Consider the following 57,671-nt stretch of genomic DNA (forward strand, 5'->3'; position numbering starts at 1 on the left):
GCCAAATACATAGATAATGGTGTTTTGGATGTTCTGGATATTCCAAGCAGTACCAAATCCGCCTTTAACACTCCTCTTGGATCCTTTCCGTCATCATATTTGACTGCAAACTCTATGGACTCTACTCTCTTATAGTATGTGTCATTGATTTGTCGAATAACGCCCGGTTCTCTTTTTGGTGTTTGATTTGTCATATCAGAAATCATGGATAATGCACTCCCAAGGATGTCGACCGTCTTTAATTGATGTGTTTTTTGAAATTCTTCAATTACACAAAGCAATTCTGTCTCTACTAAAGTATGAACAATCATAGCATCTGCTTCGCATGCCAAAATCAAAATCTCTCTTAACGCATCTTCTTTCAACACATAAGAAAATCTTCTAATCTCATAGTCATTCATATCAAATTGAGAAATTGCTGCTTTCAACACTTGAGCAGCAGTCTCCCCTAGTGAATCTGATATAATAAAAAATGTTTTTTTCATGTTTTTTCCTCATACTCAAAACTTCTAAACTATATTTAGTTTTCCAATACTTCCATTAACAGTCTGGTAATATTTGTTTTGGAAAATTTTCCAATTACTTTCAGTTTTTTCTCATCTCCGTCTACAATTTCCACTACCGGAATACTATCTACTTCATGAATCAGTATCTTATGCACTGCTAATGCAATGTTTTCACTCGCTTCCGAATACACAATGTTCGGCATTCTTGTCATCGCCATACCAATTGGCAGCTTTTCAATATCCATACCGCCAACCGAACATTTCAACAAGTCTTTTCTTGAAATAACTCCGCTTAACAGTCCGTTATTTACAATGAACAAACTTCCGACATCCTCCAAAAACATGTGTACTATCGCTGAATGGATAGATTCTTCTTCATCAATCGTAACCGGAACACTCATTGCATCTCGAACTGTTTTATCTTTAATTTCTTTTAAGGATAACCCGATTCCTGTGATATCCCCATAAAAATAACCCACCTTCGGTCTTGCATAGAGTACTTTACTCATTGTCAAAATAGAAAGGTCCGGTCTTAAAGTAGCTCTTGTTAAATTCAAATGTTTTGCAATATCTTCACTCGTGATGGGTTCATTGTTTTTTACAATGTCAATAATTTTTAATTGTCTTTCGGTTAGTTCTATTTGAATCACCTCCATTTTTGAATATAACGTATATAATTTATAGTATGTCATATTAAACAAATTGTCAATCTTTTTATGATAAAAAAGGAAAAAACTCTTTAGATTTTTGATTTTGAATTAGAACTTTTCCCATAAAGTGTGATGTAAAATACAATAGATTGCTATTTCTTGAATCTATTGTACTTTATAAAAGGATTTGTTTTATAACAACATATTTCCATCTATTCCATTTACATACTGCAAAATATTGAAATCTTTTATCTTAGAAGATGAACTATCTGTTAAAACTCATATTCAAACATTTCATTTAGACAAGTAGTTTTTGTCATTATTTTTTCATGATACAGATATCCCTGTATTTTTCATATTCCTATCTTCAAATACTATTGACATAAAAAAACCATTTAAAATCTTCATGATCTTAAATGGTTTTTTATGTTATATGAATATTACTATTTATTTGTCAGTTTCTTCTTTAATTTCTTCTACAACATCTTCAAACTCTTCTTTTACTTGCTCTGTTTTATCTTCTACATCATCTACAATATCTTCTACAACTTCTTCTACATCTACTACAACATCATCATCACAGAAAGGTGCATCTTTTTTCTTTCTAGATACAGCACTCTTAAATTTGTTAAGTTGTGATTCTGTCATTTCATTCAAGTTGTATTCTTTGTCTTCTTTTGTTTGAATTACAATATCATACTTGTTCAATGCAGCTAAAGCAGCACCAATCAAAGCAACATATGGTGCAAAAAATACTCCAACTGCACCAATATATATCGGTAAATCTAAAACAATTTTTTCTTCGCTTCTAATGATGACACGTGTAATATTTCCTTTTTTAATTAGTTCTTTCAAAACTCCGATAATTGTTTCTTTTTTATCGTTGATATTAGAACTCATATTGTCAGCAAATCCTTTTCTTGACGTTTCTAAATAAATGATTGCTTCTAATACATCTCCTCCTACTTCTTCTAAAGCAGCACGTGCTTCTTCATAAGTAACTCCTGTACGTTCTACTACTTGATCGATTTTCTCTAATGTAACCATAATAGCCTCCTTATTTTTTAATACAATTTATATCAAGATAACAGTATCTTAATATTATTATGAAACAGTATGTGTTTTTACGGTACAATATGACGTACAAAGTCAACCGACTTCAACTGCAAGTCACCTAAATGCACACTGTAATACTGCTTTACAAACCGATCCAACTCTTTTAGGATTACAGAAGAAATTTCTGCCTGGATCACTTGTTGCAGACTCTCTCTCATTATAAAATCCAATAATTGGTATGTCGTATTATCGTATTGAGCATAAAAAATATTATGCTCTTCCGTTTCCGACTTACAATGGTAACAATATACACCCCCATCTTCTACTTGGAAGTAAAAAGGAATGCTATTATCTCTGATTATACCACATTTTATGCATTTTGAAACCTGTGGTTGATATCCACAAAAACGAAGTGCTTTACACTCAAAATACAATTTTACCAACTCATACTTATCCGTATCTTTCAATGCATACAAAGACTCTAACAATGCTTGTAGCAATCGATGATTGGTTTGATTCTCTACAAGAAATTTTTCCGACAATTCAGCAAAATAATATGCAAGAAAAGTTTTATCAATATCCTGTGTCAGAAAATAAAAGTTTTCTTTGCACTCAAAGGAACTTAATTGCAACATTTTTCCCTGTGTTCTCAATACAAAGTTTCCGTAAGCAAAGGATTGTGACACCGACATAGAACTATGATTCATCTTTCTAACATTTTTTGCATATACGGTAACTTTGCCCATCTTTTTGGAAAACAATGTGAGAATTGCATCTGAATCTTTGTATTTTACTGATTTTAGTACAATTCCTTCTGTATTGATATACATTACTATTCTTCCTTATATTCTAAATTTCCTTTTCATCAAAACCGAAGTTTCTAATGTAATTTTCATTATCTCTCCAATTTTCTTTCACTTTCAGCCACAAGGAAAGGTTGACTTGTTTTCTCAACATATCTTCCAATTCTTTTCTTGCTGCCATACCAATTCCTTTGATTTTTCTTCCATCTTTTCCAATGAGTATCTTTTTATGACTACTTCTTTCACAAAAAATCAAAGCATCAATATCTATTATCTCTTTATTATCTCTTTCCTTGAAACTCTCAATCTGAACCATTGTTCCATGAGGAATTTCTTCATCCGTATAGAGGAGTATTTTTTCTCTGATAATTTCCGATACCATCACTTTTAAAGTTTGATCTGTTGCCACATCATCCGGATAGAACTTCGGTCCATAAGTTAAATACTTTTGTAGTGTCGGAATAATAGAATCCATATTATCTCCTTTTAATGCGGAAACCGGAATAATTTCATCAAAAATATCCAAGGCATTATACATGGAAATAATTTTTAGCGCCTCTTCTTTTGGTATCTGATCCATCTTATTGATTATTAAAATTTTAGTATCGTTAGTATGTTTCAGCTGCTCCATAATGTTTTTATCCATTCTTCCGATGTACGAAGAAGTATCTACCACACACATAATCAAATCGGTATCTTTCATTGTAGAAGTGGAAGCCTTCAGCATATATTTTCCCAATTTATTGCGTGGATTTTGCATTCCCGGTGTATCCAAAAATACAATTTGACAATCCTCATCGTTGTAGATTCCACTGATTCTATTTCTTGTCGTCTGTGGCTTGTTGCTGACAATGGAAACTTTTTCTCCTATTATCCAATTCAATATGGTTGATTTCCCGACATTCGGTCTGCCAATAATACTTACAAAACCTGATTTATGTTGATTATTCATCTCTATCCTTTCTTATCCATTCAAAACAACACAATTGCTACTCAACGGTAAAATAAAAACATCTGCATTACTTGTCTATTTTCTACATCCTCTCATGATTCAACTTACGATTCTTCTTCCTATTCTTCTCTTAGAATATGAAAATGTGACAATACCTGCTCTTCTTTTGTTCTCATCAGTTGTTTCTCTTCTTCTTCCATATGATCATATCCCAAAAGATGAAAAATAGAGTGTGTCACAAGATAACAAACTTCTCTTTTTAAACTATGTCCATATTCTTGTGCTTGCTCTACCGCTCTATCGTAACACAGTACAATATCACCGATATTCACCTCATAGTCTTCATACTCTTTCTTTTCTTCTATCTCATCAAGTTCTTCTCTCTCATACATCGGAAAAGAAAGAACATCCGTAACACTGTCAATCTGACGAAAATTTGCATTCAACTCTCTGATTTGCTCTGCACTTACTACACTCAACGATACTTCATAATATCCGGTTAAATGTTCTGTTTCCATTGCATACACAATAATATCTGACAATGTCTTTTGAAAAATGGAATCAATATCTGACTCATAGTCTTCTATTTCCCATAAAATTTGAATCATTTTTTGCTCGCTTTCTTCTGCTCTTTCTTATACAACTCTTTTTTCTCATGCTTTTCGTAAGCCTTAATAATTCTTTGTACCAATTCATGACGCACAACATCTTTTTCATCCAAAAAGTTCATTCCGATTCCTTTTACATTTTCCAAAATCTTCAAAGAATGCATCAAACCACTCTGTTTTCCCTGTGGTAAATCAACCTGTGTCACGTCTCCTGTTACCACCGCTTTGGAACCGAAACCCAATCTTGTCAAAAACATCTTCATCTGCTCTTTTGTGGTATTTTGTGCCTCATCCAAGATAATAAACGAATTATCCAACGTTCTACCTCTCATAAATGCTAGAGGTGCAACTTCAATAATCCCTCTTTCCAACAATTTCAGAAACTTTTCAGAACCCATAATATCAAACAACGCATCATATAGTGGTCTCAAATAAGGATCTACCTTATCTTTCAAATCGCCAGGCAAAAAACCCAAACTCTCTCCTGCTTCTACTGCCGGACGAGTCAAAATAATTCTTGAAACTTCCTCCCTCTTAAATGCTCTTACAGCCATCGCAACTGCCAAATAAGTTTTTCCGGTTCCGGCAGGTCCCACACACATTGTAATGTCTTGTTTGTCAATATTGTCTACATACTTCTTCTGTCCAACTGTTTTAGGTTTAATAATATTTCCCTTTGCCGATAATATAATTTGTTCCGTACATACATCGGATAGGCGCTCTGATGTATTTTCTTCAATGGTACCAATTGCATAATTTATTTTTTGGGTATCGATGTCTTCTCCACTATCTACCAACTTACTCAACTCTTCCAATAAGTTATATGCCTTCTGAACCTTACTTTCTTCTCCTATCAGAACAATATTGTCAGAGCGTAACAGAATATCAATCCCATAAAACTCTTCTATTCGTTTTATATTTCGATCAAAATTTCCAAATAATTCTTCTTGAAATCTTATATTATCCGTCTCAAATTTTAATTCTATATTCAAACTCAACATATCCCCCATTCCAATTCTACTATTCTAAGTGATTATCTAAAATATTTGTCATAAAAATGATTCATATTTTTCAATGCTCGTGCACGATGACTCACTCTATTTTTTTCGTCCTGTGTCATTTCTGCATAAGTTTTATCTGTTCCTTCTACCAGGAAGAGAGGATCATATCCGAATCCATGTTCTCCACGATACTCAAATCCTATTTTTCCCATCGTAATTCCTTTGAATGTCTTTTCCAAACCGTTTGGAAATACAACAGCAATCACACATACAAACCTCGCCAATCTCAAGGACTCTTCGTAGTCTTTCATCATATCTAACAACTTTTCATTGTTTGCATGATCATCTGTCGGTTCTCCTGCAAATCGAGCTGAATAAATTCCGGGCTGTCCCTTCAAAATATCTACAGATAATCCGGAATCATCAGCAATAGCAATCTTTCCGGTGCGTTTTGCAATTTCTCTTGCCTTAATCAGTGCATTTTCTTCAAAAGAATCACCATCTTCTACAATTTCGATTCCTTTGAGTCCGACATCATCTAAGGATAAAATTTCTACGGACTTCAAGCGAATCAATTTTTGCAACTCCTCAACTTTGTGAGGATTAGAAGTTGCAAGAACAAAATCATACTTTTGAGAGTCATTCTTTTCATAAGTCTCCAAAAATTCTTTGATTTCTTGTTCTTCTATGTTTTTTTCTATCAGTTCTTCTTCAAAAGGAGTGCCCTCAATAAGAGAAACAATTTGTTTTCCAAGTGCATTTTTTTGAAGTTCCATAATTTCTTTACATCCAATTTCCGCCAAGGTTAGCAAAGAATCCAACTGTTGTCTTTGAAATGCAACTCCTTCTGCAGTTCCTTGTAATTCAACATACTCCAACTGATCGTTCATTACAACATTCAAATCAACATCGGCCTTGGAGTCAAACTCATAGTTCAAATCTAATATATTTTTTCCGTTTACAATCCCAACACTCACTGCGCTGATATAATGAGAAATAGGAAATTTCTCTATCAATTTTTGGTCATATAACTTCTTGCACGCTATTGCCATGGCGACAAAAGAACCTGATATAGAAGCTGTTCTCGTTCCTCCATCTGCCTGAATAACATCGCAATCAATCCAAATCGTACGTTCTCCAAGCAAATCAAAATCGATTGCATTTCGAAGACTTCTTCCAATCAATCTTTGAATTTCCTGTCCACGACCATCCACTTTGCCACGAGAGGAATCTCTCTTTTTTCTTTGCTCGGTAGATCGAGGTAACATTGCATACTCCGCACTTACCCATCCTTTTCCGGTTCCTTTCAAAAACGGTGGTACTTTTTCTTCTACACTTGCTGTACAAATTACTTTCGTATCTCCAAAGCTGACCAATACGCTTCCTTCCGCATACTTGTTGATTCCTGTTTCTATCGTTATATCCCTAAGCTGAATGCTGCTCTTCACTCTTTTCCTCCAATATTCTACTCTAATGAACAACTAAATATCTTATCAAAACTATCTCTGGCACATTTCACTTTACTATTTCAACCATTATACCACAAATACCGATTGCATTTTACCAACTTTTATTCATAACCACATTATAACATCATTTCATTCATAACTATATTATTTTTGCATGATTCTTTTCCATCATTCGATCTTCACATTCTATCTGATTTGATTCTGTTCTGATTTGATTCTGTTCTGACACTACTTGTTTTCTTTGCTCTATTTTTTCAAGCTACTGTTTCTATATTTCTAGCATCACATCATATATTTACAAAAAAAATCACAGCTAACTGATTATAGTATTCCAAACTCTAACAAAATGATGGAAGCCACTGCAATACTGTAAATTTAGTGATTTATATAACTTGTTGTTGTGTCTGTTATTTCAATCGTTTCATCATGTTTTTCTACAATTTCTGAACTGTTGGAAAAAATATTTTACTCAGATTCAAGTCATCACGATTTAATTGGATGTTATGATTACAAAAAATCGTAACGACAAAAGGAAAATTCTCTTTATCGTTACGATTTTTTTAATAGGAACACACTAATTTTTATCTTCCAAAATATTCATTGATTGCCTCTACAATCGCATCACTCATCAATTTTTGGTAAGATGGGTCACTAAGTTTTCCAACTTCATCTAAGTTTGTCATAAAACCAAGTTCTAACAAAACTCCGGGCATATTTGTCTTTCGAACCACAAGCAATCGTGTATTCTTAATTCCTCTATCTTTTGCACCTGTTGCTTGAATCAATTTACGTTGAACAATTTCTGCAAATCGTTTACTGTCATTAGAATTATAGTAATGGGTTTCCATCCCTTTTGCAGATGTATTTGTTTCTCCGGAATTATGGTGAATACTGATAAACAAATCACTATCTGTTTGATTTGCCAAGCTTGCACGCTCATCCAAACTAGGGTATACATCTGTATCTCTACTTGTAATAACCTCATACCCTGCTGAACGAAGTGACGGCACTAAGAATGATGCCACCTGTAAGTTCAAATCTTTTTCTCGATAACCATTTTTGACAGCTCCACTATCTTTTCCACCGTGACCGGGATCGATGCTGATAATTGGAGTGGTATGACTATTCTTGATTAACTTCAAAGTAAAAGTTCCTCTATTTCCTGAATTTGTTACCTCATAAGACACCCTGTCTTTCAAATCTATTTGGAATTGATAAGTATTTCCCTTATCCATTACCTTGATGCTGTTCAACAATCTGTCATCTGATTTTCCTGTCGTATCCGCAGGTACTCCGTTCAAAGAAGACTTGTCTACAGAAAATATAATTTGACTTCCCGATTTGCTTACTGAAATGTTTTTAGATTTTTTCAAAGGAAGGTTAAACACAGCACTGCTTTTATCTTTTTCATAAGAATATATTGAAGAAGTCACATCTTTTTCCTTATATTGAACCAAAATCTCTCGATTCTTTTTGTTCACAGTAACTTGATTCATGTCAACAGATGGATTTATTACAACTTCTACTCGATTTACCTTTCCGGTAGAATCATACTCTACATTGACATTATCGATTAAATTAGTCTTTCTATGTTGCATATTCACAGGTTTCAATGAATCAAAAGAAACTGAAATCCGATTTCCTGTTACCGATACATCATAGTTTACAGTATCACCCATTTGGATGGATAACGATTCTGTATTGTTATCTTGATTTTGAACCAAGGTCACTGTTTGTTGTTTATCTTGAATCGGTGTGACAGGTTTTGATGGATTTGTCGGTGTCGGTTGTGGACTTGGGGTTGGTTGTGGAGTCGGTATTGGTTGTGGAGTCGGTATTGGTTGTGGTTCACTTGGAATCACAACACTTCCTCTCCCATCCTCCACATCTCCTTCAAACAAGTTGGAATTTGTATCGTCTGAAGCAGATGTCAAATATAATATTTTATTTTTACTGTCATACTTATAATCTAACTCAAATTCTTTAATTGCAAAGCTAAGTGGAATCAAAGAACGATTATTTACAATTTGAACTTTTGTTCCTTTATCAAAGGATACCTTCTTATTATTTTTATAATAAAAAGTATTTCCTTTTTTCATTCGAATCGTTACATTGTTCCTTGAAATCCGTATCTCTTCCGCTTTTTTATCCCACTTTACATTGGCATTGACTAACCCTTTTAAATCTTGTACTGCAACATACACACGATTGTTGATATTCAGTGGAGAAATCTCTTCACTAAAAAATTCACTGCCATCCAAAAACACCCTGTTTTTCGGTAAGTTAGCACTTTTTCCATTCAATGTATATTTATCTGCAAATACAGTAGTATTACATGTACTTATACATAGAAACGATACTGTCAGCATCAAAATACAAGTTTTTTTAAGTTTCATCGCTATACTTTTCTCCTTATTTAAATTTTCAATCAAATCATTTTATGACGATCTTATTGTTTTCTAATCTACTTTTTCTTTTCATCCATAGAATATCAGCCTGTTTCATATTATTCAACCAATCTCATCATATTGTAATTTTTTTGTAATTGAGATTACAAAATAACTACATTCTTCCTACAATAAGCAGTATTTACAATATTTCTATGACAATATTGATTTATACCGTATTCATTCCAATTCGATAACACCATCAGTACTGAAACAAAATAACTGTCGACATTCTGATAGAAATTTTTCTGTAATATAACTTTCTATTTTTATTACTCTTTTTTAAATTTTTCTATACCCAACATAGAATAAATTATTCCTTATCATCATAACAAAATAACAGGATAATACATAACAATCAACTTCTGTTGTTATCGGTTTAGTTGGCATCAACACAATAAAAAATGAGCATAATTTCTCGTTATGCTCATGTTATCTATATAGTTACTTCCTATCAACTTGTATTGAGATTTAAATTTGTTCAAATGCCTCATAAAAATCAAGAATAATATCTTTGCTATCTTCCAAACCTACTGCAATGCGTACCATATTGTCCGATAAACCGAATTCTTCCAAACTTTCTTTATCATAATCACGGTGTGTCATGCTGGCAGGATGTTCCACCAAAGTCTCAGCATCTCCAAGACTCACTGCCAATTTGCACATTTTAAATTTTGTCAAAAGTTCTTTTGCTTTTTCTGCTCCACCTTTTACTGTAAAGCTAATAATGGCTCCATATCCCATCATTTGTTCATTTGCTGTTTCATATCCTTCATGATCACTCAATCCCGGATACCAAACATGCTCCACTTTTTCATGGTCTTGTAAATAAGTTGCCAATAACATCGCATTTTCAGCATGTTTTTCCATCCTAATTCCCAATGTTTTCATACCTCTTAACAATAACCAGCTATTGAAAGGAGATAGTGGGCTTCCAAGCTCACACATAAAACCATAACGCAACTTGTTAATATATTCCTGATCCTTGGACACGGCAACACCTGCAACCACATCTCCATGTCCGCTTAAAAACTTTGTTGCTGAATGAACAACAACCTTTGCTCCTAACAACAACGGTTTTTGCCAGTATGGTGTTGCAAATGTATTGTCAACTACAACAGGAATTTCCTTTTTGTTTGCAAGATTACAAACTTCTCGAATATTCGTGATATATAGACTGGGATTGGATGGCGTCTCCAAGTAAATCAACTTTGTCTTATCTGTAATTGCATCCTCTACCTGTTTCAAATCTCTTGTATCAACAAAAGAAACTGTTATCCCATAACGAGATAAAAAATGTTTCATAAATCCATAGCAAGAACCGTACAGAAATTTTCCTGCAACCACATGATCGCCTTGCTTTACAAAAGAAAGCACAGTGGCGGAAATTGCTCCCATTCCGGAAGAAAAGGCAACTGCATCCACTCCACCTTCTAATACTGCAACTTTTTTCTCAAATAATTCTGTAGATGGATTTCTTCCCCTAGTATATACAAATCCTTCTCTTTCTCCTCTAAAGATTTCATCCGCTTCCTCTACGGATTGAAATGAAAAAGAGGATGTCATGAAGATAGGCGGATTTAGGGAATTATATGGATTCTCATCTACATATCCCTCATGGATAGACTTTGTTTGAAATCCTTTTATCTTTTTAAAATCTTGAAAGTTACTCACATTTACTCCTCCTAAGATTTTCTTATCTTATCTCTAAAATTTACTCCTCCACGCTGCAAATGAAACAACTTTTTGTTTCCGGACTTCGGTGATTTTCTCTGTTCCGGTTTTGAAGTAGGAATCAAAATATCTACACAAGCACCATGTGGTGAAATATTATATCCGGAAACAGTTCCTTTTAACTGTTTTACAGTCGATTTTACAATCGCAAGTCCCAAACCGGTATTTCCTTTTTCACCTTTATAGAAACGGTCAAAAATCAAATCTATCTCTTTGGTATCAAAACCCTGACCGTCATCTATCACTTTGATACGCATAAAATCTTCCTCTTGTTGTCCTTGCACCTCAACCTTACTCTTGGCATAACGAAGTGCATTCGATACCAAATTGTTGATAATACGGAACATATATTCCTCATCCAATCTGTGAATGAGATTTTCCTCTACCGAATTCAATAACTCAATATGCTTTTCCTCTGCAACAAATTTGAATTTATACAATACTTCGTTCACAAAATCATGAACTTCTATATTTTGTACTCTGTTCTTGTCTGTGTTTTCTCCCGGATTATCCAATTTTGTCATGTAGACAATACTATTTACCGTATTAGTTAACTTATTTGTTTCGTCAATAATAATATTCAGCGAATCATCTACATCTTCCTCCGAAATGACATGATCTCGAATTGCCTCTGCATATCCTTGAATCGACATCAACGGTGTCTTTAATTCATGAGAAGTATTTTGAAAAAATTCCTTCTGTTTTTTATCATATTTTATCATTCTGTTTGCCATCTTTTGGAAAGAAATATTTAAATCACTGATTTCATCCTTTGTATTGATTTCTTCCCATTCATTTTCTCCATCAATAGAAAATGACTGTATATTCTTTTTCAAAAGGTTGATTGGTCGTATCAAAGCTCTTTCAAAGAAAAATGCCAACAGAATTGCACTAAAGAGAGAAATCGCAAGCCCAGCCATAGATGCGCGATTTATCAACGAATTGATAATTCCCAATTCTTCTTTTTCACCGATGACAAGAAGATAACCAATCACAGTCTTGTTATCTTCTGCTAAAATCGTTCTCTCCAACATAAAATACTTTTTCTTCGGATCATTCGCATTGAAGAAAGCCTCTCCTTCTTCCAAATTCCAAGATTCAAACACAACTTCCTTTTGTTTGTTTTGCACAATAAAATTTGCATTTGGATACTGTCTGGAATAAAACACCTTATTGGGAAAAATATCTGACAAATTTGCTGTCTTTCCATGTTGTTCACGATAAAGCGATAAACTGTCCTGAATCTGACTTAATATATGATCTCCTGCAATATTCAAATCTGATACAATCTTAGCATTCAAATTATTGGAAAAATTCATTTTGGTAATTCCCATAGAAATTCCTACGGTAAACAACACAATAACGAGATAACTAAATACAATCTTTTTTCCAATTTTACTCATCTTCCTGCACCTTGTATCCATAGCCCCAAACAGTTTGTATTTTTACCTTAGAATCTATGTCTTTTAATTTTTTTCTCAATCTTTTAATGGTATCATCTACATTTCTGTCATATCCGTCATATTCATAACCCCAAATATTTTGGATGATTTTATCTCTCGACAAAGGATATCCTTTATTTTCCACCAAATACTTCAGTACCTCATACTCTTTCGTAGTAAGTGCCACTTCTACTTCTCCAACTTTAACAATACGTTGTTCGATATAAATTTTCAAATCTTCTACAGAAAGGATGTTGTCCTCTTTCTTCTGAACTATGGTATTGGTTCTTCTCAAAATATTTTTGATACGAACAACAAGCTCTCTCACGCTGAATGGTTTTGCCAAATAATCATCGGCACCCAATTCCAACCCCAAAATTCTATCCAATTCTTCACTTCTTGCAGAAACAAAGATAATCGGTACTTCACTTGTCGCCCTTACTTTTTTACACAAATCCAAGCCGTTCATACCACGCATCATAATATCCAAAACAAGTAAGTCCACTTCATTATTTTGCAAAAATTCATACGCTTTATCCGCATTGTCAAAATCAGTTACTTCATATCCTTCTTTTTTTAAATACATTACAATTAAATCTCGAATTCGTTTTTCATCATCTACAATCAAAATATGTTTCATTGACTCTTCACCTATCCTTTTTCATTGTTTTCTATCATTTCTACTAATCATTGTTTCCTATAATCGTTTTCTATATAGTACCCTCAAAAAATACACATATCTTATTTTTTATTTGTAATTTCTGTGGAAATTTTTTCCACACATTTCAAATGTCTCTAACTTTTCAAAAAGCTTTTTCGATGAATCGGAGTCACGCCATAAGTCCTCAAAGCATCGTAGTGATGACTTGTCCCATATCCCTTATTGTTTAAAAAATCAAATTCCGGATAGATTCTATCATATTCTCTCATAATTCGATCACGATACACCTTTGCCAAAATACTGGCACAAGCTATACTGTAACAAATACTGTCCCCATGGATTACTGTTTCTTGGCGAATGAAACAATTTGAAATTTCTTGATTTCCATCTACCAAAACAAGCTCCGGCACTTGTTTCATTTCCTTCATCGCTCTTTTCATCGCCAAAAAAGTAGCTTGCAAAATATTATATTGATCAATTTCTTCACTGCTCGCAATTCCGATTCCAAAAGAAATACTATCCTGAATAACCTTATCGTACAGTTCTTCTCTCACCGTTTCTTTTATTTTTTTGGAATCATTCATTCCAAGAATCAATGAGTCCGGTTTCATAATGACACAAGCCGCAACCACCGGTCCGGCCAAAGGCCCCCTACCAGCCTCATCAACTCCACCTACCAAAAGAATTCCTTTGCTGTTCCAATCCTGTTCCTTGACCTTCATTTGGAGAATCCTATGCCTTTCTTCTTCTGCTTTCAGTCGATTCTTTTGTAATGAAATCCCAATCTTTTGAACTCCAATCCTATCATCCATCAGCAAAGTTTGCTCTAACTCCAAATTTTTTTCTTCTTTCCTCATTTGTGAAATCTTTTGTTTTATTTCTGATATACTTTGACCTTCAAACACAAACATCCCTCCAAATGAAACGACTATTCTTGCTCCTGTGGTGTTTCCAATGTAATACGTCCTAACTTTCCTTCCCGAAAATCATTCAAAATTGCCTGTGCTGTCCTCAAATAGTCAATTTCCTGTCCACGAAGTACGAATCCTCTTTTTTTTGCAATTTGATCCATAATTTCAAGTGTTTCCATCGCACCATCTATTGTTATACCATATCTTTCTTCCAAGAATTTCCCATATCTTCCTCGAAGTTCATTGAGTAAAGCAAATGCAATCTCTTCTAAATCAAGCACCTCATCACGAATTGCTCCGGTAAAGGCAAGCATCAGTGCTACTCTCTGATCTTCAAACTTCGGCCAAAGGATTCCCGGTGTATCCAACATTTCAAGATTTCCTTTCAATTTTACCCATTGTTTTCCTTTTGTGACACCTGCTCTATCACCTGTCTGTGTTGATTTTCGTTTGGATAATCGATTGATTAATGTTGACTTTCCTGAATTTGGAACTCCTGCTATCATAATTCGAATCGCTCTGTCCTTCAATCCACGATTTTGTAATCTCTCCAACTTTGGCGCAAAAGATTCTTTAATTTCCTGTAACAGTTCCTTTGTACCGTCTCCTGTCGTTCCATTATAAGAAATGACAGAGTGATGCTGTTTTTGATAGTAATCAATCCACTTTTTTGTCTCTCTATCATCAGATAAATCTTCTTTATTCAACAAAATTACAATCGGTTTGCTTCCGGCAATTTTTTCGATATCCGGATTTTTACTACTTTTGGGAATACGGCTGTCCACAACCTCGACAACCACATCAACAATTGACATATTTTTTTCAATCAATTCCCTTGTCTTTTTCATGTGACCGGGATACCAATTGATATGCATTTCTTCCATCGTATTTTCCTCTCTTATCCTACTTTTTTATTCCATTATAACATAGATTCTTATGCTCTATCTTTTTATTTTACAACAAAAAAATCGGATGCTAAGCAATTCATCCTTACTTAACATCCGTCTTTTCAATCGGTTTGAAAACCCTATTTTTGTTTTAACAAATCTCTGATTTCAGCCAATAATAATTCTTCTTTTGTTGGTTCAGCCGGTGCAGGTTCAACCGCTTCTTCCACTTCTTTTTTCTTCGTAGCATTGATTCCCTTAATTAACATGAAGATACAAAATGCGATAATCACGAAATTGAAAATTTGTTGGATGAAGTTTCCGTAAGCAACATCGACTCCCCTAATATTAAACACTAAGGATGTAAAATCGACTCCACCAATAAAAGCTCCGATTATAGGCATAATCATATCATCTACTAAGGAAGTTACAATTTTTCCAAAAGCTCCCCCTATGATAACCCCAACTGCCATATCAACCACATTGCCTCTTACAGCAAATTCTTTAAATTCTTTCATTAATCCCATCTAAAAAACATCCTTTCTCTTTCAATATTTATATTTTCTTACATTTATACCACATAACCTATCAAATAAATCATTATTTTTATAGAAAAATAATGATTTTCTTATCGTATAAATCTTTCATTAATTTCAATCATCTCATAAAAAAGCAGCAAATATCAACATATCATATGTCTTCCAACTTCAACATTGGTATTTGCTGCTTTTTACCATTTTTTTATAAGAATTTGTCTAATTGCTCAATCGCTTATGATTGATTGCATTTCATGTTTTCAAACAGTTAGAATGAACTGTTCTTTCTTAAAAACCTCTTTTCCTATTGTGGTAACGATGCAGGAAAATCAAACGATTTTAAATTCAGTCTTTCCCACTTTTCTGCTTTACCATCTTCTAATCTCACATAATCATGCCCATTCATGGCCTCTACAATCGCTCCATATCCCCAATGTGTTTCCGCAATGTCTGTCATAGTTGCCAATTTTTCTTTATTTGTTTTTGCAAATTCTATATCGGCATATCTGTTTAAGATTCTGTTGGTTGAAGATACCACTTCCACCCTTGTAATATTTTGGTTCGGTTTGAAAGTTCCGTCCGGATATCCACTTACCCAACCTTTTTTTCCGGCTTGTGCAATTACCTTGCTTGCCCAATGATTCTCGCTTACATCTGTAAATGTACTGTTTCCTTCATCAGAAAGCTTGTCAAATCTTGCAGAAATTGCAGCAAATTCTGCTCTTGTGATTGGTTCATTCGGTCTGAATGTTCCATCAGGATAACCCTTTATGATATTTTGTTCACTCATGTAGTCTACTGCATAAGAAAACCAGTTAGTTTCTTGCACATCACGATATCTATTTTCCATAAATGGTGTTCCATTAGGTCTGTCTTTTAATAATCTCGCAAACATCATTGTTACTTCTGCTCGTGTCATTTGGGAATCTGCTCTGAATGTTCCGTCCGGATAACCTACCATATATGAATAGTGGTCTACTTTATTTAGTTTTCCGGTTGTATTATCTTGTTTTGACTCATTCGATGTCAGTGGCACTTGTGGTGGTTGTTGTGGTGACACTTCCGGAGTTTCTTCCTCTTCTGAACTTCCCGATGAAGAAGGAGCTTTTTTCCAAACATCATATACTACGGTATCACCGGTTAAAATTGTTTCCAATGGTTTAAACTCTTTTTCATTCCCATTTTCATCTTTATAAAACCATCCAATGAAAGTATCTCCGGCTCTACTGCTCGTTGGAACTCCCTCAGGTACAATGTCTTGATTATATACTTTGTTTGCCATGTTTAACGGATAACCGCTGATAGTGAATGTCACTTTATCATCTTTTGTTCCATCAGCAAAGGATGCCGCACGATACTTTAACTGATAGGTTACCTTATGAAATGGTACCCATGCGTATTTTTCTACTGTCGTTGTTCCCGGAATAGTTCGTTCTAAAACAGTATAGCTATAACTATGTCCATTTGATGCGATCGCAGGAAGAACTGTTATAGTGGAATCAGTAAGTCTAAACATCTTCAACGGATCATTTGCATTTGGAGAATCTGAAACAATACTGTTAAAACTGTCATCTGTATCTACTAATCTTACATAAGTATCCAAATCCGCAATCTGAACATCTCCACTAATTACTTGTATCTTACTGTCATCTGTAGAAGTGATAAGTTCTGCACGTACAACAGGAGAACCTTTGATTAAAACATTACTGTTGTTCCGTGCATCTAAATATCCTTGAATCGTTACATTTGAATTTCCCGAAATAAGCAATGATCCTCTGTCTTCAAGAACTATTTTATCATCCCATTGTACTCCGCCGACATTTACTGTCGCACTATCCGTAATTTCTACTTTCGAATCAATATACACCACAATACTTCTTGTTTTGAGTTTTGCAGAATCTTTCACTTTCAATGATGCATGATCCCACATCGTAATATGATCTCCCATTACCAACTGTGCAGTATCTGAAATTGTAATTTCAGAATTCTCTTTAGGAATAATCCAACCTCTCGGTATTGTCAATGTAGCTCCATCTCTTACTTGTAATTTGGAGCCTCTTAACAGTTCAAATAGAATGGAGTTTCCATAACTCATCTGAATTGTTGTATCATGCGCTACATCTAACGTAACATCTTTATTGATTTCATTAAATCCTGGACTTGTCACGTTCCCACTCAAATGAATTACATCACCATCAGACGCTGCATCAATTGCATCTTTCACATCACCGTACGTAACTGAGGTGTCATTATTAATCCAAGCGCTATTGGTAGGCAATGGATCTGCATGTGCTATATCTAATTGTGGTACAAACTGAATCAACATTACAAGCGCCAACAACAGACTTCCTGTTTTGATTCCTCTTTTCTTTGTAAATTCACTTCCAATATTTGCTTTTTTCATATACTCACTACCCTTCTTAAAATATTTTTCTTACTGATCGATATATTTCTTCCTGTATATCTCACATTTTTCATTGCTACGCAGATGAAAGATACATCTACTATCAAAACTTTTTTACTCGTTTTTTTCAAAAAACGGTAAAGTTCATGTTCCATAAGACAGACTCCATTTTTTGTATGTTTGCAGAAACTATATTAGAATTTTGCTTAAATGTCACTCCTTTCACATACAGACGTGATGTTATATACCATAAAAACATTCTCTATAAACACATTATTTTAAAAATGTAATTGAATTGAAATGTGATTATATCAATACTTTTAATCATTTTATTTCTTGAATGATTCTTTCTGTCGGATTTTTTTCGCTTTCCAAATGACTGTTAACTATCTCTTTTTATTCCAATTTCAAAAAAATATTTTTATCCACCTCTGACTTTTTAAACATAGAACTTAGATTATTTCTGTTGAACTCACATAAAAGTATTCTTTATTTTAAATTTGTAATTGAATTGAAATCTGATTATATCAATACTTTTAATCATTTTATTTCATGATTGATTCTTTCTGTTGGATTTTTTTCGCTTTCCAAATGACTGTTAACCATCTCTTTTTATTCCAATTTCAAAAAAATATTTTTATCCACCTCTGACTTATTAAACATAAAACTTAGATTTTTTCTGTTAAACTCTAAAAAAACTACTCTATCAAAATACTTTTTTCGAAAGTTATGTAGAAACAAAAACTAATATGTGACTGATAAAACAGATAATTTATCCGTATTTTTTAAATATTCAACCGATATCGTAACGAAAATTTCATTTCAAACAGACAATCCAACTTTTTTTATAGTAAAAAGAGAACTGTAGGAACAAAAAAATCTACCGATTATAAAATCGGTAGATTTTTTATACTCATTCAATATAAGATATTCTTCTGTCAATCTAAACTGCTGCACGTTTTTTCGCCAATGATTTTTGGAATAGAATTAAAGAAAAAATCAATACACTTCCGATGATGTCTGTTTTGATGGAAGGATTGATTAACATCAAACCACCCGTAACAAACAGAATACGAATAATCGGATTTGTCTTTGTTTGTACCCATCCGGACACTCCTCCGGCGATTCCATACATTCCTATCAAGGAAGTTGCAATAATACGCACTACTTCTATTGCAGTGGTATCTACCAAAATCAGTGCCGGATTCATCACAAAGATATACGGAATCAGGAATGCTGCAATAGCCAGTTTGGTAGCCTGCACTCCTGTGTCAAACGGATTTCCTTTTGCAATCGCAGAACCCGCATAAGCTGCCAAAGCAACCGGTGGGGTAATATCTGCCAAGATTCCAAAGTAAAATGCAAATAAATGAGCAGATAAAATAGGTACTCCCAATTGCATAACAACAGGTGCTGCAATCGTAGATGTAATCAAATAATTCGCTGTTGTGGGTACCCCCATACCCAAAATTAAGGAAGTAACCATTGTGAAGAACAATGTCAAATACATATTTCCACCAGCGGCAGTAAGAAGTCCTCCACCAAGTTTTAATCCCAAACCGGTCAGAGTAACAATTCCTACAATGATACTGGCAACGGCACAAGCACAAGCAACACCGATAATATTTCTTGCACCATTCACGAATGCCTCTCCCAATGCTGAAATTGGAACACGAGTACTTTTTCTTAAATACGGTACAATCATACAAGCAACAATTCCTCTACTTGCAGCATAGATTGGAGAATAGTCCATTCCCAACAATACTATAATAACAATCAAAGGAATGATTAAGTGTCCACGTTCTTTTAATATCGGCTTTATTTTCGGCAACTCTTCTTTTGGAATTCCGACTAAACCGATTTTTTTCGCTTCAAAATCAATCATCATCCAAATTCCCGTGAAATAAAGAATCGCAGGAATAATTGCCGCTTTTGCAATTACAATATAAGGTTCTCCAACTGCATCTGCAATCAAGAAGGCTGCTGCTCCCATAATCGGCGGCATGATTTGTCCTCCTGTAGATGCAGCCGCTTCTACAGCTGCAGCAAATTCCGCTCTGTATCCCAATGATTTCATCAGTGGAATGGTAAATGACCCCGTCGATACGGTATTTGAAACCGAAGAACCGGAAATAGTTCCTTGTAGTGCCGATGTCAATACTGCTACTTTTGCCGGTCCGCCAGCTGCATGTCCAGCAATCGCATTTGCCAAATCAATAAAGAATGCTCCGATTCCAGTCTTCTCCAAGAATGCTCCAAACAAAATAAATAAGAAAATATAAGTTGCACAAGTTCCAAGCGGCAAACCGATAATTCCTTCTGTCGTATAGAACAAGTGACTTGCAATACGTGGTAATGCATATCCCCTATGGTGCAAAAATCCCGGCATGGACTTGCCGAAAAATGCATAGATAATAAATACCGTTGCGATAACAACAATTGGAAGTCCTACTACTCTACGACAAGCTTCCATTACCAAAACAATTCCAATTGCCCCCACAATAATGTCTGTTGTATTGTATGCTCCGGAACGGTTGATCAAAGCATTGTAATTAACTAAATAGTACATTACAATACCAAAGAAAGCTCCTGCGAAAATATAGTCCAAAATAAATATCTTATCTCTTTTTCCTTTTTTAGTAGCGGGATACAATAAATAGGATAAACAAATAACAAACCCCAAATGTATCATACGCTGTAATTGCGCAGGGAATGTTCCTGTCACTGCAGTATAAATTTGAAAACTCGTAAAACAAATTAAAATTCCCACAATAAACTTGTCCCAAAAACCTGTTAACCTACGGTATGCAGATTCTTTATCCAATAGCATCATCAGTTCCTCTTGACTGATTTCGTCGGAAATTTTCTGTTCAGTCAGATTTTTAGTTTCATCTTGCTTATTTTCCAACAAACCTCACTTCCTTTCTAACTTTATATTTTTATATTTCATGATATTCAAAAAATTCTTCTCAAATCATTCCCTAATAGAAAGAAGTACATAATCTTTGAAACAAACTGGTTCTTTGCAAAGATATAATACTTGTCTTATAAGGATTTTTTTTAAATAAAAAAATTTCATTCTCACTGATACTCAATTTATGGTTTGCAATTCCGGCTGCCGCATAAGACACTTGATGTAGTTCTTTTTTAGGAAAATCAAGTCTCAAAAAATCTCCTTCTTCCGTCATTTGCACTCCTTCTACAACCGAATCCATCATGCCTGCACCATAACTTTGAAACCATCCCGTTTTCAGGTAAAATGTTTTCTGTTCCAAATCCATTTCGTACCGTTCCATAATCATTCCCTTATTGACAGAATGACGAAAACTTACTTCAAAATAAGAAGCATTTTCCACAGGAAGAATGGAAACATCCCTTCCACTTTTATCCTGAACAACCAAGCTTAACTTGCTTGGAACAAACAAAATAAGGGCTATAGTGAACAGAAGGAGAAGAATTCCTCTTCTCCTTACTGAACAACCTTTCATACTTATTTTACTCCCTTTTCATCAAAATATTTTTGTGCTCCCGGATGTAATGGAACAGTTACTCCCAATACCGCATCTTCCAATTTAAATTCTTTTGCTTTTGCATAAGATTCTCCAAGAGGAACTAAGTTTTCATAGATAGCTTGTGTAAATTTATAAACTTCTTCTTCTGTTAAATCATCTCTACATACAATCAAAGCTCTTACGCCCAATGTGTTAATATCATTTTCTGTTTTATAAACGTCTTTTGGAATCACAACATCTGTGTAGAAAGGATATTTTTCTTTCAATTTAGCTGCTTCATCGCCTGTCACGTCTATCAATTTCAATGCTCTTGTTACTGCAAGTTCTGTTACTGCTGTGTTTGGAATACCTGCTGTTACAAAGAATGCATCAATTTGTCCATCTTTAAAAGCGCTACCGCTTTCTTTGAAAGATAAACGATTTACAGAAATATCATCTACTGTTAGTCCGTATGCATCCAATACTTGAAGTGCATTTTGTTCAACCCCTGAACCTGCATCACCGATAGAAACACGTTTTCCTTTTAAGTCCGTAATCGTATTGATTCCACTATCTGCAGCTACAACTACTTGAATCACTTCAGGATAAATAGATGCTACTGTTGCAAGTCCTTCAACTTTTCCGGTTTCTTGGAATAAACCTGTTCCGTTGTATGCATAATCCAAAACGTCATTTTGAATAATCGCAAAATCTGCCTCATCTTGAGAAATTAACATTACATTTTCTTTAGATGCTCCTGTAGATTGTACTGTTGCGTTTACAGCAACCTTTTCATTTACTAAAGTTGCAATCGCTCCAGCTAGAGGATAATAAGTTCCGGATGTTCCACCTGATGCAAATACATAGTTACCATCATTTGTGTAACCTTCTGCTGCCGGTTTTGTTCCACCATCAGATGTTGTACTTCCACCACACGCTGTCATTGTGAACAACATTGCTCCCACTGTTAAAAAACATAGACCTTTTCTTACAAAATGTTTCATGTCTTTTTCCTCCTTTTTTATGTATCTCATAATAATAAATATATATGGATATATATTTATTGTCATCATAACATAACCCCTTGACGTTTTCAATAGATTCGAATGTTTTTCGCAACAAAAAAAATCCTGAACATATTAAATAAGACGTTTTCCTGAAGAAGTCGTGTATCCATCATACATTCAATAAAAAAACTATATTATTATATGATAATTGATATTATTCAATAATAATATAGTTATATAAAACAAAAAATTGTCTCAAATATCAATTCCGATACTCAAAACAATTTTTATGTCATGAACAACTTAACGTACTACACCTTTTCATTTTTGTGACAAAAACCTAAAATCAGATTACAAATCAGCAGTGCAAGGATACATGAAAGACCTATATTAAATATCTGCATACCTAAAAGAACAGGAAAAATAACGGAAACAATATCTATGACTGTCAATATCATAAAACAATCAGACTTTCTTTTTGTTGGAGGTATAAAAAACTTTGATATGGAAAGAAACAATAATCCCATTGTTACTATAAAAACAATTAACGGAAAATATACTCCATATCCCAATGTTGTAGTTGATAGAAAATTGTATTCTTGAATAACCACTTCTCCTGTTCCTGTGCGGAAAGGTAACCAAACATAATTTTTAAAGATACTTAACAGCAATATCAATACTAATAAAATGGTTGAAAGAAAAGATTTACTTAATAATTTTTTCAACACCATCACACATCCCCTTTCAATTCACTAATTACGATGAAAAAGGTTACATATCCCAACTAATTCACTATCAAAGTTTAGTCTGTTACCATATTTCTAATCACAACAAATATGATGGTACATGACTGAAAATAGTAAAATTTATCGTTTTTACATAAATACAATCAAGGTACATCATATGAATACGAAACACATTTGTTCCAATACCTAAAATAAAAAATACTCTCTGCACATATTTCCGTATGTTCTTCACTCTTTAAGAACAAGTTTTGTTCCTACACCTCTTTACTTGTTCGGATTTGGGCGATACCCTTCCATCAACTTATCATTTTCCATAATAAACGGAATGGAAGTCGGTTGTCCTACTTCTACATCATATTTTTCCATCAAGTAATCACTTAACTCTGTCCTGTTTTGAAACACATTCATACGATAAGGTTCTTGAAATGCAACTTTTTCAATAAAGTAAAGTCCTCCATCTTCCTTTGGAACCAAAACTCCGACATGGCCGACAAACAGTCTGCTGTCATCTTCCGTTAATTGAGTATGAAACACAACGGAAATCATACTGATTTTATTCGGATCGGATATAAATTTTACGCCTCTATCCTTCCATGCTTGTTGTATCTCATTCACATGAGTTGGCACATCTTTTGTTTTTTCCGCATTGACAACTCCTGCAAATACAGCTTGAAATGTATTATAATCTTTTTCTTCCAAAACACGACCGTCTTTTTGTAATACATTCAAATCAAATATAATCTCATCTGTATCTAAGTCTTTTACGGGATTTGCTTCAATAAAATCGCCCATCAAAGAGCATGCTGTAATTCTACAATTGTATCCTTGAAAGTCTTTATTTTTTCTATCCCACTGTTCCTGCATTTCGTAAGGATCATATTTTGTTTCTGTCGGTTTTCCTGTTTCAAACCCATTGGTCAAAAATTTTCTGTCTACACTCTGTTGAAAAAAATTCACTTCATTCAAAAATCTTTGTCGTCTACTCTCGGATACTCCGGCTTGAGCAAGTACTTTTTGAGCGATAATTTGTGTTTCCGGTTCTGCCAAATTGGTATAGGTTACCTCCTCCAACGGAGGTACCTCGCTTTGTTTCATGCAATGTTGATATGAGATTGCTATACCACATACAATCAATACACCTGCTATCAATAATCCTGTTTTCTTTTTCATAACTGCTTGAAGAAAGAACTCTTATCTTCTTCCTTCAACCTCCTTTCAAATTCTGTGACTTATTCTATAGTTTGTTTTATCTACCTTAAAGGGAATCTTCATTCGTTCTGAGGTATAAAGGCAAAAAACCTCCTACATCTACTAATTTGCCTTCAGTCATCGACAACAGACTGACTCCTCTTTGTTCTGCAAAATTTTTCATCTTCCGATAATCCGGATGTTTGCTGATGTCCCCGGTAAAATAAATTTCTTTTCCTCGTGTAAGGGATGTTCCTCCCAGCAAACCATATTCCATTCCCCACAAAAAGATATCTTTCCATACCGATACCAAACATACATTTAATTTGTCTTTACATGCACGATAAATACCGATGTCCGATGTAATAATACTTTTTTCATCTACTACAACGATACTGCATTTGGCATATCCTTGTTTCACTACAATTGATTCTATTTTAAATTTTGTAAATTGTTCTCTTATGACTGAGTCAATATATTTGCTATGAATCGCTGTTTGTCCAAATAACGCAACATTATACCAAACATCATAAGGGTATTCTCTTTCCAAGCAACTCTCTCCTAAAACAACGTCGAATTCTCTTAACTCAAAATAATGTCGCTTATAGGCTTCTCGTTCGATAACTGTGGTAAAAAAAACAGGACATCCGATAATATCAGAATGTCCTGAAATTCCCTCATATAATCTTGAGTCTAGTGATATCGGATGCAAACGAATCCCCTTAACTGATAGAAATGCAACAGCTTTTGAATCTGAAAAAAATCGTTCATCTACAAAATAATCTCTATGCATTGCTCTTGTTAGGTAACTCAACTTGTTCTTCCTTTTGATCTATTGTAATTTGCTTCAAAATTCCATTAATGAATTTGTAAGAATCTTCTCCGGAATATTTTTTTGAAAGAGAAACTGCTTCGTTAATCGCAACAGCTACAGGAATATCATTATAATACAACATCTCTGTAACTGCTAATTTCAGAACAGTCAAATCAAGCTTTATCATTCTGGAGACATCCCATCTTTTTGAAGATTTCTGAATGTTTTCCATGATATCTTCTCTATGGGAAAAGTATAATGTCAAAACATCCTTCACATACCCCTCAAGCACACCTTCTCTCATCAAATAAGGTTGCAAGAACTCTATCTCTTCTTCTTTTTTGATGCTCATCTCATATAATAATTTGAACGCTTTTTCTCTTTCTGTTTTTCTGCTCATTGCAAATACCTTTCTGTTTCTTTTATTTTTTTTCTTCTTCCGGTTCTGTTACACCTTGAACATGAACATTCACCGTCATCACTTTGAACTCTGTCATGGATTCAATGGCTTTCTTAACATTTTCTTGTACTTTTTCTGCAACTTCTTGAATAATGCTACCATACACAACACTCAAGTAAACATCAATTTCTACAGTATCTTCTTCTAATTGAACTTTTACCCCTTTTGAAAAATTCTTCTTTCCTAAGATTTCTGTCAAATTTGCCGCCATAGAGCCTGACATTTTAGAAACGCCTTCTATTTCGCTCGCTGCAAGTGATGCAATTGTTGCAATCACATCATCTGAAATTTTCACTCCACCCATTGATACTACTTCTTCTACGCTCATTATTTTTTCCTCCTGTCCTCTTATTTTATGGAACATTAGATAACACAATATATTATAACAAAAATTTGTTTAAATGCCTATATCGAATTGAGATATCCTCCATTCTCCTCTTACGATATGGTCTCTTTAATGTGAGCAATCAATCCGGATTGATGATACTCGGCTGCTCTTAGGATAGCATTGGAAAATGCTTTTGCATTGGAAGAACCATGTGCTTTCACAACTATACCATCCACTCCAAGCAAAACAGCTCCTCCTACTTCTTCATAATTCAACCTGTCCTTCATTCCTTTCAAGCTGTCTTTCATCAACAGTGCACCCATTTTCGCCTTAGTGCTGGAATAAACAACTTCTTTCATCATAGCAAATATCGTCTCAGCTAATCCTTCTGTCAGTTTCAAAATAATATTTCCGGTAAATCCGTCACATACTACAACATCTACAATACCCTTTGGAATATCTCTTGCTTCTACATTCCCATAGAAAGAAATTTCCGGTGTTTCTTTGAGAAGAGGATGTGCTTTTTTTAACAATTCGCTTCCCTTTGTTTCCTCTGTTCCGATATTGATTAACCCAACTTTGACATCTTCTTTTTTGAATGCGATTTTTGCAAAAATACTTCCCATCTTTGCAAACTCAACCAAATGTTCCGGTGAAATATCTACATTTGCACCAATGTCCAAAATGACCGTAGGATTAAGAGAGGGATAAATTGCAGTAATCGCAGGACGGGATACACCTTCAATTCTACCTACAATAAAAATTCCTCCGGCAAGTACTGCTCCCGTATTTCCCGCGGTAACAACACCATCCAATTTTCCTTCTTTCAAAAGATTCATCATAACTACCAAAGAGGAATCTTTCTTTCTGCGAATGGCTTTCACAGGTTGGTCCTCTCCCTCAATTACTTCGGTAGTATGCACTACATCAATGTGGCTTCTGTCCGCCTTTTCTTCCTCCAAGATTCGATTTATTTCTCCCTCATCGCCAACCAATGTAAGACAAAGTTCTTTGTTTAATTGGGAAGCAAGGACTGCTCCTTTTACAATTTCTTTTGGGGCATTGTCTCCGCCCATCGCATCAATTCCAATTCGTATCATGTTTTAACCCTCTTTCTTTCTGATTATCCACATCCAATAGAGAACGACATATCTATTATTTCATCTACTTTTACACTACAAAATCCTGCTCTTTTGTTTTCTGATAACACTATCTAAACTGTTTCCAGTAAAGAAAATATCCGACGATTAACTGTATCAATAAAATGAAAGGCACCCCTAAGGTAAATTTCAAATGTCTTGTCTTATGAGAAAACACCTTCATTCCAAGTATGAAACCAATACTTCCACCCATGATGCAGGAAAGTAACAAATTGTTCTCAGAAATGCGCCACTTGTGCATTTTCGCACTCCATTTATCAATCCCACACAATACAAACGAGATTAGATTCATGCCTAAGAGATACTCAAACATGAGATTCATATTTTCCAATTTTATGCTCCTGTTCTAGCTATATTTTACTTAATGTTTTTTCCAAAAATCTACATTGATGATTTTAGAAGGATCTGATTTTTTGTCAGTATCTTCTTTCATTGCATTTCCTTTCAACATCCATTTTTCGGTCATTTCACTTATTTTAGAAAGAGATGTTATCAGTTTATCATATTCTGTTCCTTCCGGCATCTGATACATAGATTCCAAGTACACCGACACTGTATTCGGCTGAAATTCCAACTTTGAAAATACATAAATCATATGCTTTACCGAATCTATTTCTACTTCCTCTATTTTGTTACAACTACTAAGCGCCTCAAATGCACGATTCAAATGGATACTTTCTTCATAATATTGCAATTCTCCCTTTTTTTCAAGTTCTGAAAAATCCAATTCTTTGTATTCAACCTGTTGTTCTTGTTGAATTCGGTAGAATTGTTCTGCAAATCCGACAGTTCCATGATAAATAAATTGAGTAGATACATTGATTCCGTTGTAATAGCTCTTCATCAAAAACATATTCCCAAAATAACGTTTCACCAATTCTTCAAAATACTTCAAAAACTGTTCTTTTGATTCAAAGAAAGACTCACTCTTGAACTGTTCAAACAAAGAATCCTTTGCCATTTGAACAGGATATACTCCATATACATTTGCAATACCCATCACACAACGAATCAGTTTTGTGTTATATCCCGACAACTTTTCGATTTTTGTAAAATCGATAGAAGAGATTGCATCCTGCACTTCTTTTGGCATAACCAAGGTCTTAATTCCATTGGCATTGATTCTAAAAAACAACCCTTGTCTTTCAAAGTAATCCACCTGAATTTCTTCTATTTCTGTTAAGGGTTTTGACAAATGATATACCCCATTAGCATACATCAACTTTGAAAGCCAATTCATTTTGGAAGCGTCATAATACATCAATTCCTGTTGTAAAAAAATCGGAAAGACAGGAGTCATCTCTTGTAATAAATCAGACTTGCTCTTAGGCCTGTCACAAGAAATCATCATTTTCCTTGCCATTTCCGACAGTTCTTCATAGGACATAAATTTGTCAAGAGTATAAGGTTTATAGATGTTTTTCCATTGAAATAACTCACGATAGCTATCATACTGACTTTTCATCTTATCGGAATTTGATATACCTCCTTTCTTGAAAGACGGCATACCATCTTCTCCGATTTCCATATCACTAATCATTTTCTGTAATTCATCAGAATCAAGCACTTTTTCAATTTGAGACTTTTCTTCATCCCCTAACCTCATTCCATAAGAGCCTATCATTCCTTTGAGCTCATTTTTCATCGTATCGTCCATATTGGCAAATAGCAAGTCAATCATCTTATCCATAACTTCACTGCTATTATCCATCTCTTGTTCAATCACTTCTTCTTCCAGTCTCTGCTTTCTTTTTTGATCTAGTGAAACGATATTATCTTTATTAAAATCATTATTTTTCATCTTCATCACCCTTTTGTATCTGTAACTCCGTAATCTTATCCAACTCTCTCAACAATTTGCGACTTCTTATTCCAACCAGTTGATCCAACTCACTTCCTGCATCGTTTAACTTATGTTGCGCTTTCTCTAAAACAGCTCCGAATTTATAAAATTCCGTTTTAATAACAGAAAGGAGTTCCCAAATCTCTGATGATCTTCTCTCAATCGCAAGAGTCCGAAATCCCATTTGTAAACTGTTCAATAGCGCGGCAGTGTTAGATGGTCCTGCTACCACAACCTTGTACTCTTTTTGTAAGTCTTCCAAAAGATGAGGTCTTTTGGTAAGCTCTGCATACAATCCTTCAAGTGGTACAAACATCAAAGCAAAATCTGTAGTAAATGGAGGATAGATATATTTCGTGCAGATATCCTTTGCATTTTTGCGAAACACTCTTTCCAACTCTTTGCCTTGTTTTTCTATCAATTCCTTTTGAGAATTATCATAAGCATCCAACAAACGAAAATAGGTTTCTATGGGAAACTTTGCATCTATCGGTAAGTAGATTTCTTCTGACGGTGTTTTACCCGGCATACAGATTGCAAACTCTACGACATCTTTCGTATTCGGATTTAATTTAATATTTTTTCGATACTGTGTCGGAGACAAAATTTGTTCCAAAATTTGTTCCAGTTGCATTTCTCCCATCACTCCACGCAACTTGACATTCGTAAGCACTTTTTTTAAATCTCCTACTCCCTCTGCCAATAAATTGACTTCTCCCAATCCACGATGTACTTGTTCCAATCGTTCACTTACTAACTGAAAAGATTTGCCAAGTTTTTGTTCCAAGGTTTCATGTAATTTTTCATCAACTGTCATTCGAATTTTTTCCAAGTTTGCTTCATTCTTGACTTCAACATCATGTAACTTCTGATCTAAAGTAGTTCTGACCAACTCCAACTTCATATCCACACGATCCATCATTTGATAGACCGTTTCCTGATTGCTTTGCGAAATTTGAGATAGATATTTTTGTTGCAACTGAGATGTTTCTGTCATGGATTGATACATTTTCTTTTCTATGTTGCTTGCCACGATATTCTGATTTCTCTCTAACTGATACAGCCCTTCCTTTAACAAATCTTCCATGTCAGATTGACTCTGTTTCACTTTGTTCTTGCCGACAAATTGAACGATTGCATAGAACAAAAAAAGAACAATTACAACAACATCAAGTCCTATTCGAATATTCTCCACAATATTCTCCTCTCTATATCCTTAAAGTACCCTACTTTCGATAGACACAAAAAATATTCGCATTTCTTCATTATCCTTATCTTATGATATCTCAAAGCGTTTCGCAAACATTTTATTTGATTTTTTACAATTTTTATAAGAAGTATCCGTATAAAATCAAAGTATTATGTTTTGTCTTAAATTTCCTTATTTTTTCCCTCTATTTCCATTCATCAATGAGTTGTTTCGCACATTTCGTGTGCTCAACTGAATGGAGTCATAAAAAAAGAAGCAGCTTCCTTCCCTGCTTCTTCTGCAATGATTTGTATCTTTCATTTTCTACTGCCTTTTAGAATATTTCTTTGCATTATTTCTCAACCCTTAAAAGTGATTGCTCATGACAAAACTTCATTTCCATACCGGAAACCATCCTTATAAATATTTCTCTTTTGTATCAAATTGTTTGACACAAACGGAATAGAATGTTTCATAAAATCTTGAATCATAGCTTGAAATGATAACAAACAACAAATTATATCGTTAACGATATCAACCTATCATTTTTACAAAAAGGAATGACTCTTGTTATACTATCTTCTCTTTATTAAAATAACTGAATCGGATTCACCAAGTTTTTCAACAATCCTGCCACACTCCAAGCTGCGGTAACACTGGATTTCGGATTTTTGAAATCAGGTTTTGATGTAACCTCTACGACTGCCCTTGCGCTGTCATTTTCTATCGTGATGCGATGGGTGTTCCCTTGAGCTGTCGGATCACTCACCACACGTACGCTTACAGTATCCACACCCCCACCGGCGATACCTGTTGCTACAGCAACATTGGTATTCTTTGGAAATCCTGCAATTGCATCTCCCGCACTTCCTTCAAAGGCAATGACCCGCCTATCTGAGGGCAACTCTTTTCCTTCCAAATAAGGTGCTCCATTCAGACTCTTCGGCGCCTTTGTACTTTCAATGGTTGTAACGGCATTTCCCATCAAAGAAACTGTCGATAAAATATCAAATCCACCGACTGCGCCGGAAGTCACATGTACCTTGCAACCTGTCCTTTTGGCTGTGTCTGTTATTTCGGCAAGCAATTCTGCATCCGCCAACGCACCTACTGAAGTGATTACCACATGTTTTCCTGATTGTAACAGCGGTATCACAAGTTCCCTAACTGCTCCCACACCGGCAATTTCAACAACAATATCCACCTTGGTATTCAAAAGTTCTTCAAAGCTTTCAAATACTCTGACACTCTTGTTGTTCACCTCAATATTCGGTTGTTTCAACAGAATGTCATAAATCCCCACCAAAGTATAGTCTTCTGTTAAACGGCTGATAACAACTGAAGTCAAAATTTTCCCCAATGCACCGTAACCGATGATAGCAACTGATTTCATAGTTAATCTCCTTTATCCGCAAACGAGAAAGTATTCTCATTTCAACAAATTTTCTTTTGTATCAAATCGTTTTATCATATTATTTTTTCATCGTGTGATGATATCAAAACAATAATAATTCATAATATATCTTAACAACAAACTGACACAGATTTAGATATTCTTCAAAAACTCTGTATCCTCTCCTGAAAAGATACTTATCCTGAATGAATCATAGCATCCTGAAAAATGACTTCCTAAATCTTTCTCAATCCTTTTAATGAAAAATCTAACACCGGTGCGGAATGTGTCAATGCTCCGCTTGAAATCACATCTGCACCCAAACCGCGATATTCATGAATATTGTTCATGCTGATATTACCGGAAAGCTCAACCATTGCTCGTCCGTTGATATAAACAATCGCCTCTCTTATCTTCTCTATTGTCATATTGTCCAGCATAATAATATCTGCCCTTGCATCTACCGCCTCTTGAACCATCTCCATCGTTTCGACCTCTACCTCTATCTTTCGAACAAAAGGTGCATACCTACGAGCTTGCATCACTGCTGCTGTCACAGAACCTGCCATGCCGATATGGTTGTCTTTCAGCAACACTCCGTCCGATAAATTATAACGATGGTTTTCACCTCCACCAATGCGCACCGCATATTTTTCAAAGGGACGCATCAACGGTGTTGTCTTTCTTGTATCTACAATCTTCGTCCTATCATCTCCCAAGGCATCCACCATTTTTCTCGTATAGGTAGCAATTCCGCTCATTCTTTGCAAATAATTCAACGCCACACGCTCACCTGTCAAAAGAGTTTCAACCGAACCAATGACACTGCCTAATATTTGTCCTTTTTTTACAGAAGCGCCATCTTCTACAGAAAAATCAAAACTGACTTTCGAATCCAACAGTTCAAACACACGCATAAACACAGGAATCCCTGCCAAAACACCGTCTTCCTTACAAATCAAGTCTACCTGACATGTTGTTTCTCTCTCAGAAACCGCTTGAGTGGACACATCCTCACCATTTACATCTTCTCGAATTGCTGCACGCAATAAATCATCTATCATCAAAAAATTCAGTAACGGTTTTTTCATATCATCACTCCTAATTTTCACATGCATTCAACATATTATCCAATGCTCGCTTTGCTCGTACACTCACATCTTCCGGTACAAAAATTTCTTCTTTCTGTCCTTTCAGGATAGATACAATATCTTTCAAATACACTTGTTTCATTCCGTCACAAACAATTTCATGAATATAAAATTTCTTTTCAGGGAAACGATTCTCCAACTCCCACAAAATCCCTTCCTCTGTGAGAATGATACATTCTTTGGCGTCTGTTTTTCCAACCGCCTCTATAATACCGCTTGTGCTGCCTTGTACATCAACACTTTCTATCACTTCGGGACGACACTCCGGATGAGCAAAAACAGGTGCATTCGGATATTCTTCTCGAAGTCGTCTCACATCCTCCGAAGTCACTGCATGATGAACAGGACAATGTCCTGAATGACAAATAATATTTTTTTCAGGAAAAAGATGCTTGATATTAGCACCCAAATTACCATCAGGCACGAAGAAAATATTCTTTTCCTTGACTGCACCAAGAACTTTTTTTACATTAGCAGAAGTACAACAGTAGTCTGAATGAGCTTTGATTTCCGCTGTAGAATTGACATAACAAACCACCGCAAGATCATCATATTTTTGACGCATCTCTTGAATTTCTTCTACTGTAATCATATGTGCCATCGGACAATCCGCATTCATATCAGGCAGATAGACATGTTTATCCGGATTCAGAATCTTCATGGTCTCTCCCATAAAATAAACCCCTGCCATAATAATATTCTTTTCCTTCACTGTTGTTGCTTTTTTTGCCAAGAAAAAACTGTCCCCGACATAATCTGCAATCGCTTGCACTTCTTTGTCGACATAATAGTGAGCGAAAATCACTGCATCTTTCTCACGTTTTAACTCCATTAATTCCTCTGGATTCATGGTTCCTTTTTACCTCTCTTCTTTCTTAAGTGACAATATACATTGTATTATTTCTTATTGCCGATTTATCATAACATAAAAAATCAATATTATCAAGACAACTGTCTTGTCAATAAAGTTATGCGAAATAAGCAAACTATTGTGATGTTCTATAAAAATATGTGTTGTAGCTGGTACTGATATCAGAAAAACTCCTGTAATCTTACTTACTAACACCTTCATCTCTTATTTCAAAAAATAACATCTTTAACTCTTACAACATACTTCATCTTGTAACTTTGACTTCTGTGTATGAGCTTTATCATCGTATGAATAAATTGCTATACAATCAACAAAGTGACTAACTTTATTTCCTTGATAAAATTTTCATTACATTCATAAAAATACTCACCAAGTTTTTTCCGACAAAAGAAACTATATCGAGCAATCTTTACAATTTGTATAAATCAGACTGTTTTTTCAATAATTATACTCAATAAAAAATGATAGATATTTACCTCTATCACTTTTTTATTTTATCAAATTATTCATTTATTCTCTTTTTCTTCGCTTTTTTAATAATTAACACTAAAGGCTCTGTGCAAATCTTATAAAAATTAGTATTACCAGTTATCAATACTTATTCAATATTTCTAAGATATCACAACCATATTTTTTTGCCTTCCATTCTCCAAAACCATCTACTAATTGCAATTCTTCAATCGTTTTTGGCATTTTAACAATTAAGTCTTTTAGTTGCAAATTATTATAAATATAATACGGTTTGATGTTTTCTTCTCTGCTCTTTCTTAAACGATAGTCTTTCAACTCTTTGAACAGCATAGTTTCTTCTATAGGAGGTACCGTATCTCCCTCATAAATTCTATCATCTTCATTCTTGATAGCATCCGTTTTAGGTGAATATTCTGTCATTGTGTCAATTCTGTATTTTTCATACTTTCCTGTATAATTCTTTACCACATCCTGATGAAGATCCAGATAAGAAGTTGCCCACTTTAATAACTCTTCATCAGAAAAAGCTGATTGTGACGACTGTTTGTATACTTTTTTAATATAATTCACTAATTGATCTACTCGAATGACTTGTTCTTTTACTTCTTTTTTTGCAAACTTTACATTCAAAACAGTTTTAGGATTCGCAAGCACTACTACAGATTGATACATACTGTCAAAAGCTTTTTGTGCTATAAACTTAATGAGTTGATTTTTTTGCTGTCAATTTTTATTTTTTTCATCAATTCTAAATGTCTCTGATTTTGTGTAATAGGAGAATAAATACCTTCCTTTCTCTGTTTACCGTCAAATTCTAATGTTCGTATAAAGTCGCCGTTGTTGTTTATTTCAATTTTACCGAATAGATTCTTGCATTCTATCACAAAACATATTTTTTTTGTAAATACAAGATAATCAATCTGAGCACTTAATTCTCCATCCTCTAAATAGACATCATGCAGTATGTACATTGGTATATGACTGTTTTTTAATTCAAATGCTATCTGTTTCTCCCCAAACATTCCATATTCCAAATCTTTTATATCTTGCTTTATCAAAGTTTTCCCATATTGATTGAGATAGGGTTGCAAATTTTTGAGTCTTTCTATCTGCTCCTCTGTATTACTACTCTCTTTCAAAAAAACCGGCTCGTTTAATCTATTGAATACTCCCATACCAAACATCATCCTCTCAGTCATGATTCTTCCAAAATGATAGCATAGCTTATTCTACAAATTCTATTATACCATCCCTACAAATATCAAAAAACAAGGCTTAGCAATATCAACAAAACTGACATCACCAAACCTTGTTTCTTCATTTTCATCATTAGTTCTCACGAATAAAGGTGTTTTATCTTATTTTTTGCAATAGATTTATCTTTTATCAACATCTTATTCTTTCTTCTACGCGATTAGTAAGATTTGATTTCTGTCCAAATCGTGTCATATTTTTCTGTGAATGGTCCTAAGTCTACAAACACTTCTCCTAACTCACTCAACGGTTGTGTAGGATACATGTTCGGATTGCTAACTTCTTCTTCCGGCAATAGATCCAAAGCATCTTTATTGGTTGTGGAATACTTGATGTATGCGGAGTTCTTCGCGGCAATTTCCGGTTTTAACATAAAGTTAATGAATTGTTCCGCTTCTGCTTTGTGTTTTGAAGTTACAGGGATAGCAATTGCATCAAACCATAAGTTTGTTCCTTCTTTTGGAAGTGCATATTCCAAATCTTCATTTTCTGCCATTAAGCTCATCGCATCTCCTGCCCATGTTACAACCATAGCCAATTCTCCTGAAGCCATTGAGTTCTTATAGTTATCTACTTCATAAGAACGAACCAACGGTTTTTGTTTAATCAGCTCTTCTTTTGCTTTTTGTAACTCTTCTTCATTTTTAGTGTTGATAGAATATCCTAATTTCAACAATGCTACTGCAATAGTATCTCTGGAAGAATCCAACATTACAATATCGTCTTTGTATTTTTCATTCCATAAGATATTCCAACTATCTACAGGATCTGTTACTTTTGTCTTGTTATATAGAATTCCCAAACTTCCCCATAGATAAGGAACGGAATACTTGCCGTTCGGATCATAGCTTAGATTTTTAAATCTGTCATCCAAATGAGATTCGTTTGGAATATTTTTATAATTCAACTCTTGCAACAAATTATGTTCTCTCATATAAGCTACCATATATTCAGATGGGAAAATAATATCGTATGCATCTGTTCCTGATTGAATTTTTGCCAACATTTCTTCATTGGTTGCGTATTCTTCATAGTTTACTTTGATTCCGGTCTCTGAAGTAAATTCGTCTAAAATTTCAGGATCGATGTAATCTCCCCAATTGTACACATTTAATGTTACACTTTCTTTTCCATCACCAGACTGTCCTCCACCACAAGCTGTCAATGATACCAGCATCACACAAGATAATGCCATTGCAAAAAACTTCTTCATTTTTTTCATCGTTTTACCCCTTTCAAATTTTTATCAATTTCATTCATAACACAATCTTCTTGAAAATATATCCTTGTCTCTTCAAAAAACCATCCTGAAAAGATACTTTTTTATCTTACATTGTAATAGATGTCTTCTTCTCACTTCTCAAATTTTTTAACTGTGGAAGCAGAACAATTAACATTGTTACCACAAACAGAATAGATGACAACGCATTGATTTTTGGACTGACACCACGTTTTGTCATGGAATAAATTTTAATAGATAGAGTCGATACTCCGGAACCTGTGGTAAAGAAACTTACAATAAAATCATCCAATGACATGGTCAGTGATAACATAAATCCTGTCATAATTCCCGGTACCAACTCAGGCAAAATCACCTTAAAAAATGCTTGTGAAGGCGTTGCTCCCAAATCCAGTGCAGCTTCTTCCAAGTTTTTGTCCAACTGCTTAATCTTTGGCAATACTGCAAAGATAACATATGGAATATTAAAAGTAATATGTGCCAAAATCAAGGTAATATAACCCAGTTCCAACTTCAAAAACACAAATAGCGACAACAGTGAAATTCCTATTACAATATCAGGATTCACCATTGGAATATAACTGAAATTCAACAAAATTGCTCTATATCTCGGCTTCAAATTTGAAATTGCAACTGCTGTAACCGTACCGATCAAGGTTGCCAAAACTGCGGATGAAATTGCCACGATAAAGGTAGTTGTCACAGAATTCAAAATCGCTTTATCCCGAAACAGCTCTTCATACCAACGTAGAGTAAATCCTTCAAAACTTCCTTTGTATTTTGAGCTGTTGAATGAAAATACAATCATCACCACAATTGGAAGATATAGGAATGTATACATCAATAGAGCATAAATCGTCTTAAACCAACGTTTTGCTTTTTTATTTACCACAATCCATTCCCCCTTTCATGGTCGCCATCTTTCGCAAAATATCCCATTGTAACAACAATGAACAACAACATGATGACGGAGATTGCAGAACCGAACTGCCAATTTCTGGCATTTCTAAACTGATTTTCAATCAAGTTTCCAAGTAAGATGGTATGGGAACCTCCCAACAAATCCGATAATACGAAAGTGGATACTGCAGGCATAAATACCATGTAAATTCCCGTTGCCACTCCCGGTAAACTGAGAGGAAAAATAACCTTTCGAAACACTTTTACATCATTTGCACCTAAATCCTGTGCTGCCTCAAGCAAACTGTCATCCAACTTCACCAAAACGGAATAAATTGGTAATACCATAAATGGTAAGAAGTTATAAACCATACCCATTACTACCGCACCGTTGTTATATAACAATTGAAGAGGTCTTTCAATCAGTCCGATTGCTTTCAGAAATTCGTTAATCAAACCTTGTTCACGAAGCAATCCCATCCACGCATAGGTACGAAGTAGAAAATTTGTCCATAATGGAAGTACAAACAAAGTCGCCATCAAATTTCGTTTCTTTCGTGGCGCTCTCGACATAATGTATGCCATTGGATAGCCCACAATCAAGCACATGACTGTGCTGACAACTGCAAGTATCACCGAACGTTTCAAAACATTCAAGTATAACGGTTGAAAAAACTTACGGTAGTTCTCTAAGGTAAATACCATTTTGATACTGCCCATTTCCGTCTTTTCAGTAAACGAAAATAGTACGATAATCAACAAAGGAAGAATAGTAAATAAAATAATCCAAAATACATATGGCCATGCTAAAACACTTCTTCTGTTTTTCAATTATTGCACTTCCTTTCTCATAATGTGAATTGCCTCAGATACAAACGCCAATCCGACTTTCGCTCCTACTTCAGCATTATGAATTGTTTGAATCATCCACTCTCTTTCCGTTTTTTCTTCCACTACAATAATCTCATAATGAACGCCCTTGAACACAACATCCGTCACTTCCCCATTGATCAATCCTTTGGATGCTTGTGTAATTTCAATATCTTCCGGTCGAATAACGACATCCACTGGCAAATTCTCTTCAAATCCTCCGTCTACACACTCAAACTCTTTACCTTGTATCGAAACTAAGAAATCTTTTATCATAATTCCATCTACAATATTACTTTCTCCGATAAAATCTGCTACAAACCTGTTAATCGGTTCATTATAAATATCTTCCGGAGTTCCTATCTGTTGAATCACACCTTCTTTCATAACCACAATACGATTTGACATCGTAAGTGCTTCTTCCTGGTCATGAGTGACATAAATAAAAGTAATTCCAAGGTCTTGTTGCATGGTAATCAATTCATATTGCATATCTTTTCTCAATTTCAAGTCCAAAGCGCCTAAAGGTTCATCCAACAACAATACCTTCGGTTCGTTTACCAATGCTCTAGCAATAGCGATTCTCTGTTGTTGTCCTCCGGAGAGAGATTTGATATTTCTTTTTTCAAATCCTTCCAAATTTACAAGTTTCAACATTTTTTTTACTTTTTGGTCAATGACATCTTTCGATACCTTCTTGATTTTTAATCCAAAGGCAATATTGTCATACACATTCATGTGAGGAAATAACGCATATTTTTGAAACACTGTATTGATTTGTCTTTTATGAGCAGGAACATCCTTCATATTTTTTCCGTCAATATACAATTCTCCTGAAGTCTGTTCATCAAACCCACCGATAATACGAAGAGTTGTTGTTTTTCCACAACCTGAAGGCCCTAAAAAGGTTACAAACTCCTTCTCTTTAATCGCTAAATTGATATCATATAACACTTGTTTCCCGTCATCTTCAAATATTTTGTTAAGTCCAATCAATTCTACAATGTTCTTTTCCATACCGTCCCCCATTTCGATATATGTCATCCAAACTTCTGAATAAATAAGGAGAGAATCTTTATGTAGCTCAAATAAGAAAATTCCTCTCTCAAATACAGTCAGTTCGTTCCTCTATCTATCTTGCTCTGTCATCCATAAAAATTTTTTATTTTCTCAAAAAGAAACGAGTCCTGAAGGAAAATTGTAAACTTAAAGTTTCCCATAGATAAACTCGATGTGTTCATTGTAAAGAATAAATACATAATTGTCAATAGAAATTAAGGTATTTTTATACAAAAGAACGATGTTTTTCTTCCTTGTCTCAAAAAATAATATTTTTCTTAAACAATTTATATTTACTCGTCTTGATTCGATTTTTTACAAAAAAGTGAGAAACAAACGAATCATTTTTCTTCTTTTTTCACCTTTCTTTACGTTCCCTATTTTTCATAAAAATTTGTATCTCAAAAAAAGAAGAAAACATCATCACAAATAAATAACCACTTTGATAAACTTTCCAATAAAATAAAAAAATCATAACCCTCGTAAAACGGTAGTTATGATTTTACAATTAACTTATTTTTTTATCCAAACGGTGTATACTCTCCATAAATATAGTAGTATCCGATTCTATCGTCATACTGCATCGCTATATTTCCTGTTACAGATATGAAGTAAATCGTAGGCTTCTCTTGTTCCGATGTGGTAATTGTCAATGTATAGCCTTCCCTTTTATCAATTTCATAAGTAGAATCTAAATACTTCACATCTGTGATAGTGTATTCTCCTTTCGGTTCTTTTTTGATTTCCTTTAAAATTCTTATGAGTTCTTCTCCTGCATTTTTTTCAGTAATTTGCTTTTCCGGTCTATTGGTATATTCATCATCAGAATACAATTTTTCCCCTGTAGATTTCATGATGATATCTCTTCCTTGAACAATAAAATCCTCAACAAGGTCATTACTTTTCCCAACTGTTCCTCTGTAAAGTGAAACAATAGAATCATTGCCTGTAGTATGTATCTTAACGAAAAGCGGTTCATCTTTTTGGACCTTCCCCTTCTGCATCATCAATGACCGTAACACATCAATAGCAAAGAGATCATCTTCAAAAACTGTACCGTTATCTATCATTTGTAAATCGGTAAAATCGTCTGCAACGGTAATCACCTTCAAATCAGGAAGTGAAAAAATATGTGATCCGCCACTACTTGAGTAGTATACCTTTTTCGTATTTTTCTCTATATAAAAAAGTGCAAAAAATCCATCAGGTCTTCTATCATCTTGAACTGAAACAGGAAGATAATCTCCCGGTATTCTTTCATTGAGTCTTGCTATTTGTCGAGTCTCATATCCGTCTTCTTTTGTGAATATAGTGATATTGTTTTGATAGTCGTTAAATAATTCGTTGATTCTCGGAATATATTTCATATTTTCGATGATAGGTTTTTTATATTCTTCAGGAACATCCTCTCTGACTGCATATTCAAATGGTTCAGAATATCTATCGGAGATATAGATTGATTTTCCATCTTCATCTGAAGAAACTTCTTTTCCAAAGAGAGGAAATATCGCATTTTCAGGAATCATAATGGTTCCCTCTTTGAAATAGGGTGATGGAACTATTTCAAAATCTTCTATTTTAATGTCTTCATTATAAAATCTTACTATATTATCCCCTTTTTTTAATGTCATGATAATACCCTCATCATTGAGAGAATATGTCTCTGTTTTTTCATCCCATGTAACAGAAACACCGATATTTTCTGCCACAACACTAATAGGTACAAACACGATACCGTCTTTCATTTCTGCAGACACATTAGTTGCGACTTTTTTATTGTTGATATAAATATCAATTGCATCACTCTTTCTTGAGAATAAAGCAAAGGAAGCTACCACACCAACCAATAAAACACCTAATAAAATAATTGTTGTAGATTTTTTCATCAGTTACACCCTCCTTCATAAAAAACAATATTACATCACTAAGGTTCCACCGAAAATTAACAATTACCAACTAGAGTTTCTTCCTTTATCAAAACCTGCGCTCCACATCCCTTACAAGGGTAAAAAATATTACCCGCAACTTCCATCTCTTTGGAAATTTTCCTTATGTACACTCTTCCACTTATCTCTCTTCCAGACCTTCTTTCGTACTTGTCTCAGTTCTGGAAAAAAGTCAACTGTGGTTTTGTCTCAAGATGTCAAACTAAGAAGGTGCTCCACAACTCTTACACTTTATTACAAAAGGATTGTTTTGAGTAGTGATTTCACTTTTCATTAGTCCCCTTCCTTTTATGTACTGACAATCCCTAAAATTGTTCGAAAAACACATCATACGATTCCTTTTTCTACTTAATCTAAAGATATGTCATCAGTTATAGGTGAGTGATTCAATTCAACACAGTTCACAAAACAAAGTAATCTGTTACTGTACCAACTACCTATCAAATTGATACAGTAACGAATGATTTCCTTTGTTCTATTCTAATCCTAGAATAGAATTTTGTCCATAGTAGAACACAGTAGATTTAATCGCTGTAAGTGAATAAAAAGGCTTTCACATATTACACAACAATAACCGATTCCAGCCTATCATTAAATTTTACCAACTCTTTTTGTTCGATATTTTTTAGTATCATTTCAATATGTTGTAGTATCATATTTATTTCGCATAAGAAAGATTTTCCCCATTCCCTGTAATCAAAACTTCATCATTGTCACTGATACTTCCTTCAATCAATTTTCTAGCAAGTTCCGTCTCAAGATTTTTCTGAATAAAACGTCTTACGGGACGCGCTCCGAATTGAGGTGAGTATGATTGTTGCAATATTGTATCTTTCGCCTTTTCATCTAATTGCAACACAATATTTCTATCAGCAAGTTTTTCTTGAAGTTTTGCAATTTGAAGATCGATAATACGATATACTTCTTCTTTGTTAAGTGGTGTAAATATGATCGTCTCATCGATACGATTCAAAAATTCAGGTCTGAATGTTTGATGAAGTTTATCTTCTACAGATTTTCTAACAGATTCTTTTAACATACCGTCTTCTCCAATTCCGTCAAGAATTGCTTGAGAACCTAGATTTGAAGTCATAATAATGATGGTATTCTTAAAGTCAACTGTTCTTCCCTGATTGTCTGTCAATCTTCCGTCGTCCAACACTTGAAGTAAGATATTGAATATATCCGGATGCGCCTTTTCAATTTCATCAAATAACACGACTGAATAAGGTTTTCTTCTAACTGCTTCTGTCAACTGTCCACCTTCTTCATATCCGATATATCCGGGAGCAGAACCAATCAATCTTGATACCGAATACTTTTCCATATATTCGGACATATCGATTCTTATCATATTTCTTTCATCATCAAACATTGATTCGGTAAGCGTTTTTGCCAGTTCCGTTTTTCCTACACCGGTTGGGCCTAAGAAGATAAAGCTTCCAATCGGTCTGTTTTCGTCCTTCAATCCCGAACGTGCACGAATAATTGCTTCTGAAACTGCAGTAATTGCTTCTTTCTGTCCAATCACTCTCTTTGAAAGAATGTCCGAAAGATGTAAAATTTTCTCTCTTTCCGTTTCGACAAGCTTGGAAACAGGAATTCCTGTCCACTTGGACACAACTTCTGCAATCTGTTCTTCAGTCACTTCTTCTCTTGCAGCATCTTCCTCTTCTGACATTTTTCTTTCATTTTCAAGCAATTCATGTTCTAATTCTTGCAATTTTCCATATCTTAATTCAGATGCTTTTTCATAGTCATAATTTCTCTGTGCATCTTCAATCTGATGTTTCACAAGCTCTATTTCACTCTTTATTTCTGTCTGCTTTTCCAAACTCTTCTTGCTGTTTTGCCAATTGATGAACTCTTCATTATATCGTTCATTTAGATTAGCTAATTCTTCTTCCAAGCCTTCCAACCGCTTTTTACTTCCTTCATCCGTTTCTTTCTTCAAAGCAGCCTTTTCAATTTCCAATTGTAGAATTCTTCTTCTGTCATCATCCAGTTCCTGAGGCATTGAATCAAGCTCTGTTCTTACCATTGCAGAAGCCTCATCCATTAAGTCGATTGCCTTGTCCGGTAAGAATCTGTCTGTAATATATCTGTCAGACAAAGTTGCGCACGCAATGATGGCATTGTCGGAGATTCTCAACTTGTGATGCAATTCATATTTTTCCTTGATACCTCTTAAAATAGAAACGGTATCTTCAACACTTGGTTCTGAAACCATCACTTTTTGGAACCGTCTTTCAAGTGCACCATCTTTTTCAACATACTCACGATATTCCTTCAAAGTGGTAGCACCAATCATTCTAATTTCACCACGTGATAGTGCAGGCTTCATTAAATTCGAAGCGTCCATTGCACCGTCAGTCTTTCCGGCACCTACAATCAAGTGAAGTTCATCGATAAACATGATAATTTTCCCATCCGATTTCTGAACTTCTTTGACCACTGCTTTTAATCTCTCTTCAAATTCCCCTCGAAATTTTGCACCGGCAATCAGTTGTCCCATATCAAGTGAAAAAATCATGACATCTTTCAGACCGTCAGGTACATCACCATTGACAATTCTTTGAGCAAGACCTTCTACAATTGCAGTTTTACCAACTCCGGGATCACCGATTAACACAGGATTATTCTTACTTCTTCGGCTTAAAATTCTGATGACATTTCTGATTTCATCATCTCTTCCGATAATTGGATCGCTCTTTCCTTCACGAGCTTCCTTAGTTAAATCCTTACCATATTTTTCAAGCACATCTTCTGTCTCTTCCGGATTATCAGATGTAACTTTTCTACTTCCTCTGATTTCATTTAAAACACTTAAAAACTTCTTTCCTGTAATACCAAATTGATGAATAATCTGTTCAGAAGGTATTTTTCTTTCCGAAATTAAAGACAAATATAAATGTTCTACCGAAATATAACTGTCTCCAAGAGCTTTCGCCTCATCTTCAGCTTTCAAAAGAATTCTTTGAAATATTGTATTCGGATAAACTTGAGATGCTCCCTGTTGTTGCGGAAGCATATCAACTTCCCTCTCCACAGTCATTCTATATTGATTTATATCAACATTCATCTCTTGCAACACTCTTGCGATAAGACTATCTGAATCCGTTACTAATGCCTTGTGTAAATGCAAATCTGTTATCTCAGGGTTTCCGTTTTTAATTGCAATGTTCTGAGCATCTTGAATCATTTGTAAACTTCTTTGTGTATATTTTTGTGCATCCATATTATCACCCTACTTTCTTTTCATTTGTTGTTTAGCACACTTATATTATAACTCTTTTTAGCACTCAATGCAATAGAGTGCTAACAAAAATTTTTTTATATTTTTTCGACAGTATCCTATTTCAATCTTTTCATTCTATGAATATATCTTGCTATTCCATGTATGTTTGATACAAAACTGCATCTTAAAACCATGTGATTAACAAGAGATGCAATACAGAAACATAGGTGGGCTTTCAGATTGTAAAGGCATAGGAAAAATGCTAATAAAATGATATACTATTTCTAACGATCACAGTATCAATACCAATATTAACCACTTATTATGAAGGGAAGTTGTGCATTATGGCAAAAAAGAAAAGGATTACTTTAGTAAACGATTTCAATGAACTCATCGAAAATGGTGATATGGAACAACTCAAGGCTGTTTATGAGAAATGTGAACTTCACGCCTATGATGGTCGCTACAGTATGAACACTGCTCTACATCACTACGGTGTTCCATCCTCGCTTGTTCGTTGGCTGGTAGACCAAGGGTTGGATGTCAATACCCTGAATTATTATGGTCGTACTCCGTTATATGTACAATCTACCATAGGAAGTGTATCGTAGAACTGCTTTTTGAACTTGGCGGAGATATTCAAAAACCGGACAAACATGGTAACACTCCTTTGCATACGGCATCAGAATTTTTTCATACAAAAACGGTTTAGTTTTTGGTGACACACGGTGCAAATGTTCATGCAGAAAATGATTGGAAACGAACACCACTTGCTGCTTCTCTTGCGTGTTGCTTCAATAGTAATATTCCTCAAGTAGCTGAAATTTCCGATATCCTATTGAATGCCGGCACAAAAATCACTCCTGATATGATAGAAAAGGCAAAACGAATTGGGAAGATTTTGAATTTCATCGAGAAAACTTTAATGAACAATATCTTTTGGAAACAGAAACAGGGCTCAACAAACTATATCAATTATTCGGTGTAACCCCGGTTGCAAAACGCCAAATTCACGATGGAGTTTCTCCTTTGTCGTGGAAGATGCTCCTTGGGATAAACAATATGAAGCTCTTTGGAATTTGCTGATTCCCTCCAAAGGTCCGGCAAAAACTGTCCAAGGTGAAGTGATTCGCATAACAGGGCGAGTACAAGATGAATTATACAGAAATGGTGGTGCCAACTGGGACAGAAACTACCGTAACATGCTCCTTGCACTGTTAAAACACTTTACATCAGGCGTGCCTCTTTCGGAAAAAGAGTTGGAAGAGGCAAAAAAGTTAACATCAAACATACGCGCCAAAGGTACTAATGAGGATTACATAACAGAGCGACTTTGTGAGCTTGCTGTCTTGTGGATATTGTTGAATCCCAATCCGATTCCATTAGAAAAACCGAATTATGATAGGTGAGGTGAAAAAACTATGATTGAATGGATAGAAAGAAAAAAACGCAAGCATAACTGTAAGGTACATTTTGATGATAACAGTTTCCAAATAAATCATTGCGTGGTAGCTCCGGTTCATACAATTCCCGATGATATCTTTCCCAACCGGGAGTTTGATTTTTATCTTCAAACCGCTTATGATGTCTATCTCCTTCGACTGATAAACAGTACAGAAAAATGTGGAACTGTTTATCCCGCAAAGAAAGATGGAATTGTCTATATCGTGTGCTTTTTGCCCATCTCTAAACATACGATAGCCACATCAATTCAAACCATTATGAACTGCTTAAAACAATACGGATTTCCCAATATGCACAATCCGAAAGCTAACATCAACTTCACAATAGAGGATTGATATGGTAAGGCAATATCTTTGAAATCATACATGTTGTGAGATTTGTTCGACAAATGATTCATCCGGAACGACAAAATATGGAAACACCGCATTTAGAAATTTCTGTTGAACTTTGTATTCTACAATATTGCGCTGTCTTCGAATAACAGATTCTGTTACGAGCAGTCGGAGGATACAAAGTTCAAACTACTTAAAAATATCCTAAATTCTGTCATCTTCTAAAATTAGGACTCTACAATACATTTCTGAAAAGCGAATATGATAAAAATATCTCTCTCAAATTTCTGTTCTCTTTTCTATGCTATGTCATTGTTCTATCAATTTTTTCTATCAACTCCATTTCAACTTTCACTGCGAAAAGTTGTGATATAAATTTTTTGTTCAAAAGGTAAGCTATTACCCTTGCTTTTATCACTATCCTTGTCATTATCATTATTTTTGCTTTTATGCTTATCTTTACTTCTATTATCCCCGTCATCATCATTTCTGCTATGACAAAAAACATCAAATTATCACAAAAAAGAGTACCTTTCATACATTGATACGAAAAGTACTCCAAACCAACCTTTATCAAAAACATTACATTATAGTCCTTTTTGAACTATCTTCCTATCACATAAGTTTACATATCATCTTTTACGCCTACAGCAATCATCTTTGCCTTTGCACGAATGATTCCGTCAGATTCCATCTCCATACTGACAATAATTTTTCTTTCTCCGATTTCCTCCACTTTAGATGTTATCATAACCACTTTATCCATTGGTACCGGTTTTTTGAAATCAATTTCAATTCTTCCTGTAATATAACGACCGATTACAGTATCTTCTGTCAAAGTAAGTCCTTTGTTTCTATGACCAAACCAAGCAGCAGATGCAGTTCCATGGCAATCAAATGCCATTGCAATCATTCCACCATAAAGATTATTGGGAACTCCACCTGTATATTGTTTATCCGGTACAAATTGACAAACACAAGTCTCTCCGTCTTCGCTCGGATAGGAATGTAAATGTAGACCTGTTTCATTTTTCGGTCCACATCCCCAACAATGTTGAAATCTTTCTCCATAAGTATCTTGAATCGCTATCTTTTTATCTTCTGTACTCATTACTCTTGTCCTCCTCATACGTCATTTGTTACCTAACACCATACTTTGCAATCGTACTTCTTACAGTTTCTATGTCCTTCTGACACAGTTCTTATTTCAGTTTTCCATCACTCTATTTTTTGGTAAAAATAAGTTATGTACTCCAATCTGAAATCTTGAAAACAACAGTTTTTATTATTTGATATCTTATGACTATTTGTCCTTCATTTTATGTCAATCAATATTCCAATACAATCTTTTTCAGATTATTTTTGCACACCATAATTGACACAAACTCTTTCTTCCAAAACTCCAAATTATCCTCCAAATTTATCATATTTCATCTAAAACATCAAGGACTATCACATTATTTACAAAAATGAAATGAATCCTAATACTCTGAAGAATGATTTTATGATATCCTGACTAGATAGTTTTAAACCACTTGAAATGTGATGAACACAATCTGTAGAAGTATCGATAAATCAATCTGTACCATAATGAAAAGTATTCTTGTAACGACTGAATTCGTTCCACCATTTCATTAGATTTCATATTACAACTCAATGATATTCATTAACTTAGCACTTCTTTGAACTGCAATATTAGTGATATTTAACCAAATATCACATAAAAAAGCCAAACTCTGAAGAATTTGACTTTTTTGAGACGCTTGATTCCATGATTTTTTGTTTTGAAATCCTCAACAGTTTATAAATGATATGCTTCTACTTCGTGTTTTTTCTCTCTTCCCATCAACTGAACGACAGCATCTTGAACAGCGCCGTTTTCAAACAACACATGGTAGATTGCGTGTGTAATCGGCATATCGATTCCCATTTTTTTTGACATTTCACCAATCACTCTTGTTGCTACAATTCCTTCTACCACCATATTAATTTCTGATTGGACTTGTTCCAACGACATTCCTTTTCCAACTAAAATCCCTGCACGTCTGTTTCGAGAGTGCATGGAAGTACAGGTTACAATCAAATCACCAATCCCTGCCAATCCTGAGAACGTCTCAACTTTAGCTCCCATACTGACACCGAAACGAGTCATTTCAGCAATTCCACGTGTCATAATCGCTGCTTTGGTATTATCTCCATATCCCAATCCATCTACAATTCCGATTCCAAATGCGATGATATTTTTCAATGCTCCACCAAGCTCTGCTCCAATAACATCTTCAATGACATACACCCTCATTGTATCGTTTGATACCAACTCTTGAATGTGTTTCGCAACTTCAAGATTTTTTGATGCACACACCAATGCTGTCGGCATCTGAATCATGACTTCTTCTGCATGCGACGGTCCGGTAAGTACAGCAAACGGATTGTTAGGAAGATATTCTGCCATCATTTGAGAACAACTCAGTCCCTGCTCTCTATCCAGCCCTTTTGAAATATTGACTACAATCACATCAGACGGTAACCATTCTCTAAGTTCTTTGATAACATTCAAGTTTCCTTGTGAAGATACTGCCAAAATCACAATGTTAACACCTTCTAAAGCAGTTTTCAAATCATTGCTAAATTGAAGGGTGCTCGGCAATTCCAATTCAGGAAAATATCTTAAATTCTTTCCTGTTCGCTTGATATCGTCATACTGTTCTTTTCGTCTCATAAAAAGAACGGTCTCGTGTCCATTTTTAGATAGGGTACATGCAACTGCAGTTCCCCAACTTCCGGCCCCAATGACACAAATTTTATCCATTTGTTCCTCCTATCTCATATAGGCACTTCCTAACCTTAAAACTTCACCTTGCACCTATATCTTTGATACCTTATTTTTACGGTTTTCTTAAATATTTTTGGCAACAAGCTATGATATACATATACATCATCAATCTTACAACATCAATAATGACTTCAAAACTGTTTGCCATGAGTTGAATTCCTCTACTAGACATATTAACATTTCTCTCCTAATTTTCGTTCTTCGCCACGCATCAATCTCTTAATATTACTACGATGTGTGTATAGAATGAAGAACCACAACAACGAAGAAATAAGCATTGCAATTCCGGTTTCACCATAGAATAACATCTGTGCCGGAAACATCATGATTCCTATCATGGCACCTAGGCTGACATATCGGGATTTTGCAATCACCAAAACTGCTATTGCCACTGAAACCAACACCATAATCGGTTCCAAAATAATCATTGCACCTATTGTGGTGGCTACTCCTTTACCACCTTTAAACTTCAATAGTATCGGAAAGACATGTCCTATAACGACAGAAAGTCCGCATAGATACCCCATATCCAAACCACCTAATCGATAACCGATGTAAGATGCAAATATTCCTTTGAAAAAATCCACTAAAAAAACAAACAATGCTGCTTTTTTGCCCATGAAGCGAAGTGTATTTGTAGTTCCTGCATTTCCAGAGCCTACCTCACGAATATCAACATTCTTCTTTTTTTTCGCCAACAAATAAGATGGAGAGATATTTCCTAACAGATATGCACCTGCTATTAGCAATATAATATATTTGACATCATAAACTTCTACAGCTACCATTTTTTAATTCCTCTTTTCTCGTTTCAAAAATATAACGGGAGACCCTTCAAAACCGAAATTTTCACGAATTTGATTTTCTAAATATCTTTGGTAAGAAAAATGGAATAATTCTCTATCATTGATAAAAATGGTAAAGGTAGGGGGTTGCACACTCACTTGAGTTGTATAGTAAATTTTTAAGCGTCTTCCTTTATCGGAAGGTGGTTGATTCATGACAACAGCCTCGCCAATCACATCATTAAGCAATCCTGTCGGAACACGTTTTTGCGCTTCTTGATAGACAGAGTTAATACTCTCGATAATCTTTCCAAATCGTTGTCCGGTAGTTGTAGAAATAAAGATAATCGGTGCGTAAGACATAAATGGAAGTTCTTGACGAATAGACTCAGTGTAAGTTTGAATACTCTTGTTATCCTTTTCAATCAAATCCCACTTGTTTACTACGATAACAGTTGATTTTCCGGCATTGTGTGCTAACCCTGCAATCTTGCTGTCCTGCTCTGAAATTCCTGTATTAGCATCAATAATAATCAATACAACATCTGCTCTTTCCACTGCTGCAAAAGAACGAATAACAGAATATTTCTCGATATTTTCATCAATTTTACTCTTTTTACGAATTCCGGCAGTATCTATAAATAAATATTCCTGATCCTTCACATGAAAATAAGTGTCTATTGCATCCCTTGTCGTTCCTGCTATCGGGCTTACAATTACCCTATCTTCACCCAAAATTCGATTGATGATGGAAGATTTTCCGGCATTCGGTTTTCCGACAATTGCCACCTTAATCACATCTTTATCCTCTTGCATATCAGAATCTTTCGGGAAATTTTCTGCTACAACATCCAACAAGTCACCGATTCCAAGCCCTACTGATGCGGAAATGGCAAAAGGTTCTCCTACTCCCAATTCATAAAAATCATAGAAATAATCAGGTAAATTCTTATTATCCACCTTGTTTACAGCAAGAACAATCGGTTTTTTTGTTCTTCTCAATTGTTCTGCAATCTCACGATCTTGTGGTGTTACACCGTCACGTCCGTTCACGACAAACAAAATAACATCTGCTGTATCCATTGCCAATTCTGCTTGTCTTCTCATTTGTGATGGAATAATATCATCTGAATCGTGATCGATCCCACCGGTATCAATTACCGTAAAATAATTGGTCAGCCATTCCGCCTCTCCATAAATTCTATCCCGAGTCACTCCGGGCGTATCTTCTACAATCGCTACACGACTTCCTACTAGTTTATTAAATAATGTGGATTTACCAACATTTGGTCTTCCTACAATCGCAACGATAGGTCGCATTGTATCCTCTCCTAACTTTTTTGTATCATCAAAATTTTACAATTTATCTTCACCCATTATACCATACAATATAGATGTCTGTCTGAAATTCAGTCATTTTTATCCTCAACCCTCAAATTTTATGCAAGCATACTCAACAATATCTGTTGCCATTTCATATTGGAACCACACAAAAAAGTTGATTGCAAGATATGTCCTACCTGCAATCAACTCTTTTATCCCTCTTATTTCTGTGTTCTCCTAAGATACTCTTACACCATTCAGTTTTACGACCTTTGCAGGTATTCCAACCGCCGTTGCATTCGCAGGTAAATCGTGTAATACGACTGCATTTGCTCCTACTTTGGTATTATCGCCGATAAAGACCGGCCCAAGTACCTTAACTCCTGCTGACAAAAAGACATTATTTCCTATCGTCGGATGTCTTTTTCCCTTATCCTTACCTGTTCCTCCCAATGTTACCTCATGAAACAGTGTGACATCATCTCCAATTTCAGCAGTTTCTCCGATGACAATACTCATTCCATGATCAATAAATAGTCGTTTTCCAATTTTTGCTCCAGGATGAATCTCTATTCCTGTAAAGAAACGAGAAACTTGCGAAATCAGTCTTGCAAAAAAATATAATTTTTGCTCATACAAAAAATGTGCAATACGATGTGCAAAAATGGCATGTATCCCCGGGGTATTGATTAAAATACTAAATGCCCCTTTGGATGCCGGATCTTTTTCTCGATATGTTCTTAACATATCAGTCCATTGACTAAAAAATGACATCCTATCTACCTCTACTCTTCTATTTACATTATCCATTTTTACCTACCTATTCATACAATCCTGTTGAAAGATATCTCTCTCCGTTATCCGGTGCAATGAACAATACTTTTTTCCCAGGTCCAAGTTCTTTTGCTATCTTAAGTGCACCTGACAATGCTGCTCCTCCTGAAACTCCAAGCAAAAGACCTTGTGTTTTTGCAACCTCCACTGCAAATTGATATGCTTCTTCATCTTCTACTTTCAAAATACGATTTACTAAACTCATATCCATAACAGATGGGATAAAACCTGCTCCAATTCCTTGTATTTTGTGTGGTCCTGCCGGTTCTTTGGACAATACGGCAGAAGTAGCAGGCTCTACTGCACAAACCAAAATATCCTTATTGTGTTCTTTTAGTACCTTGGCATTTCCCGTCAGAGTTCCTCCAGTTCCAACTCCTGCAACAAAAGCGTCCAAATCCGGTAAATCCTTCAAGATTTCAAGTGCAGTTCCTTCTACATGTGCTTTCACATTATCAGGATTGTCAAACTGCTTCATCATAACATATCCTTCTTCTCTCTCCAAACGCTCTGCTTCTTCAATCGAACCTTTCATTCCCTTTGCACCCGGTGTCAATACTAACTCTGCTCCAAAAGCCTTAAGTAATAGCTTACGTTCATTGCTCATCGTTTCCGGCATTACAAAAACAGCTTTATATCCCCTTGCAGCAGCAACCATTGCTAATCCGATTCCGGTGTTCCCGCTTGTCGGTTCAACAATTGTTGCTCCCGGTTTCAAATCACCACGTTTTTCCATCTCCAAAAGCATCATTTTTCCAATACGATCTTTTGCTGAACCTCCCGGATTGAAAAATTCTAATTTTGCATATACTTCTGCACGGTTCTCTTCTTCAAAACCATGAACTTTTACTATCGGTGTGTTTCCTATCGTATCAACTATTGTTTGAAAAATCATCTCTATCTTCTCCTTTGTTTTAAATATTATTTCTTAATTTCAATTTTCTTTTTTTGGCATAGAAAAAAGTTAGGCAAACACCTAACTTTTATGACAACTCTATAAATTGATATAACTTGCTCAAAAATTATATTTCTATATTTATTTCAAAAAAAGAGTCTCTGAAAGTCATAGCTATGCCATTGTATTTACATATGTTATTATTTTACAATGAGAACTACAACACATAGCATGATCACCCTTTTCTTTTCTTAATTATTTCATTTATAAAGATACCCAAAAACAAAGTTACAAAACATTTTTTTGAATTACTTCTCTTTCTTACTGAAAATATGACTCATATTATCAACTCAGACTCTTGTCAAGGAAAGGTCATCTAATAGTACGCATACGGAGATTCATGAGGTGCTATCTTTTCAATTTTAGTAACCCTCATTTTAAAATCCGGAATATTGTACTCCTCAGGAAACATCTCGTTTAAAGGTTCAATGACACCTGTAACTCGAACCCATTGATTACTCTCAAATCGTGGGCAATTCTCCAGTTCACAAAGGACACCTTCTGTTGTGGCATCTGCAATACAACAACTCACAACCAGTTGTCCAACCAAAAACCTATCTTTTCCATAAATATGATCTGTTAAAACATATCCTTCCAAAGTATATTCTTTTCCGTTTGATGCCGGATAAGTATATATCTCATCTAACAAAGGTAAAAAATTATCCTGACTGGTCTCACTTCCTACAACAGACTCAGGCGTGGTTGTGATTCCTAACTCTTCAGCCGTCTGCTCAGAAGATTTTTGATTCAAATTCACATTTTCAAACTGTTCAGACGAACTGGCAGTCTGTGGCACGTTCAACCCGTTATTTGCCTCATTTTCTACATCAGACACAGTTGTTGTGGTTCCTGAATCTCCAGCCGTCTGTTCAAAGGGATTTTGCTTCAAATCAACGTTTTTAAACTGATTAGAAGCAATAGGAAACTGTCCCAAATTCAATCCTTTATTAGCAATTGCTTCTGAATTGAGATAAGTTGGTCTCATCATCATAATAGTTATTGGTAACAAAAAGATAAAATGTCCCATTTGAATTTTTTTTGCATTTTCATCTGTAGAAGTTTCTCTATAGATTCTACTTTTTTGAAATACAATCATAGCGAACAAAATTACTTCTGCAAGAATTACAAATTTTATCATCTTAGGATGTAAAAAGAACAAAATCTCGCCTGTCAATAACAATCTTGCCAAACCGATAAACAATGCTAACAAAATCAGCATCCAAATAAATTCATTTCGATTTATTTTTTTCAAAAAATCTCCTTCTTCCTAAAAACATCTCTTCCTTTACTTACACAAAAATAATATATTCGGCAAGTATAGAAAGAATAAAACATATTGAGAAAATCGTCAAAATTAAGCGAAACAACGCTTTTTTTTGAAAGACAGTTGCCAACATCAATGTATTCTTGATATCAATCATAGGTCCAAAAATCAAAAATGCTAACAGAGCACTTCCACCGAACTGTCCTCTCAAACTTGCAGCAATAAACGCATCTGCCTCTGAACACAAAGATAACAAAAATGCCAATCCCATAAGAACTAAAATAGAAACAATAGGATTACCGCTTAGCTGCATCCAATATATTTTTGGCAAAGCAACCTGCATCAGGGCAGAAATGCTTGCACCGATGATCAAAAACTTACCTACCTCATAGAATTCTGTAACTGTATGACTCAATACACTCTTGAATATCATAGAAACAGACAAACTTGATTTCCTGCCTTCAACATGAGAATGTTCATGATTGCAACAATGCTCAACTTCAATGATAAGATCCCCTTGGATATCTTGCAAAATACCGTCGTATCCATCCTCACAACTATGTTGATGTCCTTTATACAGTTCTTCGTCATGATAGTGTCCACAACCACAGGAAAATCCGTGATGATGAGTTTCTTCCACCAAATCGTTCTTTGTAATGAAAGTCGACACAAGAATTCCAATCATGACAGCTCCTACATAACCGAATAGTCCTCGATACCACATCATCTCCGGCTGATTGATAAATGCATATCTCGTAGAAAGCAACACAATCGGATTTAAGATTGGTACGGATAACATAAAGGTAATTGCCACACCTACCGGAATCCCTTTTTTGACTAATCTTCGCATTACGGGAACAATTGCACACTCACAAATTGGAACGAATAGTCCCATTCCTCCTGCAACGAAGTAAGCAATCCATTCATTTTTAGGTAAGTGACTACGTACCCATTGTTCACTGACAAACAATTCAATCAAAGCTGATGCAACTGTTCCAATTAAAACAAACGGCAACGCCTCAAACAATATACTTAAAAAAATGATACCAAAATCATTCAAACTATATTCCTTCTTCCAAAATTTTTTAAATACTCAAATGACGAAAAAGACACTCCAAAAAATTAGGATCGAATCGAACCTAAAATCTCTCTCACACTTGAAGTTGCTTCTTCATTATTTCTAACTGAGAATTTATACCACCCAATCAATAATAATAGTGAAAATGCGATATAAACAAACGGATATACCGGTGCTATTTTTGCAAAAAATTCATTTTGATATGGTGGATAATTAACATATCCATAGTTTGCATCCAAAATTCTATTCACAATCTTTACAGTTATGACATAGTATACAAACATTTTAAGAGCAACCAAGAAAGACTTATCATTTAATGACTTACCATGACAAACATACATATATGTTGGAACGATAAGTAAAAGACCATGTCCGATAAAAAACTGGGTAAACATCACATTAGGAAATCCAACTCCACCTACATCAGGTCCCAATAACGCAATCATAGCGCAAGGAATCCCCATCAAATAACTGATACTGAAAAAATAATCTTTCTTCGTCACTAATAGTAGTAGTGCTACAATTTGCCAAATTCGACATGGATAGAGAGGTAATGAATCATGAATACTGAATTGCTGGTTAAACAGATACCAACTATACAACATGAATTGTTGTAGCATTAATAAAACAATAAACGAATACCTCAAAATATTGTTTTTGTCTGAAAAACCAACCTTTTTTGATAATAATAACAATATTACTACAAATGCTATTATTCCCAACACAACAAAATGCGACGTTGAAAAAGTATGGAATTCTCCTCCAGAAAAATATAAAACATCGATGATATGGCGCAACATAAAAAAACTCCTTTTTTCTCAAAATTTTCCTATCATATTTACTAAGTATAAACAAGAATTGTGGAATTTTAGTATGAAAGAATAATTTTATTCAGTCGATATCGTTTTATATCAATTTCTATCTTGAATATTCAAAAAAAAAATCATTTTTCGTCTGATGTTATACAATAAAACATTTTCATCTTTTGGGGAATTTAATTTTTCATATTATTAAGGAATCTATAAAATCCTGAGGCATAATACCTGTTTTTGCAAAATCTATTAACACTCATAAGCTCAACTCTAAGTCAAAAAGTATACAATGAAATCAACTTTCTTTGTGTTTTGCATATCACTTGAGTCAAAATAAGCTCACAAATTGCATTCCTGTCATAGTTATAGTTCTCTGATTTTATTATTCTACTTTTTATTCTACTTCTTATTCTTCAAAATAGAACAATTACGATAAAAATGATTCACTTTTATAGACTCATAGTTGTAACAATACGAGAAGAAGTTATTATTTGTCATGATACTTCTCTATTAAGTCAGAATTGATACTATTTTATTTTTCTTAAACGTAACAAATAAAAAAGAAGTAACAATCTTATCAACTCAACAGATTCATTTACCTGTTAATATTGATCATTGTTACTTCTCTTTCATCTTTTCTTAATTTGTTGATTCGTTCCTTATCATCAATCTGATATTAGAAAACTTTTATTTCATCGATAAAGGATGCTAAAAGAACAAACTTACCGATTCAAAATTTATTTAGAATATTTTATAAACTATGGTGTTGGAAATTCAAATGATTTTCCATTTAATCTTTCCCATTTTTCTGTTTTTCCATCGTCTAATCTAATATATTCGTGCCCATTCATTGCTTCTGCAATAGCTGAATAACCCCAATGTGTTTCTTCAATATCTGTCATCGGTGCTAATTCCAATTTATGAGCCTTTACAAATTCAATATCTGCATATCTATTTAAAATTCTGTTTGTCGCAGATACCACTTCCGCTCTGGTAATATTTTGATTAGGTTTGAATGTTCCATCAGGATAACCACTTACCCATCCTTTTTTCTCTGCTCGAGCAATTACTTTTGCCGCCCAGTGATCATCACTTACATCTGTAAACATACTGTTGCCTACACTAGTCAATTTATCGAATCTTGCTGCTATTGACGCAAATTCTGCTCTTGTAATCGGTTCATTCGGTCTGAATGTTCCATCAGGATAACCGGATACAATGCCTTGCTCACTCATATAGTCAACTGCATAAGAATACCAATTATATTCTGCTACATCACTATATCTACTTAACATAAACGGTCTA

The 57,671-nt window shown here is 34.7% G+C and carries 54 protein-coding genes (1 of these 54 running past the window's edge); 4 read left to right on the forward strand and 50 right to left on the reverse strand.

The features are described 5' to 3' along the window. The 39 genes from ACO5GE_RS02720 to clpB form a co-directional block, all read right to left on the reverse strand. Positions 1 to 485, reverse strand: a 485-nt coding sequence (locus tag ACO5GE_RS02720) for a kinase/pyrophosphorylase (protein WP_484829394.1), incomplete at its 3' end; no start/stop codon positions are given. A gap of 35 nt (positions 486 to 520) precedes the next feature. Next, positions 521 to 1,156, reverse strand: a complete 636-nt coding sequence (gene ccpN / locus ACO5GE_RS02725) for a transcriptional regulator CcpN (protein WP_454959181.1) — start codon at positions 1,154 to 1,156, stop codon at positions 521 to 523. A 447-nt stretch (positions 1,157 to 1,603) separates the two neighbouring features. Further along, positions 1,604 to 2,203, reverse strand: coding sequence for a DUF4342 domain-containing protein (locus ACO5GE_RS02730; RefSeq protein ID WP_484829395.1), 600 nt, complete (start codon positions 2,201 to 2,203; stop codon positions 1,604 to 1,606). A gap of 77 nt (positions 2,204 to 2,280) precedes the next feature. Further along, a complete protein-coding gene (gene recO / locus ACO5GE_RS02735) occupies positions 2,281 to 3,042 on the reverse strand; it encodes a DNA repair protein RecO (protein WP_484829396.1) in 762 nt (253 codons plus the stop codon). 19 nt (positions 3,043 to 3,061) lie between these two features. Then, positions 3,062 to 3,967 (reverse strand): GTPase Era, encoded by a 906-nt coding sequence (gene era, locus ACO5GE_RS02740; RefSeq protein ID WP_484829397.1) that lies wholly within the window; start codon positions 3,965 to 3,967, stop codon positions 3,062 to 3,064. Positions 3,968 to 4,086: 119 nt separating this feature from the next. Further along, positions 4,087 to 4,575, reverse strand: coding sequence for an rRNA maturation RNase YbeY (gene ybeY / locus ACO5GE_RS02745; RefSeq protein ID WP_484829398.1), 489 nt, complete (start codon positions 4,573 to 4,575; stop codon positions 4,087 to 4,089). Continuing rightward, on the reverse strand, positions 4,572 to 5,576 hold the full coding sequence (locus ACO5GE_RS02750; RefSeq protein WP_484829443.1) for a PhoH family protein: 1,005 nt from the start codon (positions 5,574 to 5,576) through the stop codon (positions 4,572 to 4,574). Before ACO5GE_RS02750 ends, ybeY begins: the two co-directional genes overlap by 4 nt. 32 nt (positions 5,577 to 5,608) lie before the next feature. Next, entirely contained in the window at positions 5,609 to 7,024 is a 1,416-nt protein-coding gene (gene rph, locus ACO5GE_RS02755) for a ribonuclease PH (RefSeq protein ID WP_484829399.1), read from the reverse strand. 602 nt (positions 7,025 to 7,626) lie between these two features. Further along, positions 7,627 to 9,441, reverse strand: a complete 1,815-nt coding sequence (locus tag ACO5GE_RS02760) for an N-acetylmuramoyl-L-alanine amidase (RefSeq protein WP_484829400.1) — start codon at positions 9,439 to 9,441, stop codon at positions 7,627 to 7,629. 522 nt (positions 9,442 to 9,963) lie between these two features. Next, positions 9,964 to 11,166 carry a trans-sulfuration enzyme family protein gene (locus ACO5GE_RS02765; RefSeq protein WP_484829401.1) on the reverse strand — a complete coding sequence of 401 codons (1,203 nt, stop codon included), beginning with the start codon at positions 11,164 to 11,166 and terminating at the stop codon, positions 9,964 to 9,966. An 11-nt stretch (positions 11,167 to 11,177) separates the two neighbouring features. After that, positions 11,178 to 12,629 carry a sensor histidine kinase gene (locus ACO5GE_RS02770; RefSeq protein ID WP_484829402.1) on the reverse strand — a complete coding sequence of 484 codons (1,452 nt, stop codon included), beginning with the start codon at positions 12,627 to 12,629 and terminating at the stop codon, positions 11,178 to 11,180. After that, positions 12,622 to 13,308 carry a response regulator transcription factor gene (locus ACO5GE_RS02775; RefSeq protein ID WP_484829403.1) on the reverse strand — a complete coding sequence of 229 codons (687 nt, stop codon included), beginning with the start codon at positions 13,306 to 13,308 and terminating at the stop codon, positions 12,622 to 12,624. Before ACO5GE_RS02775 ends, ACO5GE_RS02770 begins: the two co-directional genes overlap by 8 nt. Before the next feature lie 155 nt (positions 13,309 to 13,463). Beyond that, complete coding sequence (locus ACO5GE_RS02780) at positions 13,464 to 14,234, reverse strand: ribonuclease HII (RefSeq protein ID WP_484829404.1); 771 nt, start codon at positions 14,232 to 14,234, stop codon at positions 13,464 to 13,466. 23 nt (positions 14,235 to 14,257) lie between these two features. Further along, entirely contained in the window at positions 14,258 to 15,124 is an 867-nt protein-coding gene (gene ylqF, locus ACO5GE_RS02785) for a ribosome biogenesis GTPase YlqF (protein ID WP_484829405.1), read from the reverse strand. Positions 15,125 to 15,267: 143 nt separating this feature from the next. Continuing rightward, a complete protein-coding gene (gene mscL, locus ACO5GE_RS02790; RefSeq protein WP_484829406.1) occupies positions 15,268 to 15,654 on the reverse strand; it encodes a large-conductance mechanosensitive channel protein MscL in 387 nt (128 codons plus the stop codon). Between the two features lie 313 nt (positions 15,655 to 15,967). Next, on the reverse strand, positions 15,968 to 18,067 hold the full coding sequence (locus ACO5GE_RS02795; RefSeq protein ID WP_484829407.1) for an S-layer homology domain-containing protein: 2,100 nt from the start codon (positions 18,065 to 18,067) through the stop codon (positions 15,968 to 15,970). A 943-nt stretch (positions 18,068 to 19,010) separates the two neighbouring features. Continuing rightward, complete coding sequence (locus ACO5GE_RS02800) at positions 19,011 to 20,978, reverse strand: TRAP transporter permease (RefSeq protein WP_484829408.1); 1,968 nt, start codon at positions 20,976 to 20,978, stop codon at positions 19,011 to 19,013. A gap of 70 nt (positions 20,979 to 21,048) precedes the next feature. Further along, positions 21,049 to 21,555: a DUF1850 domain-containing protein gene (locus ACO5GE_RS02805; RefSeq protein WP_484829409.1), complete on the reverse strand. Its 507-nt coding sequence runs from the start codon at positions 21,553 to 21,555 to the stop codon at positions 21,049 to 21,051. A 2-nt stretch (positions 21,556 to 21,557) separates the two neighbouring features. Beyond that, positions 21,558 to 22,562, reverse strand: a complete 1,005-nt coding sequence (locus tag ACO5GE_RS02810; RefSeq protein ID WP_484829410.1) for a TAXI family TRAP transporter solute-binding subunit — start codon at positions 22,560 to 22,562, stop codon at positions 21,558 to 21,560. Between the two features lie 314 nt (positions 22,563 to 22,876). Next, on the reverse strand, positions 22,877 to 23,296 hold the full coding sequence (locus ACO5GE_RS02815; RefSeq protein WP_484829411.1) for a hypothetical protein: 420 nt from the start codon (positions 23,294 to 23,296) through the stop codon (positions 22,877 to 22,879). Between the two features lie 279 nt (positions 23,297 to 23,575). Continuing rightward, positions 23,576 to 24,481 (reverse strand): DUF4300 family protein, encoded by a 906-nt coding sequence (locus ACO5GE_RS02820; RefSeq protein ID WP_484829412.1) that lies wholly within the window; start codon positions 24,479 to 24,481, stop codon positions 23,576 to 23,578. An 85-nt stretch (positions 24,482 to 24,566) separates the two neighbouring features. Beyond that, a complete protein-coding gene (locus ACO5GE_RS02825) occupies positions 24,567 to 25,313 on the reverse strand; it encodes a DUF6873 family GME fold protein (RefSeq protein ID WP_484829413.1) in 747 nt (248 codons plus the stop codon). Beyond that, positions 25,285 to 25,713, reverse strand: coding sequence for a transcription antitermination factor NusB (gene nusB, locus ACO5GE_RS02830; protein ID WP_484829414.1), 429 nt, complete (start codon positions 25,711 to 25,713; stop codon positions 25,285 to 25,287). Before nusB ends, ACO5GE_RS02825 begins: the two co-directional genes overlap by 29 nt. A 22-nt stretch (positions 25,714 to 25,735) precedes the next feature. Further along, entirely contained in the window at positions 25,736 to 26,101 is a 366-nt protein-coding gene (locus ACO5GE_RS02835; protein WP_484829415.1) for an Asp23/Gls24 family envelope stress response protein, read from the reverse strand. Positions 26,102 to 26,211: 110 nt separating this feature from the next. After that, entirely contained in the window at positions 26,212 to 27,201 is a 990-nt protein-coding gene (gene plsX, locus ACO5GE_RS02840; RefSeq protein ID WP_484829416.1) for a phosphate acyltransferase PlsX, read from the reverse strand. A gap of 109 nt (positions 27,202 to 27,310) precedes the next feature. Further along, positions 27,311 to 27,583, reverse strand: coding sequence for a DUF1294 domain-containing protein (locus ACO5GE_RS02845; RefSeq protein WP_484829444.1), 273 nt, complete (start codon positions 27,581 to 27,583; stop codon positions 27,311 to 27,313). A 39-nt stretch (positions 27,584 to 27,622) separates the two neighbouring features. Then, a complete protein-coding gene (locus ACO5GE_RS02850) occupies positions 27,623 to 29,062 on the reverse strand; it encodes a hypothetical protein (protein ID WP_484829417.1) in 1,440 nt (479 codons plus the stop codon). Beyond that, entirely contained in the window at positions 29,052 to 30,299 is a 1,248-nt protein-coding gene (locus ACO5GE_RS02855; RefSeq protein WP_484829418.1) for a DNA recombination protein RmuC, read from the reverse strand. Before ACO5GE_RS02855 ends, ACO5GE_RS02850 begins: the two co-directional genes overlap by 11 nt. Positions 30,300 to 30,882: 583 nt before the next feature. Beyond that, positions 30,883 to 31,686 (reverse strand): aspartate dehydrogenase domain-containing protein, encoded by an 804-nt coding sequence (locus ACO5GE_RS02860; protein ID WP_484829419.1) that lies wholly within the window; start codon positions 31,684 to 31,686, stop codon positions 30,883 to 30,885. A gap of 236 nt (positions 31,687 to 31,922) precedes the next feature. Beyond that, positions 31,923 to 32,777, reverse strand: a complete 855-nt coding sequence (nadC, locus tag ACO5GE_RS02865) for a carboxylating nicotinate-nucleotide diphosphorylase (protein WP_484829420.1) — start codon at positions 32,775 to 32,777, stop codon at positions 31,923 to 31,925. Between the two features lie 10 nt (positions 32,778 to 32,787). Further along, positions 32,788 to 33,687, reverse strand: a complete 900-nt coding sequence (nadA, locus tag ACO5GE_RS02870) for a quinolinate synthase NadA (RefSeq protein ID WP_484829421.1) — start codon at positions 33,685 to 33,687, stop codon at positions 32,788 to 32,790. 612 nt (positions 33,688 to 34,299) lie between these two features. Then, entirely contained in the window at positions 34,300 to 34,851 is a 552-nt protein-coding gene (locus ACO5GE_RS02875; protein WP_484829422.1) for an HRDC domain-containing protein, read from the reverse strand. A gap of 20 nt (positions 34,852 to 34,871) precedes the next feature. Continuing rightward, entirely contained in the window at positions 34,872 to 35,354 is a 483-nt protein-coding gene (locus ACO5GE_RS02880; protein ID WP_484829423.1) for a nuclease-related domain-containing protein, read from the reverse strand. 239 nt (positions 35,355 to 35,593) lie between these two features. Beyond that, the gene (locus tag ACO5GE_RS02885) at positions 35,594 to 36,646 is read right to left on the reverse strand and encodes an ABC transporter substrate-binding protein (RefSeq protein ID WP_484829445.1); all 1,053 of its coding nucleotides are present in this window, start codon (positions 36,644 to 36,646) and stop codon (positions 35,594 to 35,596) included. A gap of 115 nt (positions 36,647 to 36,761) precedes the next feature. Further along, on the reverse strand, positions 36,762 to 37,565 hold the full coding sequence (locus ACO5GE_RS02890; protein WP_484829424.1) for an ABC transporter permease: 804 nt from the start codon (positions 37,563 to 37,565) through the stop codon (positions 36,762 to 36,764). Further along, positions 37,559 to 38,404: an ABC transporter permease gene (locus ACO5GE_RS02895; RefSeq protein ID WP_484829425.1), complete on the reverse strand. Its 846-nt coding sequence runs from the start codon at positions 38,402 to 38,404 to the stop codon at positions 37,559 to 37,561. The genes ACO5GE_RS02890 and ACO5GE_RS02895 overlap by 7 nt, the downstream gene beginning before the upstream one ends. After that, positions 38,405 to 39,460, reverse strand: coding sequence for a spermidine/putrescine ABC transporter ATP-binding protein (gene potA / locus ACO5GE_RS02900; RefSeq protein ID WP_484829426.1), 1,056 nt, complete (start codon positions 39,458 to 39,460; stop codon positions 38,405 to 38,407). It abuts the gene before it with no gap. Positions 39,461 to 40,023: 563 nt separating this feature from the next. Then, entirely contained in the window at positions 40,024 to 41,388 is a 1,365-nt protein-coding gene (locus ACO5GE_RS02905; protein WP_484829427.1) for a copper amine oxidase N-terminal domain-containing protein, read from the reverse strand. A 718-nt stretch (positions 41,389 to 42,106) separates the two neighbouring features. Next, positions 42,107 to 44,686, reverse strand: a complete 2,580-nt coding sequence (gene clpB / locus ACO5GE_RS02910; protein WP_484829428.1) for an ATP-dependent chaperone ClpB — start codon at positions 44,684 to 44,686, stop codon at positions 42,107 to 42,109. 344 nt (positions 44,687 to 45,030) lie between these two features. Between clpB and ACO5GE_RS02915 the strand changes: the two genes are divergently transcribed. From ACO5GE_RS02915 to ACO5GE_RS02930, 4 genes are all read left to right on the forward strand, one after another. Continuing rightward, positions 45,031 to 45,297: a hypothetical protein gene (locus ACO5GE_RS02915; RefSeq protein ID WP_484829429.1), complete on the forward strand. Its 267-nt coding sequence runs from the start codon at positions 45,031 to 45,033 to the stop codon at positions 45,295 to 45,297. A gap of 104 nt (positions 45,298 to 45,401) precedes the next feature. Beyond that, entirely contained in the window at positions 45,402 to 45,674 is a 273-nt protein-coding gene (locus ACO5GE_RS02920) for a hypothetical protein (RefSeq protein WP_484829430.1), read from the forward strand. 46 nt (positions 45,675 to 45,720) lie between these two features. Then, the gene (locus tag ACO5GE_RS02925) at positions 45,721 to 46,095 is read left to right on the forward strand and encodes a hypothetical protein (protein WP_484829431.1); all 375 of its coding nucleotides are present in this window, start codon (positions 45,721 to 45,723) and stop codon (positions 46,093 to 46,095) included. A gap of 12 nt (positions 46,096 to 46,107) precedes the next feature. After that, the gene (locus tag ACO5GE_RS02930) at positions 46,108 to 46,485 is read left to right on the forward strand and encodes a hypothetical protein (RefSeq protein WP_484829432.1); all 378 of its coding nucleotides are present in this window, start codon (positions 46,108 to 46,110) and stop codon (positions 46,483 to 46,485) included. Between the two features lie 301 nt (positions 46,486 to 46,786). On the opposite strand, the gene ACO5GE_RS02935 is transcribed toward ACO5GE_RS02930, so the two are convergent. The 11 genes from ACO5GE_RS02935 to ACO5GE_RS02985 all read right to left on the reverse strand — a co-directional run. Beyond that, a complete protein-coding gene (locus ACO5GE_RS02935) occupies positions 46,787 to 47,065 on the reverse strand; it encodes a hypothetical protein (RefSeq protein ID WP_484829433.1) in 279 nt (92 codons plus the stop codon). A 42-nt stretch (positions 47,066 to 47,107) separates the two neighbouring features. Next, a complete protein-coding gene (locus ACO5GE_RS02940; RefSeq protein ID WP_484829434.1) occupies positions 47,108 to 47,593 on the reverse strand; it encodes a PaaI family thioesterase in 486 nt (161 codons plus the stop codon). 690 nt (positions 47,594 to 48,283) lie between these two features. Beyond that, entirely contained in the window at positions 48,284 to 49,291 is a 1,008-nt protein-coding gene (locus ACO5GE_RS02945; RefSeq protein ID WP_484829435.1) for an NAD(P)H-dependent glycerol-3-phosphate dehydrogenase, read from the reverse strand. A 197-nt stretch (positions 49,292 to 49,488) separates the two neighbouring features. Further along, complete coding sequence (gene plsY / locus ACO5GE_RS02950) at positions 49,489 to 50,103, reverse strand: glycerol-3-phosphate 1-O-acyltransferase PlsY (protein ID WP_484829436.1); 615 nt, start codon at positions 50,101 to 50,103, stop codon at positions 49,489 to 49,491. Between the two features lie 3 nt (positions 50,104 to 50,106). Further along, entirely contained in the window at positions 50,107 to 51,420 is a 1,314-nt protein-coding gene (gene der / locus ACO5GE_RS02955) for a ribosome biogenesis GTPase Der (protein WP_484829437.1), read from the reverse strand. Between the two features lie 240 nt (positions 51,421 to 51,660). Beyond that, positions 51,661 to 52,197, reverse strand: coding sequence for a serine O-acetyltransferase EpsC (epsC, locus tag ACO5GE_RS02960; protein WP_484829446.1), 537 nt, complete (start codon positions 52,195 to 52,197; stop codon positions 51,661 to 51,663). Positions 52,198 to 52,243: 46 nt separating this feature from the next. Beyond that, a complete protein-coding gene (cysK, locus tag ACO5GE_RS02965) occupies positions 52,244 to 53,152 on the reverse strand; it encodes a cysteine synthase A (RefSeq protein WP_484829438.1) in 909 nt (302 codons plus the stop codon). A 376-nt stretch (positions 53,153 to 53,528) separates the two neighbouring features. Continuing rightward, the gene (locus tag ACO5GE_RS02970; RefSeq protein WP_484829439.1) at positions 53,529 to 54,464 is read right to left on the reverse strand and encodes a TIGR03943 family putative permease subunit; all 936 of its coding nucleotides are present in this window, start codon (positions 54,462 to 54,464) and stop codon (positions 53,529 to 53,531) included. Between the two features lie 37 nt (positions 54,465 to 54,501). After that, the gene (locus ACO5GE_RS02975) at positions 54,502 to 55,536 is read right to left on the reverse strand and encodes a permease (protein WP_484829440.1); all 1,035 of its coding nucleotides are present in this window, start codon (positions 55,534 to 55,536) and stop codon (positions 54,502 to 54,504) included. Between the two features lie 62 nt (positions 55,537 to 55,598). Next, positions 55,599 to 56,354 carry a YwaF family protein gene (locus tag ACO5GE_RS02980; protein WP_484829441.1) on the reverse strand — a complete coding sequence of 252 codons (756 nt, stop codon included), beginning with the start codon at positions 56,352 to 56,354 and terminating at the stop codon, positions 55,599 to 55,601. 770 nt (positions 56,355 to 57,124) lie between these two features. Next, positions 57,125 to 57,671, reverse strand: part of the annotated coding region (locus tag ACO5GE_RS02985) for an S-layer homology domain-containing protein (protein ID WP_484829442.1) (this coding region is incomplete at its 5' end). The annotated region continues 339 nt past the right edge of the window; 547 of its 886 annotated nt are in view.

The organism is Filifactor sp., assembly GCF_057248345.1.

Coding starts and splice junctions, on each gene's coding strand:
- ACO5GE_RS02730 (WP_484829395.1), bottom strand. CDS start 2,203: ATGGTTACATTAGAGAAAATCGATCAAGTAGTAGAACGTACAGGAGTT.
- recO (WP_484829396.1), bottom strand. CDS start 3,042: ATGTATATCAATACAGAAGGAATTGTACTAAAATCAGTAAAATACAAA.
- era (WP_484829397.1), bottom strand. CDS start 3,967: ATGAATAATCAACATAAATCAGGTTTTGTAAGTATTATTGGCAGACCG.
- ybeY (WP_484829398.1), bottom strand. CDS start 4,575: ATGATTCAAATTTTATGGGAAATAGAAGACTATGAGTCAGATATTGAT.
- ACO5GE_RS02750 (WP_484829443.1), bottom strand. CDS start 5,576: ATGTTGAGTTTGAATATAGAATTAAAATTTGAGACGGATAATATAAGA.
- ACO5GE_RS02760 (WP_484829400.1), bottom strand. CDS start 9,441: ATGAAACTTAAAAAAACTTGTATTTTGATGCTGACAGTATCGTTTCTA.
- ACO5GE_RS02770 (WP_484829402.1), bottom strand. CDS start 12,629: ATGAGTAAAATTGGAAAAAAGATTGTATTTAGTTATCTCGTTATTGTG.
- ACO5GE_RS02775 (WP_484829403.1), bottom strand. CDS start 13,308: ATGAAACATATTTTGATTGTAGATGATGAAAAACGAATTCGAGATTTA.
- ylqF (WP_484829405.1), bottom strand. CDS start 15,124: ATGGAAGAAATGCATATCAATTGGTATCCCGGTCACATGAAAAAGACA.
- mscL (WP_484829406.1), bottom strand. CDS start 15,654: ATGGGATTAATGAAAGAATTTAAAGAATTTGCTGTAAGAGGCAATGTG.
- ACO5GE_RS02795 (WP_484829407.1), bottom strand. CDS start 18,067: ATGAAAAAAGCAAATATTGGAAGTGAATTTACAAAGAAAAGAGGAATC.
- ACO5GE_RS02805 (WP_484829409.1), bottom strand. CDS start 21,555: ATGAAAGGTTGTTCAGTAAGGAGAAGAGGAATTCTTCTCCTTCTGTTC.
- ACO5GE_RS02810 (WP_484829410.1), bottom strand. CDS start 22,562: ATGAAACATTTTGTAAGAAAAGGTCTATGTTTTTTAACAGTGGGAGCA.
- ACO5GE_RS02815 (WP_484829411.1), bottom strand. CDS start 23,296: ATGGTGTTGAAAAAATTATTAAGTAAATCTTTTCTTTCAACCATTTTA.
- ACO5GE_RS02820 (WP_484829412.1), bottom strand. CDS start 24,481: ATGAAAAAGAAAACAGGATTATTGATAGCAGGTGTATTGATTGTATGT.
- nusB (WP_484829414.1), bottom strand. CDS start 25,713: ATGAGCAGAAAAACAGAAAGAGAAAAAGCGTTCAAATTATTATATGAG.
- ACO5GE_RS02835 (WP_484829415.1), bottom strand. CDS start 26,101: ATGAGCGTAGAAGAAGTAGTATCAATGGGTGGAGTGAAAATTTCAGAT.
- plsX (WP_484829416.1), bottom strand. CDS start 27,201: ATGATACGAATTGGAATTGATGCGATGGGCGGAGACAATGCCCCAAAA.
- ACO5GE_RS02845 (WP_484829444.1), bottom strand. CDS start 27,583: ATGAATCTCATGTTTGAGTATCTCTTAGGCATGAATCTAATCTCGTTT.
- ACO5GE_RS02850 (WP_484829417.1), bottom strand. CDS start 29,062: ATGAAAAATAATGATTTTAATAAAGATAATATCGTTTCACTAGATCAA.
- ACO5GE_RS02860 (WP_484829419.1), bottom strand. CDS start 31,686: ATGAAATCAGTTGCTATCATCGGTTACGGTGCATTGGGGAAAATTTTG.
- nadC (WP_484829420.1), bottom strand. CDS start 32,777: ATGAAAAAACCGTTACTGAATTTTTTGATGATAGATGATTTATTGCGT.
- nadA (WP_484829421.1), bottom strand. CDS start 33,687: ATGAATCCAGAGGAATTAATGGAGTTAAAACGTGAGAAAGATGCAGTG.
- ACO5GE_RS02875 (WP_484829422.1), bottom strand. CDS start 34,851: ATGTATCAATCTGTAGTAGTGCTTGCGAATCCTAAAACTGTTTTGAAT.
- ACO5GE_RS02880 (WP_484829423.1), bottom strand. CDS start 35,354: ATGGGAGTATTCAATAGATTAAACGAGCCGGTTTTTTTGAAAGAGAGT.
- ACO5GE_RS02885 (WP_484829445.1), bottom strand. CDS start 36,646: ATGAAGAAGTTTTTTGCAATGGCATTATCTTGTGTGATGCTGGTATCA.
- potA (WP_484829426.1), bottom strand. CDS start 39,460: ATGGAAAAGAACATTGTAGAATTGATTGGACTTAACAAAATATTTGAA.
- ACO5GE_RS02905 (WP_484829427.1), bottom strand. CDS start 41,388: ATGAAAAAATCTACAACAATTATTTTATTAGGTGTTTTATTGGTTGGT.
- clpB (WP_484829428.1), bottom strand. CDS start 44,686: ATGGATGCACAAAAATATACACAAAGAAGTTTACAAATGATTCAAGAT.
- ACO5GE_RS02915 (WP_484829429.1), top strand. CDS start 45,031: ATGGCAAAAAAGAAAAGGATTACTTTAGTAAACGATTTCAATGAACTC.
- ACO5GE_RS02930 (WP_484829432.1), top strand. CDS start 46,108: ATGATTGAATGGATAGAAAGAAAAAAACGCAAGCATAACTGTAAGGTA.
- ACO5GE_RS02935 (WP_484829433.1), bottom strand. CDS start 47,065: ATGTTTTTGATAAAGGTTGGTTTGGAGTACTTTTCGTATCAATGTATG.
- ACO5GE_RS02940 (WP_484829434.1), bottom strand. CDS start 47,593: ATGAGTACAGAAGATAAAAAGATAGCGATTCAAGATACTTATGGAGAA.
- ACO5GE_RS02945 (WP_484829435.1), bottom strand. CDS start 49,291: ATGGATAAAATTTGTGTCATTGGGGCCGGAAGTTGGGGAACTGCAGTT.
- plsY (WP_484829436.1), bottom strand. CDS start 50,103: ATGGTAGCTGTAGAAGTTTATGATGTCAAATATATTATATTGCTAATA.
- der (WP_484829437.1), bottom strand. CDS start 51,420: ATGCGACCTATCGTTGCGATTGTAGGAAGACCAAATGTTGGTAAATCC.
- epsC (WP_484829446.1), bottom strand. CDS start 52,197: ATGTCATTTTTTAGTCAATGGACTGATATGTTAAGAACATATCGAGAA.
- cysK (WP_484829438.1), bottom strand. CDS start 53,152: ATGATTTTTCAAACAATAGTTGATACGATAGGAAACACACCGATAGTA.
- ACO5GE_RS02980 (WP_484829441.1), bottom strand. CDS start 56,354: ATGTTGCGCCATATCATCGATGTTTTATATTTTTCTGGAGGAGAATTC.